This is a genomic window from Methylomonas stagni (genome assembly GCF_050154735.1).
In the GTDB taxonomy this organism is placed as follows: Bacteria; Pseudomonadota; Gammaproteobacteria; order Methylococcales; family Methylomonadaceae; genus Methylomonas; species Methylomonas koyamae_A.
In genome coordinates this window covers 859,632-917,302 of sequence record NZ_CP189557.1, presented here as the reverse complement: position 1 = coordinate 917,302, position 57,671 = coordinate 859,632, and the positions used below count along the sequence as shown (strand labels likewise).

Sequence of the window (57,671 nt, the reverse complement as noted above, 5' to 3'; positions counted from 1 at the left end):
ACGCTTTGCAGGTGCGGCTGATTGATGATGATATCCTTCATTTGCTCCGCAAACCTCTGTCCAAGGTGACCCAGACCGCTCGTTGGCCGCGCTTCTTACGCAATGCGCTGATGCAGCCGCTGATGGTCGTGCCGACATTGATCAACCAATACACGATCGGATACCAAATCATCCAGTAGTAATGCTGCGCGGACTGGCCGTTCTGGCGCTCATAGCGCGCATCGATCGCCAGACTCACCCCAAATTGGATCAGGCAGGTCACGCACAACAGCATGCTGGTCCAATGCGGCGACAGGTCCTCCAGAGCCTCGGCCGGCTGCTGGGCGGAAACCCATTGCCAAGGCACCCAAGCCAACATTCCCACAACCAAAAACGCCCAGCTCAGACTAATGCAGCATTCCAGGTATAAAGGCCACATACCGCGGCTGCGCCAGTTAAACAGCGAGCGAAAATAGCGCAGCATCACCTCGACGCCGCCTTGCGCCCAGCGGCTACGCTGTTTCCACAAGCCCTTCAAGGTCTCCGGCATCAGCACCCAGCATAAGGCATTCGGCTCGAAGCGTATCATCCAGCCGGCCAGTTGCAACTTCCAACTGATGTCGATGTCCTCGGTCACCATGTCCGGACTCCAATAGCCGACATCGTGCAACGCGGACTTGCGAAAGCCCGCTATCACGCCGGAAATCGTAAAGATATGTCCGTAAGAGCGCTGCGCGCGCTTAATCATGCCGACGATTGCCGAAAATTCGCCGACCTGAATCTTGCCCAGCAGTGTCGAGCGATTACGGATGCGGGGATTGCCGGTCACCGCGCCGACGTTCGGATCTTCCAAAAATGCCTGACGATCCAGGCGGTCGCATTGGGCGCCAATAGCGCATCGCCGTCGATGCCGATCAGGATTTCGCTGTTGGCCAACAAGGCCGCCGTCCGCAAACCCACCGCCTTGCCTTGGTTACTGGCCAGATTCACGACGCGAAGCTTGGAATGTTGATCGGCCAACTCGTGCAGAATTTCCAAGGTATTGTCCTTGCTGCCGTCGTTAATCGCGATAATTTCGAAATTCGGGTATTTCTGGTGCAGTAAGTATTCGATGGTCTCGCGGACATTCTCGCCCTCGTTATAACAAGGGATCAGAATCGACACCGGCGGGTATTCGGCCAAATCCGGAACGTCCGACCAAACGCTACCGCGCTTGCGTTCCCAACGCCAGTAATACAGGATGCCGCCCAGCATCCAGACGTAGGCCATCAGCAACGGATAGTAAAATACGAAGCGCGACAACCATTCGTCGATGTGCTCCCAAGGTAAGTCTTGCAAACGTTCCTGCAACAGCAGTTTCCAGTCAATCAGCTGTTCGAACCACGGTTGAGACATGATGTCATCCATAAGGGCTTATTCCTTCCTGGCGACCGGAAAATACTTCTTCAATTCTTCCAACTTGGGCTGGTCGTGATACAGGTTATCCGGGTAATAGCCGATATGCTTGGCGCCGTTTTTTTTCAGAATCTGAAATTGTTCGCCGAATACCGCCATCGGGACGTCCTGCTGTTTTTTCCAATTCACCGTTTGCAGTTCGAACACCATTTTGTCTAAGCCGCCAGGCACTTGCGCGGTTTTCTGCACCAATTCCGTCAACCATTGCTTGGGATTCTCGGCATCTTCCATGAACGGCATCGCCTCGATCGCCACATAGTCGTAATGCTTCATAAAGGCCGGAAACGATTGGGCATACCACTCCTCGCTATACGGCTTCAACAAAGGCAGCGAATAAAAATTGCGCGCGGTCGAAATATAGGGGCGGTAAAAGCGCACTCGATCGGTCAAATAGTCGGTGAACTGGCCGATCAACTCGGTCTTGTGTTGCGCCCAGCGGAGACGCAGTTCGCTGGAAGCGTGGAGTTTGTCGAATTCGGCCGGCAATCCCCAAACGTCGCGGGCAAACTCCAATGACTGGGGCGACACATCCTCGAAATCGGACAGAATGCCGTCGTCATGAAACAAAATACCGTTGAAATCGCAATGCTTGGCCAAGTCCTCGTAAATTTCGCCGACGAATTGGCGAGCTTCCGGGTTGAACGGCGACAAGCGGGTGTAGACGTGCCGAGATAACTGCGGCTCGCCGTCCCGCCACTCCTTAACATACCACTTCAACGGCACGTCGGCCTTGTAGGCCATGATCGGCATCCAGGCGTAGACCTTGACGCCGGCACGCTTACGCAATTGAAACGCCACGTAATTAAACATATCCCGGCGTACCGGCAGGTGCCGATTCGGGAAATACAATTTATCGGCGTTGCCGTCGCCATCGGGATCGGAATAGGCTTGTAGATAAACAGTATTGGCGCCGCTCTGCGCGATCCGTTCGACCAACGCGCTCAAGTTTTTGGCGGTCTGCTCCTCGTCGTCGTCGTAGATATAGTCCATGTCTACATGCGCGACCCGCAACTCTCTCCCCACGCGTTTCTTGGTGACGATTTCCGCGAATTGTTGAACATTGGGATCGTCGGCCAACATCATCCGTTTCATCGCGTGAACGTTGGCCAGCGTGTTCACCCCGTCGTCCAAGCCCATCGTCAATGACATGCCGGCCATTTTGGCGGCTTCCAGCGCGATAGTGTTGTATTCGCCGTAGGGCCATACCATCACGCGGGGCCGCTGACCCAATACCTGCAACAGTCGCTCCGAACTCTTATTAAGCTCCTGAAACAGGCGTTTTCGATAATCCTCGTCTTTTTCGTACTCTTCGTATTCGCTACTGTAAAGTCTGGACGTGACGGCGCTTTCTTCACTACCTTGCGGATTGGCGACCACGCCATGATGCAGGTCGTAGCTATGCGAAGCGATCTCGACCAAACCGCTGGCCATCACTTCGCGAACCTGGGCCGCGCTCATCAGCGGAATATTGTTGTGCGAGGCTTTTTGATCCAACCACGAACCGACCACCGCCAACGTCGCCGGATACTTGTACTTTTTCAGCAAGGGCAAGGCTCTGGTATAAAAACTCAAATAGCCGTCGTCGAAGGTCAGAATCACCGCCTTGCTGGGCAGCGCCTTCTCACCGTGCTGGGCATCCACTAAATCCTGAATGCTGATGACATGGTAGTTGTTCTTTTTCAGCCAGGCGAAGTGGTCTTCCAGATGGGTTTTGTTGACCGCGATCCTGTCGAACGGCGGCACTCGCTCTTCCTCTTCCAGAATGTCGTGGTAATTCAAAATCAGAAAGCCGGCATTGTCGACATCGGCAGCTCGGCCGACCGCGGAATACAGGCAAAGCGCCAAAAAAATCACGCGAGCAAAAAAACTCATATCCATTTGATAACAAGAGGGAAATGTCAGAATAGCAGAGATTGCCGGCGGCGGGATCGCGCCGGATTTGGACTGCGGATTTTACCTGAAACGCAATTTTTAGCCTGTTTTAATTTAATAACAGAGGTTCCGCAGGTTCCGTCAGACAAAAAGAACATCAAGCTGAAAGTCGAGCTATCAGCCAGTGATCGTCAGAAGCTACTCGATTACTTGGCAGTCATTGGCGAAAACGATCCCAGCATCATCAATGAACTCCTCGGGTAGTGCAGTCAGGATGCGACAACCATGGCAGCGGCGCTAAGCCGTGCGGAATATGTTTTGAACGTAGAACACGAGGTCACAACCGGCTTAGTGCAATGTTCAAGCTGTAAACAATTAGCCGGCGATGCTTGTCAGTTTAGCAATTGGCACCTCGTGACCGATAAGTGGCGACGCTGTAGTGACTTTGCTCCACTACAGAAACCGGAAGCCTCGGGACTGAATGACCGGTTTTTCGTTTTTGTCTGCGATACCCCAATAGTGTTTGTAGCGTTGCCAAACTAGGCCAGGAGGCAGAAAGGCATCCAGTGCAAATTTGGTTTCTATATCGTCGCCGGTATTTGGCACCTTGTTATGGGCGGTAAAAGCGTCTCCGTTGGAGCTGAAAGCGCTGGGCACTTGCAGGATTTCGGCATAGCCCAACGCTTGTTGCAGACCGTGGCTGACGGTGTGGTTGTTGTCTTTGGCTTCGACGACAGCAACCGGCACGCCAGGTTCCCAGTACAGCACATAGTCTGCGAATTTTTTCTTTTTCTTGTTGCGGGAGGAAACGTTGCCGCGAACGACGATGGGGCCGGGGGTTAAAGTTACTTCGCGGCGGATTTGTCGGATGGCGTCCCAGCCGGCGTCGCGGATAGCTGGAGTAATGAAAAGGTCGCAGATGTCGGTTTCGCTGAGGGCCTTCTTTTCGTTTCTATCCGTAAATCAGGAGTCCTATCTAACGATTCGGTTGGCCGAATAGTATAACGTTAGAATCGCTGAACTTAGATATTGCCAGAAAATTTGGTAATCAGGCCGGGATTAGTTTGCAACTAATTTAGATGACCGGGATTTTAACCAAGTCCGGCTAGAGCAAAGAGATTAAGTAGCTTTCCAGTAACGATCAGTCGGCAAGCATTGAAAATTGTTGTACCGAAATGACAATTCTGAAACTTATAGCAACCACATGCTTTATAAGTAGTTGATTTAATTGGTCGGGACGGCGGGATTTGAACCCACGACCACTTGCCCCCCAGACAAGTGCGCTACCAGGCTGCGCTACGCCCCGAAAAGAAATGCTGATGAACTAAATTAGCCGGTTATTGTAGCACGGCTTTGCCGATTGATCACTTCAAAAGTTCTAAAATATCTTCCAGTTCGCTTATCATCTGGTGGATAAGCTGCTTGGTCCTTAGCGTGTCTTCCTTGGCGCTACCGCTGGCCAGATGCGCCCTGGCGCCGCCTATCGTGTAGCCTTGCTCGTACAACAGCGCTCTGATTTGCCGTATCAGTAATACGTCGTGTCGTTGGTAATAACGGCGGTTGCCGCGGCGTTTTACCGGACTGAGTTCGCTAAACTCCTGCTCCCAGTATCGCAATACGTGGGGCTTAACCCCGCATAGTTCGCTAACTTCGCCTATCGTGAAATAGCGCTTCGCCGGTATAACCGGCAACTCGTTGTTATTACTGGGTTCCAGCATAGGCTTCCACTCGGGCTTTCAGTTTCTGTCCGGTTCTGAACGTCACGACCCGGCGTGGAGTAATCGGGATTTCTTCTCCGGTTTTGGGGTTACGGCCCGGTCGGCCGTTTTTGTCTCTCAGCTCGAATTTGCCGAATCCGGAAATTTTCACTTGCTCCCCGGTCTCCAGGCAACGTTTAATTTCTTCGAAAAACAATTCGACAATTTCCTTGGCTTCTCGTTTGTTCAAGCCTAGGTCTTCGAAGAGTCTTTCCGCAATGTCTGCTTTGGTTAATGCCACAATCACTCCCTCAATTTTGCATTCAGATTGGTCGCCAAAGTATCGAGCACCCTGCGAAATATAGCATCAATTTCAGTGTCGGTCAGAGTTTGCTCGAAATCCTGTAATACCACGCTCAAGGCCACGCTTTTGTGACCCTCACTGACGCCTTGCCCTTGGTAGACGTCGAAAATCGCCGCTTCCCGAATAGCCGGTTCCCGACAGTCTAGGACACAACGGACGATATCGCCGGCGGCAACGGCCTGATCGACCACCAATGCTAAATCCCGACGTACCGACGGAAATTTAGACAGCGAGCTGAAACTGGGCACTTGCCGAATCGTTAAAGCATCGAGAGCCAATTCAAATAAAAATACCGGACTATCGAAACCCAACTGCTTTTCCAACAAAGGATGCAACATTCCCAGCCAACCGATACTGTCACCCTCTAAACCAACGATTTCAGCCGACTGACCAGGATGCAGGGCCGAATGTTGAGCACTGCGGAAACCGGCGGCTGACGCACCTAACGCGAGTAGAGCTTCGACATCAGCCTTTACATCGAAGAAATCGACCCTACGGGTCTTCTCAGCCCATTGTTCCGCATGAACGCTACCCAGGGCCAGCCCGGCGAGCATTTTTTGCTGCTGGATCTGACCATCGCGATATACGAAACGCAGGCCGGACTCGAACAAGCGAACTCGACTTTGTTGGCGATGAGTGTTGTAAAGCGCGGCGTTCAACAGACCGCACCAGAGCGTGGTACGCATGACCGCCAGTTCCGACGAAATCGGGTTTTGAATCCGTATAAATTCGGCACCGGGTGCGACGGCGTTTTGCATCGCTTCATCGACAAAGCTGTACGTGATAACTTCCTGATAGCCTCTATCCACCAATGCGTCTTGCAACCGCTCGAGCGTCAAGCGATTTTCCGGCGCTTTGCCCAGTTCGGCGCGCATGCGCAAATTGCTGCTGGGCAGGTTGTTATAACCATGGATGCGGCCGATTTCTTCCAATAGATCCGCTTCGATGGCTATATCGAAACGAAATCCCGGCGGGGTGATTTCCCAACCATCCGCGACTTGCGCAACCGTCATTCCCAAGCCCTGGAATAAGGTTGCGACCGCTTCGTTGGACAACTCGATTCCGAGTATCTTCGCAATTCGGTCGCTACGCAACTTGACCGGACTACGGGCCGGCAGCGCATCTTCGTCGACCGCTTCCGTGATCGGACCAGCGCTACCACCCGCAATCTCAAGTATCAATTGCGTCGCGCGCTCGAGGGCCCGATGTTGCAATCTGAAATCGACGCCGCGTTCGAAACGGTGGGACGAATCGGTATGCAAGCCATATTGCCGAGCCTTGCCGGCTACGCTAATCGGCGTGAAGAATGCGCATTCCAAGAAAATATCGCAAGTTTGGTCCGATACCGCGCTGTCCTTGCCGCCCATCACACCGGCCAACGCCAGGGATTGGCGTTGATCAGTAATAACCAGACTGCCGTCGTCCAACACGATGGTTTGGTCGTTTAACAGCGCTAGCGATTCGCCCGCGTTAGCGCGCCGAACGACAACGGGCGCGGCCAGCTTAGCCGCATCGAACGCATGCAAGGGCTGACCCAATTCCAGAAGCACGTAATTGGTGACATCGACGACCGCACTCAAGCCGCGGACGCCGCTACGACGCAAGCGTTCCAGCATCCAGAGCGGGGTTTTGGCACCCCGAGCGATCCCTTTAATCAAGCGCCCCAAATAAACCGGGCAAGCTTCCGGCGCTTCAACCTGAACTTCCAGCACGTCCGAGTGACCGATTTCGGCGGCGGCGGGTTCGGTTGGCGTAAACGCCTGCTTGTTCAATACCGCCATTTCCCTGGCAACGCCAACCGCACTAAGGCAATCGGCTCGATTAGGCGTCAATCCCAACTCGATAATATTGTCGTTCAACAACAGATATTCGCGAATATCGACGCCTACCGGCGCGTCGCTTTGCAACTCCATCAAACCGTCGGAAGTCGCCGCAAGGCCGAGTTCTTTTTCCGAACACAGCATGCCGAACGATAATTCACCGCGTAACTTGGATTCCTTGATTTTGAAGTCGCCGGGCAAGATCGCGCCAATCAGAGCGGCCGGCACCTTCAAACCAGGCCGGACATTGCTGGCACCGCAAACGATTTGCAGAGGCTCGGCTTGGCCGACATTGACTCGACAGACTCTTAACTTATCGGCGTTGGGGTGCTGCTCGGTCGACAGCACTTCCGCGACGACGACGCCGCTGAATTCCGCCGCGACCGGCGTGACCGCATCGACTTCCAAGCCGGCCATCGTCAGTTGAGCAACCAAGGCGGCGGTATCGATCGGCGGGTTAACCAGCTCCCTCAACCAGGCTTCGCTAACTTGCATGATTCAATCCACCGTTACCTAAACTGTTGCAAAAATTTCAAGTCGTTTTCGAAGAACATCCGCAGGTCGTTGATACCGTAACGCATCATTGCCAAGCGCTCAACACCGGTTCCGAAGGCGAAACCCGAGTATTGCTCGGGATCGATACCGACCGACTTGAAGACTTCCGGATGGATCATCCCGCATCCGCCAACTTCCAGCCAACCTGTCTGTTTACAGACGCGACAGCCCTGGCCGTCGCACATGACGCATGAAACGTCGAACTCCGCCGACGGCTCGGTGAACGGGAAATAAGACGGCCGAAACCTGACGTCGACTTCCTTCTCAAAAAAAGCCCGCAGGAATTCGAATATGACGCCCTTCAGGTCGCCGAAGCTGACGTCGGTATCGACCAGAAAGCCCTCAACCTGATGAAACATCGGCGAATGGGTCATATCGGAATCGCAACGGTAGACGCGGCCGGGCGCAATGACTTTCAGCGGCGGCTTCTCCGATTCCATGACCCGAATTTGTACCGGCGACGTATGGGTGCGCAGCACGGTATGCGCATCGAAATAAAAGGTATCGTGCATCGCCCTGGCCGGGTGATGCTCGGGTATGTTGAGCGCGCCGAAATTGTGGTAATCGTCTTCGATTTCCGGACCTTCGGCGATCGTAAAACCGGCGTCCGCGAAGATCTTGGCGATGCGTCGCTGGGTGACGGTTACCGGATGCAGTCCGGCGCTGGATTGCCCTCTACCGGGCAACGTGACGTCGATTCGCCCCGCAGCCAAACGAGCCTCGAGTTCGGCATTCTCCAGCAACTGCCTACGCGTTTCGAGCGCGTCCTGAAAGGCGGTTTTGGCATTATTGATAACTTGACCGACACTCCGTCTCTGCTCGGGGTCCAAACCGCCCAGGGCCTTCATGCGCTCCGTAAACAGGCCTTTTTTGCCCAAATAATGAACCCTGATCTGATCCAGCTGTTCCAGATCTTGTGCATTGGCAAGCGCTTGTAATGCCTGCGTAATAATATCTTCGATACCAGCCGACACGACTCAGCTCACTATAGTCTGACATTGAGGGGGTAACCGCTCCCTTTAGCGGATTCCCGGGAGCCCTCCCCGCCTTGGCGGAGAGGTAGCGACCGCGAGTCGTCCGCGCGGACGACTCGGATTTTGTTACGGTTTGCTTTGGTTGGCGATAGCGACTTTGGCTATCTCGCCAAACGCTTCGATGTCGCGCACGGCCAAATCGGCCAGGACTTTGCGATCGATGGCAACATTGGCTTTGTTCAAACCGTTGATCAAGCGACTGTAGGATATGCCGAACTGACGCGCGGCAGCGTTGATACGCACGATCCACAGAGCGCGGAATTGGCGTTTTTTAGCCTTACGGTCGCGGTAAGCGTACTGGCCGGCCTTAATGACCGCTTGCTTGGCGACGCGATAGACTCGGCTGCGGGCGCCATAATAGCCTTTAGCCAATTTCAGGATTTTTTTGTGTCTTGCTCTAGCGGTGACACCGCGTTTAACTCTAGCCATGTTTTAACTCTCTCTGCAAATGACGAATCGATCAACTATAAGGCAGCATGCGTGCTACCAATGGCGTATCCGATGGATGCAGGATGGCTGTTTTACGCAATTGTCTTTTACGTTTGGTGGTTTTTTTGGTCAGGATATGACGCTTATGCGATTGCTTGCATTTGAAACCGCCGGTGCCGGTTTTCTTGAAGCGCTTACCCGCGCCACTGTGGCTTTTCAGTTTTGGCATTTGTTTTCTCCAGTGAGTCAAAGTAATAATCCCTGAGAAAAAACCCAGTGAGGCAAAATGCTTGGCCCCATTGAATTTTTGGGCAAAACGCCCTTAAGACCGCACCATCCCGCGCGGACTACCGTTTATCGAAACGGCGAAATCTTAATTATTTCTTTCTTTTCGGGGCCATAACCATGACCATCTGCCGACCTTCCAACTTGGGGAATTGCTCGACGGAGGCCAGCTCTTCCAGGTCGGTTTCGATACGCTTCAACAAGTCCATACCCAACTCACGGTGAGTCAGTTCACGACCTTTAAAACGCACGGTAATCTTGGTTTTATCGCCCTCGTTGAGGAATTTGACCAAACTCCGAATCTTGACCTGGTAATCACCTTCTTCGGTGCCCGGTCGGAACTTGATTTCCTTAATCTGGATTTGCTTTTGTTTCTTCTTGGCAGCTTGCAGTTTTTTGTTCTGCTCAAACTGATACTTGCCAAAATCCATGATTTTACAAACGGGAGGATCGGCATTCGGCGAAATCTCGACAAGATCCAGATTTGCGTCGTAAGCAAGCTGTAAAGCTTCGTTTATTGAGACTACACCGACTTGTTCACCTTCTGCGCCTATCACCCGAACCCGTCTAGCGGTTATATCGGTGTTTAAGCGTGTTGCATCTTTTTTAGAGCTGATACCCTAATCCTCCACGTTGTTATTATTTCCTGTCGGCAATCTCATGTTTCAAGCGTTCAACCAACTCCGAAACCGCCAGACTTCCCAGATCGTCACCTTGCTGCGTACGCACCGCGACGGTCCTATTCTCCATCTCTTTGTCACCGATTACCAGTAAATACGGTACACGCTGCATGGAATGCTCGCGGATTTTAAAGCCTATCTTCTCGTTTCTCAAGTCAATTTTAACTCTAAGACCTTGTTTTTCCAGCTCCAGACGCACCTGTTCGGCGTAATCGGCCTGTTTGTCGGTAATATTCATCACGACGACCTGGACGGGCGCCAGCCACAACGGAAAATTTCCGGCGTATTGCTCGATCAGAATACCGATGAAACGCTCAAGCGAGCCCAACACCGCTCTGTGCAGCATCACCGGCACATGGCGAGCGCTGTCTTCGCCGATATAACTGGCATCCAAGCGGGCCGGCATCGAAAAATCCACCTGTATCGTGCCGCACTGCCAAACCCGGCCAATGCAATCTTTTAATGAAAATTCGATCTTCGGACCGTAAAAAGCCCCTTCCCCAGGTTGCAATTGCCAGTCCAGGCCTTTGTTGTTCAAGGCCAACTCAAGAGCGCCTTCCGCCTTATCCCAAACCGCGTCATCGCCGACGCGATTTTCGGGACGGGTGGATAATTTGATGATCACCTCGTCGAAGCCAAAGTCCTGATAAACCTCAAACAACAGGTCGATAAAAGTGGAAACTTCGGATTGAATCTGGTCTTCGGTACAGAAGATGTGCGCGTCGTCCTGAACGAAATTGCGCACCCGCATCAAGCCGTGCAGCGTGCCAGAAGGTTCGTTGCGATGACAGGAACCGAATTCGGCCAAGCGGACCGGCAAATCGCGATAGCTCTTGATGCCTTGGTTGTAAATCTGGATGTGGCACGGACAGTTCATCGGCTTGACCGCGTAATCGCGATTTTCCGAATTGGTCGTGAACATCATCGCACTGAATTTATCCCAGTGACCCGACCTTTCCCACAAGCTGCGATCGACGATCTGCGGAGTCTTGACTTCGCCGTAGCCGTTCAATCGCAATTTTTCGCGAATGTATTGCTCGATCTGTTGATAGATGGTCCAACCTTTGTCGTGCCAGAATACCATGCCCGGCGCTTCTTCCTGGGTATGAAACAAATCCAGGACCTTGCCGATTTTACGGTGATCGCGCTTTTCGGCCTCTTCCAGCCGATGCAGATACGCCGCCAATTCCTTGGCATCGCCCCAGGCGGTACCGTAGATGCGTTGCAGCATTTCGTTTTTGGAGTCGCCGCGCCAATAGGCGCCAGCGATCTTCATTAATTTGAACGCCTTTAGTTTGCCGGTGCTCGGCACATGCGGGCCGCGGCACAAATCGGTGAAATCGCCTTGCTTATAAAGCGACAGATCTTCGTTGGCCGGAATCGAAGCAATGATTTCCGCCTTGTATTTTTCGCCCAGACCCTCGAAAAAGCTAACCGCCTCGTCGCGCGACAACACCGACCGGCTAACCGCTATATCTTGCGAAGCCAGTTCTTGCATGCGCTTCTCGATAGCCGCCAAATCGTCGGGCGTAAACGAGCGTTCGAAAGCAAAATCGTAGTAAAAGCCGTTTTCGACGACCGGACCGATCGTGACTTGCGCTGAAGGAAATAACTGCTTAACGGCTTGAGCCAGCAAATGCGCGGTCGAATGGCGAATCACTTCAACGCCTTCATCGTCCTTGGCGGTAACAATTTGCAGAGTGGCATCGGTTTCAATCAACGTGGACGCATCGACTAATCGGCCATTGACCTTGCCCGCCAGGGTGGCTTTTGCCAAACCCGCGCCAATGGACGTGGCGACATCCATTACGGTAACCGCTTGGTCGAATTGGCGTTGAGAACCGTCTGGAAGTGTAATTACCGGCATTTTTCGATCCCACAATAAAAAAAGCACCGTCATGCGGTGCTTTATATTTGGTAGGCGCGAGTGGACTCGAACCACCGACCCCCACCATGTCAAGGTGGTGCTCTAACCAAACTGAGCTACGCGCCTAAAGTCTGTCATTCGATTTGGCCATTATAACGATGTTTTTTTTGTTGCAAGCTTTTTCCACTGACTTCCCTGTCGCGCTCCGCTCACTTGCGCGGTTTTCGAAGAGAATTGGCGCGCCGAAGCTAAAAATACCGAGTCGCTGCAAGCATCAAACCGCGCCTGAATCCGCTTCCGTCCAATCCAAAGGACAGCTACAGAACACGTGGCGATCACCGTAGACATTGTCTATGCGGCCGACCGGCGGCCAATACTTGTCGTCGTGCTGGTGGCTATCCGGAAACAGTGCTTGTTGCCGCGAATACGGCAAGTTCCATTCCTGCAGCAACAGCCTATGCGTATGTGGCGCGTTATGCAAAAGATTGTTGTCGATAGCCGCGCGCCCTGCTTCGATCTCGCGGATTTCATACCGAATCGCGATCATCGCATCGCAAAAGCGGTCGATTTCGGCCTGATTTTCGCTTTCGGTTGGCTCGATCATTAAAGTATCGGCGACCGGGAACGCCACGGTCGGCGCGTGAAAGCCGTAGTCGATCAAGCGCTTGGCGATATCCTCGACGCTGACGTTGGCGGTTTTCTTAAACTCATGGCAATCGATGATGCACTCGTGAGCCACCCAGCCGTTCGCATCGGTGTACAAAATCGGATAGTGCGGCGCCAACCGGCGCGCGACGTAATTGGCGTTCAATAGCGCGGTCAGCGTGGCCCGTTTCAGACCGGCCGCGCCCATCATCGCGATGTAAGCCCAGGAGATGGTCAATATGCTGGCCGAGCCCCACGGCGCCGCCGACACCGTGCCGACTGTGCCATGTTCGCCCTTCAGCGGATTGACGCCCTCCACTACCGGATGATCCGGCAGAAATGGCGCCAGATGCTCGCGCACGCCGATAGGCCCGACGCCCGGGCCGCCGCCACCGTGCGGAATGCAGAAGGTCTTGTGCAGATTCAAATGCATTAGGTCGGCGCCGATCGCGCCCGGCCGGCACAATCCAACCAACGCGTTGAAGTTGGCGCCGTCCATATACACCTGGCCGCCAGCTTGATGCACCAGTTCGCAGATTTGCCGGAACGCCTGTTCGTAAACGCCGTGGGTTGAGGGATAGGTAATCATCAAGGCCGCGACGTGATCGCCATGTTCGGCCAATTTCGCGCGCAAATCGTCGACGCTGACGTTGCCGTGGTCGTCGCAAGCCACGACGACGACTTGCAATCCGGCCAGCGCCGCGCTCGCCGGGTTGGTGCCGTGCGCGGACGCCGGAATCAAGCACACCGTACGCTGGCTTTGGCCGTTGACGTCGTGGAATTTGCGGATCACCAGCAAGCCGGTATATTCGCCCTGCGAACCGGCGTTCGGTTGAAACGAAAAGGCTTGGAAGCCGGTCAGGTCGCACAGCATGTCTTCCAATTCGGCGAACAATTGCTGATAGCCCTGGGCTTGATACAGCGGTACGAAGGGGTGCATCGCGTTGAATTCGTAAAACGAGATCGCCTGCATCTCGGTCGCCGCGTTCAACTTCATCGTACACGAACCGAGCGGAATCATAGACCTATCCAACGCGATGTCGCGCCGCGCCAGCCGGCGCATGTAGCGCATCATCTCGGTTTCGGAGTGGTACAGGCTGAACACCGGATGCTGCAAAATCGCGTCGCCGCGCAACAGGTTTTCCGGAATGCATTCGCTCAATCGACCATCCAGGCCGTTGATGTCCGGCAAATCGGCGACCGGCGACACGAACACCTGCCACAGCGCCCGCAGATGATCCCGAGTCGTGGTTTCGTCCAGCGAAATTCCGACGTGATCGGCGTCGATCACCCGCAGATTGATGCCGGCTTCCTCGGCTTGGGCGGCAATGCGTTTGGCTCGGTTGGGCAAGCGGACGACAATCGTATCGAAATAACAAAGGCTAACCACCTGATGCCCGCTTTCGACGATGCCGGCGGCCAGAATTTGCGCGTAGCGATGCACCCGACCGGCAATCAAACGCAAGCCAGCCGCACCGTGGTAAACCGCGTAAAAACCGGCGATCACAGCCAGCAATACTTGAGAAGTACAAATGTTGCTGGTCGCCTTATCGCGGCGAATGTGCTGCTCGCGAGTCTGCAAGGCCATGCGCAGGGCCATCTGGCCGTGCACGTCCCTGGACACGCCGATGATCCGGCCCGGCACCGAACGCTTGAACTCGTCGCGGGTGGCGAAATAAGCCGCGTGCGGACCGCCGTAACCCATAGGCACGCCGAAGCGCTGCGCGCTGCCGACCGCGATATCGGCATCGAACGCCGCCGGCGGCTTCAGCAACACCAAGCTCAGCAAGTCGGCGGCCACCGTCGCCAGCGCTTGCTTTTGGTGGGCGATGGCAATGGGGGCAGTCAAATCATGAATCTCGCCGCTACAGCCCGGATATTGCAGAATCAGCGCGAAAAACTCATGTTGTTCCAAAGCGTCGAACGGGTCGGTCACCAGCACGCGATAACCCAACGAACTGGCCCTAGTTTGCACGACGGCGATCGTTTGCGGATGGCAATCGCGGTCCACGACCACCAGATTCGACGAGCTCTTCGCCAGCCGCCGCGACATCGTCATCGCTTCGGCGACCGCAGTGGCTTCGTCCAGCAGCGAAGCGTTCGCCAGTTCCATGCCGGTCAGATCGATGATCATCTGCTGGAAATTCAACAGCGCCTCCAACCGGCCCTGGCTCACTTCGGCCTGGTACGGTGTATAGGCCGTGTACCAACCGGGGTTCTCCAACACATTGCGCTTGATGACCGACGGCAGGATAGTGTCGTAATAGCCCATACCGATCATCGAAGTCAGCACCTGATTGCGCTCGCGCATTCGCCGCAGATATTTGATGACCGCCCGTTCGCTGATGGTGTCGGTCAGCTTGAGCGGTTCGCGGTTCAGAATATCGGTCGGCACGATCTTGTCGATCAGCTCTTCCAGATTTTCCAGGCCCAACTCGGCCAGCATGGCCTGAGTCTGCCGGCTGTCCGGGCCAATATGGCGCTGGATGAAATTGCCGCGCATTTCCAATTGATCGAGACGTAGACGTTCCGACATAGCCTATCTCCGATAACGGTGAGGAACAAAGGGCAGCCGGCAAACGCTGGCCTGAACGGTTTGGTCCCGGACTTCGGCAAGCAATTCGGTACCGACTCGGCTGTAGGCCGCTTCGACCAAGGCCATCGCGATCGGCCGGCCTAGCGTTGGCGAATAGCCGCCGCTGGTGACAACGCCAACCGGCCGCTCGCCGGCAAACAGCTTGGCACCATCGCGCACCGGCATTTTGCCGGTTATGCTCAATCCGACCCTTCGCCGGCGCGGTCCGTGTTGCAACTGCGGCAGAATGATCGAACTGCCTGGAAAATCTTGATGACCTTGTTTAAATACCCACGACAACCCGGCATCGACCGGGCTAATATCGGCACTCAGCTCGTGGCCGTACAGACATAAACCGGCTTCCAAACGCAGGGTATCGCGGGCGCCCAAGCCTATCGGCGCCACGCCATCCTGTTCCAGCAACAAAACCGCTAGCCGCTCGACATCGTCAACATGCACCGACAGCTCGAATCCATCCTCGCCGGTGTAACCGCTACGACTAATGTGGCAGGCAATCCCGGCGATGTCGTCGTCGCAAACCTGCATGAATTTCAAGGCCGCGGCACTTGGCGAAAGCTTTTCGAGAATAGTCGCGGCCGACGGTCCTTGTAATGCCAACAGAGCCAACTCCGACTGTTCGACGAATTCGCAAGAAGCGGGCAAAACGGATTGCAGATAGGCAAAATCGCCGGCTTTGCAGCCGGCATTGACGACAATCGATACCCCGGACGGAATCCGGGTGACGATGATGTCGTCGATCACGCCGCCGTCGGGGTGGGTTAACACCGAGTATTTCTGCGCGCCGATCGTAAGTTCGGTCATGCCGCCCGGCGTCAATTGATCCAGTGCTTCGGCGGCATGCTTGCCCAGCACCAGACACTGACCCATGTGCGAAATATCGAACAATCCGGCCTGCTCTCGACAATGCCGATGCTCGCGCAGAATGCCGTTTCGGTATTGCACCGGCATCCGATAACCGGCAAAGGCGGTCATTTTCGCGCCTAGCCGGCCATGCAAATCGTAAAGTGGTGTGGTCTTTAACTCGGACATATCTCCCCTCCTGGACGACGCCGATCGAAGCCAGCCCAAGCTTACCGTGAACGGCGCCAATCGCCAATCCGTGGGGCCAAGGTGAGAACCTTCATTAACAGGAATCGCTACCGCGAATGCGGTGGACATCCTGAGTATAGTCAGAAAGCCGGAAAAGCCCGAGCCACCGCCCGGAACACCACCGGACCAAAGGGTTTTGTATTACCATAGTCCCCAGACAATTCAACACGGGAGAGCGGATATGCAAGGCGACAAACAAGTCATCGACTACCTCAACGAACTGCTGGCGGGCGAGCTAACGGCGATAGACCAATACTTCGTGCATTCCCGAATGTATCAGAACTGGGGATTACACAAACTGTACGAGCGCATCGCCCACGAAGTACAGGACGAAACCAACCATGCCGACGCGCTAATCAAGCGGATTCTGTTCCTGGAAGGGACGCCGAATCTGTCCAAACGCGACCCGCTGTTGGTCGGCGCGACGGTGCCGGAGATGCTGAAAAACGATCTGGCGGTGGAAATCTCGGTAGTCGGCGCGTTGCGCAAAGTCATCGCCTACTGCGAAAGCGTGCGAGATTACCAAACCCGCGAAATCCTGGAAGTGATGCTGGACGACACTGAAGAAGACCACGCCCATTGGCTGGAACAGCAATTGGGTCTGATCCAAATAGTCGGCCTGGAAAATTATCTGCAATCGCAGATGTAATTTCGCTTGGGGACGAAGTCAAGGTCGGCGGCGTCGAGCATGTCGTGGTGCGCGAGGACGAAATCCTCGGCGTCTTAGAAGCCTGAATTTCCAAGACGATTCATTTTTAACATTCCGATTTAAGTGTTTTTGGAGGAAAAGCATTTATGGCTGACAAACAAGCGTTATTTGCCGACGAAGCCAGCCAACGCATGCTGGCGGGGTGAATGTTCTGGCCAATGCCGTCAAACAAACTCTGGGCCCGAAAGGCTGCAATGTAGTATTGGAGCGCAGTTTTGGCGCGCCGACCGTGACCAAGGACGGCGTATCCATAGCAAAAGAAAACGAGCTGAAAGGCAGGTTCGAGAACATGGGCGCGCAAATGGTCAAGGAAGTGTCTTCCAAGACTTCCGACGTGGCCGGCGACGGCACTACCACCGCCGGCTCTTGCGCAAGCCATCGTCCGCGAAGGTTTGAAATCGGTCTCGGCCGGCGCCAATCCGATGGGCATCAAGCGCGGCATCGACCAAGCCGTTAGCGTCGCGGCCGAGGAATTGAAAAAACTCTCCAAGCCCCGCACCGACAGCAAAGCCATCGCCCAAGTCGGTAGCATTTAGGCCAACTCCGACGACGCTGTAGGTCAAATCATCGCCGATGCGATGGACAAGGTCGGCAAGGAAGGCGTGATTACCGTCGAAGGGGGCTCCGGCATGCAGAATGAACTGGAGGTGGTGGAAGGCATGCAGTTCGACCGTGGCTACATTTCGCCGTAGTTCGCCAACCAAAAAGAAGGCATGACCGCCGAACTGGAAAATCCTTATATCCTGTTGCACGACAAGAAAATATCGAACATCCGCGATCTGATCCCGCCGTTAGAAAAAGTCTCCATAGCCAGCCGTTCGCTACCGATCGTCGCCGAAGACGTAGAAGGCGAAGCGCTGGCGACCCTGGTGGTCAACACCTTGCGCGGCATATTGAAAGGCTGCACGGTCAAGGCGCCCGGCTTCGGCGACCGCCGCAAAGCCATGCTGGAAGACATGGCGATTCTGACCGGCGGCACGGTGATTCCCGAAGAGCTGGGCTTCCGCCTGGTGGAACAACTGGGCAGCGCAAAGAAAGTCCAGGTCTCGAAGGAAAACTCCATCATCGTCGATAGCGCCGGCAGTACCGAGAACATCAACGTGGATTTCATCGCCCCGCGTACGGTTACGATCATCCCTCGCGCATTAGGCGTCCCTGCGCCGGACTTTGCGACCGATCGCCTGGAAACGCCAGGGTAACGTGCCGATATTGGCGTAAACGTGACGTCTTCTAACGAATTTCAAGTGCGTGGCTTCCGGTATTGAACGCGACGGGCAACGTCATCGTCATCCAAGCTATCCACCCGTATAAAACGGGGAGTCCATGCCGATATTGGCGTCTTGGGTGACGTCGCCATCGAACAGTTTTACCGACAAATTGCCCTTCACTTGTTGGGTAAACGGCAGTAACAAGCCGTCGATATAACGTTGGGCATTTTCTATCGAATCGAATTCGTAAAAACCGCCTACCGTGTGATTGTTGATACCGCTCAACCAAGTTTTGGACTTTAAACCCGAATATGTTTTCATCTCGACATTGATCGGTCTCCAATCAATTTGCTCGAACGGAATCGCCACTTGGAACTCCGCATATAAAAATATTTTCATCCGTCTACCTCGTTTGAATTAGTGTTTTGACTCTGAAAGGCGTTGGAAGGCTTACCGACATAAGGGTCTAGGAATACTCCCAATCGCCGCTCACAAACCGACCCTGCATTTCTCGGGCACGAAAACCGTTTGACGATCGTTAACTGATCGGTTGGCGCCGACGACTCTTGGCTCTCGCCGACCGATCGGCCAATCTGTTCAAAACGGCTCCTTAAAGGGTCGAAAATCCAGCTCCTGCGTCCAGGCGCTGGGATGCTGCCGGTGCAGCGCCCAGTAGCTTTCGGCCAACGCCTCCAGCTTTAACAAGCCGTCGTCGCCCTTGGTCGAGACGTATCGGGAAAACTGGCCTCTTGCCCTGTCGCCGTCGATAACGCCATCGATAATGGTATGAACGACGTGGACACCCTTGGGCCCGAACTCCCGCGCCATGCCTTGCGCTAAGGCCCGCAAGCCAGCCTTGGCGGCGGCGAATGCGGTAAACGGCGGTCTGGCGCGGGTTGAGGCCGTCGCGCCGGTAAAAATCAACGTGCCACGTCCCTGGGATTGCATGATCGCGGCCGCCTGTTTCCCGAATAAAAACCCGCCGAGACAGTTTTGCCGCCACAGGCGGCTAAACATATCGCTGTCGGTTTCCAGCAACGGCGCGCAGTTGTTGCTGTCGACGTTATACACCGCGATCGCCAATGGCAAGCCGCGTTCGCGAATCGCGTCGAACAGACGCTCGACATCCGTTTCGCACGTGGCATCGGCCACTACCGCGCTACTCCGACCGCCCGCCTGGGCGATTTTTTCGGCGACCAGCTCCAGTTTGCCGGCGCTACGTCCGGCAATGAACACGTGCAACCCTTGCGCGGCGAAATGTTTGGCCAACGCGGCGCCCAATCCCCGCTCCGGCCCTACCCCGATGACAACCGCCGACCCGAATCCGCTCATCGCTCCTCCTTAGGATTTTCGGCCGAAAATCAGCGAGAAATTATTCGCCGGCATGTCGATTTGCTCCTTCAATTCCATGCCGTGCCGCTCGGCCGCGGCGCGTAAATCGGCGACATCTTTCAAGCCCCACTCGGAAACGCCCGCCGAACTGAGGGTTTCGTGAAACACCTTGTTCGAATCGGTCGTAAAAGTGCCTTCCACGCGGAACGGGCCGTAAATCAGCAAAATACCCTGATTATCGAGCAAGTGCGAGGCGCACTCCATCATGCCGTCGGCGATGGAGATCGGCGCAACCTGAAAAATGTTGATACAAAAGATGGCGTCGAAGCTGCCTTTCGCGCCGGGATTGAACCAGGTGTCGGGATCGGTCAAATCCAAATGGACCGGGTCGGCAATATTGTCGTTACCGTGATCCACCGTCAATTGCTTGATGTTATCGAAGACCTCCCGATCCTTATCAGTCGGATGGAAGTGCAAGTGGTCGAAATGCGGCGCGAAAAAATTGATATGCATGCCGCTGCCGCTGGCCATTTCCAAAACCCGACCTTTATCTTTGGGGAGTTTCTCTTTTAATACGCCTAAAATCGGTTCGCGATTGCGATTACCGGCCCAGGCCACGTATTCGCTCAATGGATGCGGATTCAATGGCGGTTTGTTGTCACTCATGTTGTTGTCCTCGAAAGATCGTTATCGTTGTCGTTAAATCCAGCCCGCGGATTTAATGAAATCGGCAATTTACCCGGCTGGCGCATCGAGTACAGCAATACGCGGGCCAAGCCTCAAAACATGCCTGATCGGCGTAAAATCAAAGACCTATCGCAAGCCATTCGGCCAAATCGCGAATCCGTGCTTCAATAAGTGAAATTTAATTTCAATTGTTAGCGATCGATGAACGAACACGATTTTTCCCAGATTTCCCCGGCGTTTTTTCTGCAAACCTTCATCCTGGAATTGATGCACGCCTGCGAACAGGAAGGCGGCGACTACTGCGAATCCTTGATCGAACGCATCGCCAAGAGTGCCGGTCTGTACTTCGAGCAAACTTACCGGGCAGAATACCGACGGTCCGGCGAACTGGACCAGGACGCCTACATCGACTTGATTCTGGCTCTAAAAAATCATATCGGCGGCAATTTTTCGCTAGCTTCCGTGGAGGCCGGCACCATTACCGTCGTTAACACCCGTTGTCCGTTCGGGGACGGCGTAAGCAATTTTCCGGAACTATGTCGAATGACCTCAAGCGTGTTTGGCGGAATCGCCGCCCGGAATTTCGGCTACGCCAAAGTCGAAATCCGCCAGAGCATCGCTCGGCAAAACGGGGGTTGCGAAGTGTGCATTCACACTCGGCGCGATGGCGCCGTCGGCAAACCCGGTCTGGAATATCGCCGCGAGAATCAGCCGGAAGATAAGCTGGAAATGGCCGCGCTGCATTCGCGGATTGAAGAGCGGATGCGTAACGTCTGGTGGAGCCTACCCAAGCGTCATCCCACCAAACCAGCGCCGGCCATCGTCGCCAAATCGGCGGCGATGCAAAGCGTCTTGCAACAAGTTGAAGTCGTGGCGCCGACTAAGGCCACGGTACTGATTAACGGCGAAACCGGCGTGGGTAAGGAGTTGATAGCGCGAGCGATACACGCGATGAGCGACCGAGGTCACAAACCGTTCGTGGCGATCAATTGCGGAGCTATACCGGAAAGTCTGATCGAAAGCGCGTTGTTCGGCCACGAAAAAGGCGCGTTTACCGGCGCCATCGAGGTTCATCAAGGTTTTTTCGAACGCGCCGAGGGCGGAACACTGTTTCTCGACGAAGTCGATGCCTTGTCCCCCGCCGCGCAAACCCGCTTATTGCGCGTGATTCAGGAGGGCGAGATGGAGCGGGTCGGCGGCAAGCACACCTTGCACGTCGACGTGCGGATCGTTTCGGCCAGCAACCGATCCTTGACGCAATACGTCGAACAAGGCTTGTTTCGACAGGATTTATTCTATCGCTTGAATGTGGTGCGCCTATGGATACCGCCGTTGGCTCAACGACCGGAAGACTTGCCACATCTGGTGCAATTGATCTTGAAACGCCTGAACCAAGCCTACGCGAAAAACGTTCAGACGGTCAGCCGCGACGTGATGGGACAAATCCGCGCCTACCATTGGCCCGGAAACGTGCGCGAGCTGGAAAACACGTTGGAACGCAGCGTGTTGTTCTGCAAGGGCAGCGAATTGACCCGTCTTGAGCTGGACAGACAACCTGTCGCCGTCGGCCACGACTGGCGAACGCACAAGCAAAGCTTGGTCGATGACGCCGAATCGGCCTTCCTACGGCAGGCATTGCAAAACCATCGCGGCAACGTCAAACCGGTCGCCGACGCGATGGGGCTAACGCCGAGAGCGGTTTACGCCAAGCTGAAAAAATATGGCATCGTGCCGAGCCGTTTTAAGTAAGCGGACGGGACTACGCAATATCCTGGCTGCGCAAATACTCTTCGTATTCGCCTTGGTAGTCGATGACGCCGTTGGGGGTCAACTCGATAACGCGGGTCGCCAGCGACGAGACGAATTCGCGGTCGTGGCTGACGAAAATCAACGTGCCGGGGTAGTTTTCCAACGCGATGTTCAGCGATTCGATCGATTCCATGTCCAAGTGGTTGGTCGGCTCGTCCAACACCAGCACGTTGTTTTTTTGCAGTATAAGCTTGCCGAACAGCATCCGGCCTTGTTCGCCGCCGGACAGCACCTTCACCGATTTATTGATCTCGTCCTGCGAAAACAATAAACGCCCCAGGGTTCCGCGTATCACTTGATCGTCGTCGGTGTCCTTCCGCCACTGGCCCATCCAATTGATCAAGGTCAGATCTTCGGCAAAATCCTCGGCGTGGTCTTGCGCGAAATAGCCGACATCGGCGTTTTCGGCCCACTTGACCTCACCTTGATCCGGCGCCAATTCGCCGACCAGGGTTTTCAACAAGGTGGACTTACCGATGCCGTTGGGGCCGATCACCGCCACCCGCTCGCCAGCGGCGATCATCAAATTGAGGTTTTCGAACAAAGGCCGCTCGCCATAGCCTTTGCCAAGGTTTTCCACTTCCACGGCCAAGCGATGCAGTTTTTTGGCTTGGTCGAAACGAATAAAGGGGTTGACCCGGCTGGACGGCTTGACTTCATCGAGCTTGATCTTTTCCAACTGCCGCGCCCGCGACGTGGCTTGCTTGGCCTTGGACGCATTGGCGGAAAAGCGGCTGACGAAGGTCTGCAATTCGGCGATCTGGGCTTTTTTCTTGGCATTGCTGGCCAGCAACTGCTCCCTGACCTGGGTCACGGCGGTCATGTAATCGTCGTAGTTGCCCGGATACACCCGCAGCTCGCCGTAATCCAGATCGGCCATGTGGGTGCAGACGCTGTTCAAGAAATGCCGATCGTGGGAAATGATCACCATCGTCGATTCGCGCTCGTTCAGCACGTTTTCCAGCCAGCGTATCGTGTTGATATCCAGGTTGTTGGTCGGCTCGTCGAGCAACATGATGTCGGGATCGGCGAACAAGGCCTGGGCCAGCAACACCCGCAGTTTCCAGCCGGGGGCGACCGCGCTCATCGGACCGTTATGCTGCTCCAGCGGAATATCCAGCCCCAGCAGCAGTTCGCCGGCTCGGGATTCGGCGGTGTAACCGTTGTATTCGGCGAATACGGCTTCCAACTCGGCGGCGCGCATATAGTCGTCTTCGGTCGCGTCCAGATTGGCATAAATGGCGTCGCGTTCCGACATCGCCGCCCACATTTCGGCGTGGCCCATCATCACCACGTCCAATACGCGGCGGTCTTCGTAGGCGAATTGATCCTGACGCAACACGCCGATGCGATCGTTGGGCGCGATGCTGACATTGCCGGCCGACGGCTCCAAATCACCGCTGAGGATTTTCATAAAGGTCGATTTGCCGCAACCGTTCGCACCGATCAGACCAAAGCGATGGCCGTTGCCGAATTTAACCGAAATGTTTTCGAACAGGGGCTTGGCCCCGAATTGCATCGTGATGTTAGCTGTAGAGATCAAGAAAATATCCGTTAGATAGAATAGCCAGGCCTAGCCCGGCCATAAAAAAGTAGGAGGCGGCATTTTAACAGAGTTGTCGGGCCCCGCCGCCGACAACGCCGACAACGCCGCAACCCGGCTTCCGCCAGGCGCCGTCGCGACACCGCTCGGCCCCGGCCCGGCGGAGAGTCTTACAGTTGGTCCAAAGCCGCCGCCAGCGTCGCCACGGTGCGGTCGAGGTTTTGCAGCTTGTCCAAACCGAACAAACCGAGCCGGAAGGTGTTGAAATCCGCGCCTTCGCCGCACTGCAACGGCACGCCGGCGGCGATCTGCAAACCCAGATCGACGAATTTCTTGCCGGTCTTGAGGTCGTCGTCGCTGGTGTAGCACACCACCACGCCCGGCGCACCAAAACCGGTCGCGGCGACCGATTTAAAGCCGCGTTCGGCCAGCAAGGCGCGCACGCGACTTCCCAATTCCAGCTGCTCGTCCTTAACCTTGGCGAAACCGTAGGCTTCGGTTTCCAGCATCACCGCGCGCAAGCCGCGCAAACCGTCGGTCGGCATCGTCGCGTGATACGCGTGGCCGCCCTGCTCGTAAGCTTCCATGATTTGCAACCATTTTTTCAGGTCGGCGGCGAAGCTGGTGCTGGTGGTGGCGTCGATGCGCTCGCGCGCCGCCGCACCCAGCATCACCAGGCCGCAACACGGCGACGCGCTCCAGTCTTTCTGCGGCGCGCTGATCAAGATGTCCACGCCAAGCTGCTTCATGTCTACCCAGACCGTGCCGGATGCGATGCAATCCAGCACCAACAGCCCGCCAACCGCGTGCACCGCGTCGGCCAGCGCCCGCAGATAATCGTCAGGCAACATCATGCCGGCCGAGGTTTCCACGTGCGGCGCAAACACAAAATCCGGTTTCTCGCGGGCGATGGCCGCCACCGCTTCCTCGACGGGTACCGGCGTATAGGCCGGTTGCGGTCCCGCTTCGTTGGGCCGGGCCGCCAGCACGACAGCTTCGGACGGAATCGCCCCCATCTCGAAAATCTGGGTCCAGCGATAGCTGAACCAGCCGTTGCGTATCACCAGACATTTTTTGCCGGTGGCGAATTGGCGCGCCACCGCTTCCATGCCGAAAGTCCCGGAACCCGGCACGACGATCGCCGCTTCGGCGTTGTAAACGGTTTTCAGAATGCGCGAGATGTCGCGCAGGGTTTCCTGAAACACTACCGACATATGATTGGTCGCGCGGTCGGTGTAGACCACCGAATATTCCAACAAGCCATCCGGATCGACATGGGCTAATAATCCAGGCACTGTTTCATCTCCTCGTTTGATTAATCTTCAACTGAATTCGACTTTGTCGGATTCCACACAATCTCGGCGGGCGCGCCGATCGCCTGCCTGCCCGAATTCGGACCCGGCAACGACGCGACGACAGCCGCCGATCCCGCCGGCCGGCCGACGCGGACCAAGCAAGCCGGCCATCTTATCGCGACTTGGCTTAAAAAGTATTCAAGATGCGGGCCATATCGGTTTTCGGTGTTCGCGAGTTGGCTGGAAGGCTGGACGGGATGCCAAATCAACAAGGGTTGCGGCGCGGCCTGGGAACATGCCCCCAAGTCTTCCGAACCAGCTCGAAGCGGCCCAAATCGTCTTGGCTGGCGGGATTTTCAATCCGCTGCGTCTATGCCTGTGTAACCCCCAAACATGGAGAACAGGAATATGACACCGACAATCAAACGCCTGGCGGCCGGCATTGCGCTGATGTCCGCGCAAGCCTACGCCGAGGAAGGCATCCACCGATTTAACATTCCGGCGCAAAGCCTGGTCTCGGCCTTGCAACAGCTATCGGCCCAGTCCGGCGCGGCGATGCTGTATGCCGAACAATCGGCCGCCGGCAAGACCAGCCCGGCGCTGCAAGGCGATTTCACGCTGACGGAAGCCGTGCGCCGCCTACTGACCGGTAGCGGCCTGACATTCCATATCGGCGCCGACGGTACCGTCACCCTCAAGCCGGCCGGCAACGACGGCGCTTCGACACTGGGCGCGGTGACCGTCACCGCGAATGCCTTTTACGACAGCACCAACCCCTACAATCCGGACTACACCCGCCCTACCGCCGCGACCGCCACCAAAACCGATACCGCGCTGATCGAAACCCCGTTTTCGGTCAAGGTGATTCCGCAACAGGTCATCGAGGATCAGCAAGGCGTGCGTTTAGAGCGGGTTCTGCAAAACGTCAGCGGCGTGACCCGCGAGCCGGCCGGCAACTTGACCGTGGAAAGCTTTAACGTGCGCGGCTTTCAAAGTTTTTACACCTACCGCGACGGCCTGCGGATGGGGTTGTTTTCACCCAGGAAATGGCCAACGTGGAGCGAGTGGAAGTGTTAAAAGGCCCCGGCTCTATTCTGTACGGCCGCGCCGACCCCGGCGGCGTCATCAACATCGTTACCAAGCAACCGTTGGCCGATCCGTATTATTCGTTGCAACAGCAATTCGGCTCTTACGATTTTTACCGCACCGCGATCGACGCGACCGGTCCGTTAACGGCCGACAAATCGCTGCGCTACCGGGTGAACCTGTCCTACGAAGACGCCCACTCGTTCAAGGAATTCAACAAGAACGAAAACATCTTCATCGCGCCGGTCCTGGTCTGGGAAATCAGCCCGCGCACCCGAGTTGGCCTGGAACTGGAATACGCCAACATCCGCTCGCCGGTTGACATCGGCATTCCGCCGCTGAACGGCAAGCCGATTCTACTGCCGCGCGAACGCAATCTCGGCGAATCCTGGGCCAAGCGTAATAACGAACAGATTTTGGTGGGGCTGAATTGGTCGCACGACTTCAACGACGCCTGGAACATCAAGCAACGCTTCAACACGCAGCTGGTCACCGAGGACGAAGTGTATGTGGGCCGCAACGGCTGGATTGGCGACGGCGTGGACAGCCGCTATTACGGTCAGCAAACCGACACGATGAACACTTATTTCACCAACGTCGACCTGACCGGCAAGTTCGACACCTGGGGCGCCAAGCACACGCTGTTGCTCGGCGGCGATTATTACCAGCAGGACGAAATGGCCGATTACGCCGACTACATCGGCGACTTGCCGATCAACGTTTACAACCCCAGCCATTTGGCCAACCGGCCGTCGCTGGCCGGCGGCGACGTCGGCCAATACGGTAGCCTGACCGAGTGGTACGGCGTTTATCTGCAAGACCAGATCAAACTGCCCTTCAACCTGCACGCGCTGGGTGGTTTGCGTTACGACAACGCCACCACCACCGACAATTTCGCGCCGTTCAGCAGCTATGTCGACGACCGGGTCAGCCCGCGCGGCGGTCTGTTATGGCGGCCGATTCCGCAATTGTCGGTCTACGGCAGCTACACCGAAAACTTCGGCGCGACCAACGCCTTCGATCAGGATAACAAGCCGCTCCGGCCGCAAACCGCGCGGCAATGGGAAGTCGGCGTCAAGACCGAGCTGTGGGACGAACGCTTCACCGGCACGCTGGCCTACTTCGACTTGACCAAGCAAAACATGCCGACCGTCGATCCGCTGCATCCCAACCGCTCGGTGGCCATCGGCGAAGTAGCAAGCCGCGGCCTGGAAGTCGATTTGGCCGGCAAGATCCTGCCCGGCTGGCAGATCATCGGCGCCTACGCCTACACCCCCTTCGTCGAAGTCACCAAGGATTATGCCGACGACGGCACCGGCAACGTGACGCCCGGCAAAACCGGCAAGCGCAACCCCAACGTCGCCCGCCACAACGGCAGCTTGTGGACCACCTACGAGTTCCAGTCCGGCGAGCTGAACGGTCTGACGCTGGGCGGCGGCGCGACCGCAATCGGCAACCGCAAGGGCGACTTCGACAACAGCTACACCCTACCCGGCTACGCTGTCTTCAACCTGATGGCCGGCTATAAACTCAAGCTCGGCGGCAGCCGAGCCAGCCTGCAGTTGAACGTGGACAACCTGCTGGATAAAACCTATTACTCCGGCAGCAACGGCGGTCAGGTCATCCACTACGGCATGCCGCGCACCTTCATGGGCTCGTTACGCATCGAGTACTAAATGAGCCGCCGGCGCCTGCGCGGCCTGTGGCTGAGGCTGCATCGTTATCTGGGCCTGGTCCTGGGCCTGCCGCTAGCGCTGATCGGCCTGAGCGGCAGCCTGATCGTGTTCGGTTGGCCGCTGGATGCCTGGTTGAATCGTGAGCTGACGCGGGTAGCGGTTCCGCCCGATGCGGTGGCACGGCCCTTGGCCGAAATCGTCGCGGCGGCGCAAGCCCGCCTTCCGGCCGATGCCGCGCCGCTGGACTGGCTGGTTTTTCCCGAACAAGCCGATCGAGCCTTCCGCTTCAGTTACCGCTTGCCAACATCGCCCGACAGCTACGAGATGTTCGTCGATCCCTACACCGCCACCGTGGTCGGTCAGCGTTTGTGGGGCGACTTCGCCGCCTGTTGCAGTTGGCACGGACCGATCATGACCGTGATTTACCGATTTCACGACTCGTTTTGGCTGGGCGAAACCGGCCAAACCCTGGTGGGCGGCATCGGCTTGATCGGTTTGGTTTCGGTCCTGAGCGGTATCGCGTTGTGGTGGCCGAACCCCGGCAAATGGCGCGCGGCGTTGACGGCCAAGGCCGGCGCCAGCCGCCAACGGCGGGTGTTCGATCTGCATAAATTGGCGGGGAGCTATGGGTTCGTCGGGTTCGCCGCGTTGTTGTTCACCGGCGCCTACATGAACTTTACGGCGCAAAGCCGGGCCATCGTCGATCGCTTTTCGCCGCTGACGACGGCGCCGGACGACTTGCACTCGACGCCCGGCGCCGGCCCCGCGCTGTCGGTGGATGCCGCCGTCGCGGCGGCGCGGCGCTATTTTCCCGGCGGCAAACCGGCATCGCTTGCCTTGCCGACCATGCCGGACGGCGTCTACGTCGTCGAGTTGTTCGGCGGCGACGAAGTGACGCCGACGCTGGCCGGCCATCGCCTGACCATCGATCAATATTCCGGCGCCTTGCTGTACCGCCGCGACCCGGCCAACTTCAGCGCCGGCGACCGCTTTCACGCCTGGCAATTCGGCCTGCACAGCGGCCAGGCCTTGGGCTTGGCCGGCCAACTGTTGGTGATGGCCTGCGGCTCGGTGCCGGCGATACTGTACGTCACCGGTTTCATCCGCTGGCGGCAAAAACGCCGGGCGCGCCGCGCGCTGAGCCAACGTTAGATTCAGCCGGTAAATTTAGGATAGCTTCGGTCTCGGGACCGTTAATCGGCCGTTCGCCTGGGCCCGGTCAAATAGGTGCAGGTGCTTGAACTACGCGGTCGGCCCGACCATTTATAAGGCAAGCGCAATGAAACCAAACCCTTCGTTCCCTTCGACTCCGCTCAGGGAACGCCCTAACCTCAACTCAGTGAGCGCCTTAGACGTCGCTGAGGAAACCGTCTTTGCCTTAGCTCTAGCCTACACGCGAAGCCAAACTGTCGCGTGGGTCCGTTATCGCCGGCTGCCGATGAGCGGAAGCAACCGGATTGATTCTGCACTAAGCGGGTATCTCCAGCTCGGCGACGAACAAAAAACACTCGGCGTCGAGTATCGCCGGGTCGACGCCGGGCAAAAAATCTCGACGCCGGGTATCAACGACATCGGCGGCGCAAAATTCAACGGAGCGCTAACGCGGCATCGCTGGATCGGCTAAGCCGTCCACGCTGCGATCTGTTGCGAGCGGTCGCGGTCGATCCGAGCGCGGAGACCGCCGCAGCCCAGGCGTTTTTGACCCAGGTCCGCTCCGGTTTCGCGGTGGCCGCCCGATCCGTACCGGCGATGCGTGATGAATTTTGCGGTGGACGCCGCGCCGTCGCCGTTGTCGATCGATCGGAAAGACCGGCGGCGCGACATCCACAAAGGCTTCCGCTTCGGCGAGGTCAACGATCCACGCAAGGCTCAACCAATCGCCGGCCGAACCGGCAATCGAAGGCCTTGGCGGCGCGGGGTTGCGGCACATTGCCGGAAGCCGGCCCACCCTGCATCCGGATGCCTGTAAAATCGCGGTTTTGTTGTCTGCTTCGCCAAGCCCCGTGACCGCCGCCGCCAGTCGTCTCCATCATTTCCGCTCGCCCTTCGACGATGGGCGATCCATCGCGATTTCCCTGTACATGACGCTGGTCGGCTACGGTGTGTTGGTGGCCTTGCCGGCGATCAGTGCCGCGCGCGTGGCCTTGCTGGGGTTTTCCGAAGAACAGGTCGGCCGGCTGTCCAGCGCCGATTTGGGCGGCTTGGCCGCCGGCGCGGCGCTGGGCGCGGCCTTGATTGCCAAGGGCAACCGGCGGCGCCTGGTATGGCTGGGCGCGCTGACCGTGATCGTCGCCAATGCCTTGTGCATGCGGTATCAGCAATACCCGATCACGCTGCTTCTTCGACTGCTGGCCGGCTTGGGCAGCGGTCTGTACACGTCGGTGGCGGTGGCCAATCTGGGCGCCACCGCGCGGCCGGCCCAGGCCTATAACCGCATGCTGTTCGCGTTCGCGTTTTCCCAGGCGCTGGAATTACAGGTATTGCCGCACTTGTCGATGAACGGCATTTACGCCGGTTTCATCGCGGCCTACGCCCTCGGTCTGGCGGGGTTGAACTGGATGCCCGCCCACGCCGCGGACCGCCAGTTGGACGTGGCCGTCGATGTCGAGAATGGCGAAGGCCACCGCGTCGAACATCGCCGCGTGCCGGCCTACCTGGTTTGGCTGTGCCTGCTGGCGATCTTGCTGACTTATACCAACATCGGCGGCTATTGGACCTATATCGAACTCGCGGCCCACTCGGCCGGCGTCGCGCCGGATTGGATCAGCCGCTTGCTGGTGTGGGGTTCGCTGGCCGGGATTTTGGGTTGCTTGCTGGCGACCCGGATCAGCAACCGCTTCGGCTTGGCCAAGCCGCTATTGGCCGCGTTGATGATAATGGCGGCGGCGGTCGGCTTGCTCGGCTTGGGGATGAATACCGCGAGCGTGACACTGAGCCTGTTGGCGTTCAATTGGCTGTGGATATTCATCGACGTGTATCAAATGGGCTTTATCGCCAACGCCGATCACTCCGGCCGCTATTCGTCGCTGATTCCCGCCGCGCAAGGCTTAGGCCAAATCTTCGGCCCCAATATAGCCGCATCGCTGTTGGCCGGCGGCGCCGATTATGCGGCAGTTTTTGGGGTGTGCGCGCTGTTCGCGTTACTGGCCTGGCTGACCTATCTGGCGACCTACTTTCGGCTGCGCCGCCTGATACCGGAACTGGCCGACGCCGCTTAATCGCCGACCGAACCGGTGCCGGACCGCTGATATACCGCGAATGCCCAAAAGTCATGGTCCGGTTTCGCGGGACCGCTCCAGCCCTGGGCCCTTAATTCCCGCGCGATCAAGTAGTTGATAACACCGTGCCCCACCAAGACCACCGGCTCAAATTCTGCGGCCAGGCCGATCAAGCGCTGGGCCGCGATCCGCGCGCGGCGTCTGGCGTTGCGATAGGATTCGCCGTTTCGGGCATATCCCGCCAACCATGCCAAACGCAACAAGGTCAACCAAACCGAAATCGGCAGCGTTAAAGCACCGCTACTGAAATGCGGCAACGCCGCTTCGCGAAACACCGCCTCCGCCGCTTGCCGATCGTCGAATCCCAAGGCCCGCGCCGACTGCCGGGCGCGCGGCAAATCGCTGCAAACTACCCGCTTCGCGCCGGCCGCGATCGCCAATGTTGCCGGCGGCGGCGTATCGACGATGTCGGCGTTTTGGTAGGCGCGAGCAATGCCGGCCAACTCGCGAGCCCTGGCCCTGCCGGTCAACGCCACGGCTGGCCGACCATGGCGAATCAGGATAATGCGTGGCATACCGTTAGGTTTGGATAAAATCTCAGGTTAACACGATCCCGCGCAAACGGCGTGGGGCGAATTAAACCTATCGCGACGCAAGCGCTAGCCGACAGCATGACCCGGCATGCACATTTGGGACAATCGGAATTACCTTACCAACGCCGCCGGAGAAGGTGGCGCCTTACGACTCAACGCCACCGAATTGGAAGCGAAATCGAATAAGCTGGCAGCGAACACTTGCCCTGTTGCAAGGTAGCAGGGCGTCGAAGTCTTCGACGGTTTTGGCCTGCGGCAACAGACGGAACAATTCCACCAAATAGCTGTAGGGATCGATGCGGTTGGCTTTGCAGGTTTCGATGAGCGAATAGAGATTGGTGCTGGCCTGAGCACCGGCCACCGTGTCGCAGAACAACCAGTTGCGGCGTCCTGTTACGAAGGGGTGTATGGGGTTTTCGCAGAGGTTGTTGCAGCGTTTTTATCTTAGCTGTTCAGCCATTGCATATATAAACGCACGCCTTCTTCGACGGTTTTAAACCGCAGGTCGCAACCGCTGGCGCGCAATTTATCGAGATTGGCTTCGGTAAAGCTCTGATAGCAACCTTTTAGGTGCTCGGGGAAGGGAATGTATTCGATACGACCGCGACCGTGATAGGCGATGACGGCGTTGGCGACATCGTTGAAGGTCTGGCTGCGGCCGGTACCGCAATTGAATATACCGGAAACCGCCAGATGATCGAGGAACCACAGATTGACGTCGACCACGTCGCCGACGTAGACGAAGTCGCGGCGTTGCTCGCCGTTACCGTAACCGTCGCAACCTTCGAATAGCTTGATCGCGTCGGCTTGTTTGATTTGGTTGTTCAGATGAAACGCAACGCTGGCCATGCTGCCTTTATGGGCTTCGCGCGGGCCGTAGACGTTGAAATAACGCAACCCGACGACCTGGGCGGTCAACTGTGTTTGCCGGCGCAGGTATTGGTCGAATTGAAACTTGGAATAACCGTAGACGTTCAGCGGACCTTCGTAGGCCAATTCTTCCTTGAACGTCGGATCGGCGCCATAGGTCGCGGCGCTGGACGCATAAATGAACGGGATTTTATGGCTCTGGCAATAATGAAACAGCGTCTTCGTGTATTCGTAGTTATTGTCCATCATGTAGCGGCCGTCCCATTCGGTCGTCGCCGAACAAGCTCCCTGATGGAAAATCGCCTCTATCGCTTCGGCCCGGAACGCGCCTTGTTGGAGACGTTCCAGAAAAGTAGTTCTATCCAGGTAGTCGGCGATCCGGCACTCGACCAGATTTTTATATTTGACCCCGTTGGTCAAATGATCGACCACCAGAATATCGTCGTAACCGCGAGCGTTCAGCCCCAGCACCAGATTGCTGCCGATGAAGCCGGCACCCCCGGTTACGACGATCATATCGGATTACTCGGCGACGACTTTGATCGGCAAGGTCACGACCACGTCGGCATGCAGGTTGAATGCGATGCCGTACTCGCCGATGTTGCGAATCACGCCGTTCGGCAAACGAACTTCGTGTTTCTCGACTTTAACGCCGGCTGCGGTCACCGCGTCTGCAATGTTGTGGGTGCCGACGGAACCGAACAGACGGCCTTCGTCGCCGGTTTTGTGAGCGATGACAATGCTCAATTTGCTCAAGGCTTCGCCACGAGCGGTAGCAGCGGCCAACTTGTCGGCGGCTTGTTTTTCCAGTTCGGCGCGGCGTTCTTCGAATTCCTTGATTTTCGCCGGCGTGGCCAATACGGCCTTGCCTTGCGGAATCAAGTAATTTCTGCCATAGCCGGCCTTGATGCTGACTTTGTCGCCCAGGTTGCCCAAGTTGGCGGTTTTTTCCAGAAGAATGACTTCCATCTTAATTACCTCGTATCGACCATCGGTCGAAAATTAGGAGCTCGAGGCCCCGTTGGATTTGAATTTATTACGTAAGTCCAGCCAAGGATCGACGACGCCGCAAAGCGCGATTAACGCCATGACATGCGGAACGGCAACCAGCGTGATATATAACAGCGGCACCATGAAACGCGCCCAGTTACCGGCGGCGAACACCGCATGCAGCAAGGCCGTGCCTATCGTCGTGTACAACGCGAACAACACCAGCAATACGTTCCAGCTTAGCTCGGAGGCAAGCCCGGACGTGACCGAGGCGAAACCCAGCAGGGCCAAGGTTGCGAAAGCCAGCGGCCGGTGTCCGGCAAGAGCGATGAACTCGCTACGAAAGCCGCCGGGGTTATACAACAAGGCTTGCCACCAGCGCGCCAAAAACAAGCCCAGCAACAGACCGTAAATACTGCCGGCCGCGATGACGCCTGTCATATAATGCGCAAACTTATCCGCCGCCTCTTTTACATTAACCGCCGGAATATCCGGTTTGGCGGCCAACATGGGTTGTATCAGCAATTCGAGCACGCCGCGCCATAAACCGGCGGGCTCGCTCAAAAACAAATACACGGCAATTACCGCCAAAATACCCAGACCCACCGCCGTTTCGACCGCCACGCTGAGTAACCGGCCTTCCCGCAGCACAATGGCAATCAGCCAGACCGGCAGCCACAACACTAAGCCGTACAACAGTGCGAATTGGTAACCGCCCAGCAACACCAAGCTCAATAAGCCGGCTGCCAGACAGGCGCAAATCAGTACGTACAAACCTTCGCTGGCGCCTCGCCGCAACGTGACCAAAGCCACCGAGGCCGAACTTACAATACTTGCCGGAGGAAAAGGCAGCGATAGCAACGCGGCTGTGGATGCCACCGTCATTGCCGACATCCGTCCTTTCATGATGAAAGTCGCTAAAAACCGCACGCCGCCCTCCCCGGCGTCAATTATTTATGCGCGTCGCAGAACGGCAGCAACGCCAGGAAGCGAGCCTGTTTGATCGCCGAGGTCAGTTGCCGTTGATATTTCGCGCTGGTACCGGTGATGCGGCTTGGGATAATCTTGCCGGTCTCGGTAATGTATTCGCTGAGCAGATCGAGATCTTTGTAATCGATGACGATTGCGTCTTCGCCGCTGAAACGGCAACCCTTTTTACGTCTGATATTGTTACGTGCCATGTGTTTACTCTCGATAAATTATTCGGAATCGGTCGCTGCCGCTTCGGTTTCTTCCACAGCGGGTGCCTCTGGCTCTTCCTGCTCTTCCTCGACTTCGTCCTTGCCGCGGCCGCCGGATTTTTGGCCGTCGCCGCCGCTGGTGGCAATCGCGGAAGGCGCGGTCACGGCTTCTTTTTGCGCCAGGGTCTGGCTGCGCAGGATGGCATCGTTAAAACGGAAACCGGCTTCCAGTTCTTCGAGCGTGGCTTGGCCGCATTCGATATTCATCAGCACGTAATGGGCTTTGTGGATTTTTTTGATCGGGTAGGCCAAATGTCTACGGCCCCAATCTTCCAGACGGTGGACTTTTCCGCCCGCCTCTTCGACGGTGGATTTGTAACGCTCTACCATAGCCGGCACCTGAGCACTTTGATCAGGATGGACTAAGAAGACAATTTCGTAATGACGCATGATTTCTCCTTACGGTTTAAACAGCCTCCCGCCGTGGATGGCGATGAAGCAAGGGATAGGACAAAATGCCCTAAAAAGCCGCCGATTATAGAAAACTTAAGCACTGTATTGCAAAGGTTTTATACACGGAGACCTAAAGCGGTCTCCGCTGATCGGTTTTAAAGGGTGGAAAGGGGTGATTCTGGGCGAAGAACCCAGGCTAGCACGACTTGACTGGGTTGTAATCGAAAAACATGCCGTGTTTAAAACCTTCCGCCATCTGTTCCGCTTTGGCGATGGCCCGGCCGGCCGCTTCAGCCGGCAACGCTTCGACAGCGGTTTCCCTGAACAGCGCCAGCCAGCGATCGAAGTGTTCCAGCTTCAAGCGTAAACGGGCATGCACCGGGTAAGGCGTACCGTGGTAACGATCGGTCTGCAACAAGGCATGCGACCAAAAGTTTTCGACGATGCGATGGTGCGCGTCCCAGTCGTCGATGGCGGCGTCGAATATCGCCTGCAGTTCCGGGTCGGCGGCGGCCTTTCCGTAAAAGCGCCGCACCAAATCGGCGATGTGCGCTTCAGTTAAGGATTCATCACGGGCATTCATTGGGGCATCTCGTTGTATTCGTAAGTAACACCGTACTGTCGTCATCGCACTTCAAGTTTCAGAGTCTTTTCCCGCATCCCGAGGTTGACGGAGCGGATGCGCCTCAATCTGAAATGCAAAAGGTATCGTCGCCAACTCCCACGCCGCTTTGAATCCGCTGCCGCCGGCATCGGCCGGCGCCGAGCGATCGTAACTAGCGCCCAACAGGCCAGACTCAGGCCAGCAACTTCAGCGTATCGAAAGTGCGCGCCATTTCCTCGCGCCCCACGTCGCCAGTCGCGGCCGGAAAAAATACGTCTTCACCCACCAGCCACGCCGCTTGGCTATCCGCATCACCCAGCGCCATCATCACCGCGCGGTTCAACTCGTATAACTCCCAGGCGTAACCGGCATCGCGCAACGCCGATTGCATCGCGTTCTGAATCAAACCGCGGAAAGTGCGGTGCGGCTCGGAAATCGGCACCCGATCGGCGCGACCGGCAAATGCATCGACGCAAGCTTGCCGGTCGTAGGAAGCGTGTCCGCGACAGGCCAATGGCCGCACTTGATAAATCGCACAAGCACCGCGCCGAATGAACGGGCAAGCCCGCCGCAACTTAACTCGCTCCGCTTCATTCAAGCCGGCGGTTTGACGATCGGCCTTGGCGAGTAGATCGGCCAGACCTAATTCGCTGTTCTGGCTCGCGGTCCAGCGAATATAGCGTGCGATCAACAACACCTCCGGCGCGGTCGCGGTGACCCGCAACGTGCAACAGGTGGCGCAGCCCTTGTCGCAAGCGATGGGCGGATGGCCTTCGGTTTCTTCGGCGACATTACCGTCAAAGCTACTGAAGGCCTGGGACAATAGGCCGTCGATCAAATCCGGCGGCCGCGCCGCGCCGCCAATGTATCGGCAAACGCCTCGCTCTGCGCGGCGAAAAAACCCAAGCAATCGTCTTCGTTCATCCCGCCTCCCGGCACGCGTTACGGAGGGCCATCGCCCCTTCGGTTAAATTACCACGCGTATTCTATGGGAAAGAACTGCTTTGCGCCTAGAGGAGAAACCGGTAGTGGTTAATTCTAGCTTGTCAGATTCTCGGTAGTGCTCGTCATTTCGGCAGGGATTGTCGAAATCCAGACTCCACTGACGGATCGAAGCTTGCCATCCATGGCACTGGATGCCCGCATCCCGGCGGGCATGACGGCGTTGCTTAAATCTGAATAAAAGAGCGACTTCGACACTATATAGCTTGCTCCTTGCGCCAAACACAAACGTATCAGACCGGCGGGGTGGTGGTTTAAAACTCCACCTTGACCATGCCCATCACCGTCGTCGGCGCGCCTGGCATGATGCCGTAACCAATAGGCACCAGCGATAACGCGCCGTTGGTACTTTCGTAATAGCCCTTGTCCAATATGTTGTAAGCATTGATTTGGGTGGTGAGTTTGGTTTTTCCGACTTCGAAGCCGTAGCTGGCCATCAAATCCACGGTCGCGTAACCCGGCAATTGAATACCGTTGTTAAGATCGCCTTCGCGCTGATCCCGCATCACCACGCCCGCGCCGAATTTCAAGCCGCGCAGAACCGTGTCCTGCAATTCGTAGGTATTCCATAGCGAGGCGGCGTTGCGCGGCACGTTGGGTAAGCGGTGGCCTACGTTGCCGGTACCGCCCGAGTTGTCGCTGTCGTTGATGACTCGGGCATCGACGCAAGCGTAATTGCCGATCACCCGCCAACCCGGCAATATCTCGTCGGCCACATCCATTTCCACGCCGCGACTGCGGACTTCGCCGATTGCCACCATCGCGCCGTTCAACAAGCCCAGCGGACTGGTATCCGGTATCGGCAGGTTTTGCTTGGTAATCTCGAACCAGGCCAACGATCCGGTCAGTTTGCCGTCGAACCATTCGGTTTTGATGCCGGCTTCATATTGTTGCGCGGTCAAGGCCGGCAAGGGTTGCTGATTGGCATTGTGGCCTTGGCTCAAACCGAAGTTCTCGACGTAATTGCCGTAGACGCTCAACTCGTTGAACGGTTGCCAGACAATGCCGAAGCAGGGTTTGACGGCGGTTTCGGCGTTGGACACCGGCGTATACGACTGTAACGGCCGATTAGGATCGGCAAAGTGTACGTCCTTGGCGGCTACCGATCGGCACGAACTGCGGATTCAAATCGCTGAGCGGCAAATACGAGATGTCGAAACGGTGATTGATTTTCCAATGGTCGTTAAAAGCGTGCGACCAGTCGAACCCAAAACTGATGCGTTCCGAATCCAGATTGTTATTGGGTCCGGACAAGTTCAAGGAATTTCGCAACGCGAACGGTCGATTATTGTTATTCGGAGCCAGAAATCCGTAGTCGGTGGCATTGTTGCTGCGCTGGTATTCCAGATGTAGATCCAAGCTGGTTCGATCGGAAATATTCCAACGTAGATTCGGCGCCAGAAACACCCGCTCGTGTTCGACAAAATCGCGATACGAACCGCTGTTCTCGTAGGCCAGATTGACCCGGTATAACAGCGACTTGTCGTCGGTGATCGGCCCGGTCGAATCGATTGTAGTGCGATAGAAGCCGTAGGAACCAAACTGCCGCGCGACGGCGGTATGCGGTTCGTCCAAGGTTTTTTTGGTGACTAGATTAACGATGCCGCCGGGCTCCATCCGCCCGTACAGAATCGACGCCGGCCCTTTTAACACCTCCACTTTTTGGATATTCGCCAACTCGCGAAAACCGTCGGCAATACGGATGCTGGGCACCCGCATGCCGTCCCGATAGTAATCCTGGGGCACGAAGCCGCGAATCACCCAACCGTTTTGCTGGCCGTAAGCCGCGCCGACGCCGCCGGCCGGAATCACGCCGCTGACGTTCTCCAAGGCTTTATCCAATCTGACCGACTGCCGATCTTCCAACACCTGCTTAGGGACGACTTGTATCGAAAACGGCGTTTCCATGACCGGCGTGTCGGTTTTGGTGGCCGTCGACGAGTTACGCAAGCGACGGAAGACTGGCCACACGCTAAATCGTTTCGATGCACGGACCAACCAAAACCGCATTCATTGGCCCGACGTTACCGAACCAAGCACGCGCGAAGTTCGTTTGGCTCGCCGTTTTTGGAGCCAGCGTATCACGCCGGTGACGAATAATACCGGGCAAGCCAAACCGCTCGACAACACCAGAATCCGCCCCGGCCAACCGAAGGCATGGCCGCTATGCAAGGGCCATTGCCAATCGTAGAAAACGTCGGCGTTGGAGCCGGTGCCGGAATCATAGACTTTCAGAATTTCGCCGCTGTATTGATCGACGGCAATCTCCCGATAGCCGACGAAGCGGCTTAATTCTTCGATGTCGCGCTTCATGACCCGGAACACGTCGGTTCTGTCTTTGGGGGCATTCAACATCCACAGCCGGCCGCCAGGGTAGCTTTTCTGCATGATCGCTTCCACCCGCGACAAGCTTATCGCCGCTTGTCCCTCAACCGGAGTGGCACTATCTATGGTTTCCGGAATACCGCTGTAGGCATTGGGCCGGGTCATCGTCGAGAACGGCTTGACTACTACGTCTATTCGCTCCGGCAGCGTCATGTAGATGCCGGAAAACAGCACCGGCAATAACACGATGCTGAAATAGAAGCTGGCGGTTTTATGCAGATCGAAGTTAAACCTGACCGAACCCGCATTGGCTTTAAATGTCAGTGCTTGTCTGAATTTGCCGGTAAGCGGCCACCAGACGATCAAGCCGGTCAATACCGAAATAATCGAAAATGCGCCGAGAATCGCGACGATAGTGCCGCCGCTTTTGCCCATCAGCAAACACCAATGCAGTTGCATGATGAAACTGACCAAGGGCCGACCCCAGTATCGATCTTTCGGATGCCAGAGTTGTAAGCCTTGAACTCGCGCGGTGTAAGGATCGACGAAAATGTAATAGCCGTCGCCCTTGCCTGACGGGGTTTGTTCCCGGACAAAATATAAAAATTTATAGGCAATATCGGCTTTGCGTGGGTAGTACACTTTAAAAAAGTGGCTGCCCGCCGGTTTAGCGTTTTCGGCCGCCGCGACTATGTCATCCAATGGGCGTAAATTGCGCCGCCCCTCGGCCGGTAAGGATACGACCGACAACTCCGGGTTCAAAATCTCCTGCAGTTCCTGGTAGAACACCAGGATGCCGCCGGTCAGACCGACAACGGCCAGCAACAATCCCGCGCTCAAGCCGAGATAAAGATGAAACGCCAGCCAGCGTTTCCGACGGGCTTTGAGCGCGTTTAAACGGCGGGCGGAAACTGCCGACGAAGCGAGCTCAGCCATTCGCGAGTAATTCTCGGATGCTGGTTTCATGGCGATTTTCATAAACGTCAATGACTGAAAAATACGACACGGCGTGTGAACATGCGCTTCGCGCACCCTCCTATACCGGTTCCCGATTAGAACTCGACCTTAACCGAACCCATGAAAGATCGAGGCGTGCCCCAGGTTGCACGGGTTTGAAAAGGCATCGCAAATCAGTCGTGGACATACTCCTTATCCAGCAAATTGGTCACGTTGAGCTGTAACGTGACATTGGTTTTCGCCACCGTCCGCGTGTAGGCCGCCAATAGATCGATGACGCCGTAACCGGCAAAACTAAAGTCGTGATTGTCGAAAGTGGCTTTCTTGTCGCTGACCAACTCCAAACCTGCCCCAACCTTGAATCCGCGCAGAGACTCCTGCTGGAAATCGTATGTCGTCCACAGCGTGGAAGTGTGTTTGGGAATGCCGCGAAAACCGCCGCCAACTCTGATGTTATTCGGGTTGTTTTCTTTAAGAACTTCGGTTTCGGTGTATGCATAAGTGGCGATAGCGTTCCATCCCGGCAAAATTTCGCCTTTAACATCCACCTCAACGCCTCGGCTTTGCGCTTCGCCAGTCGCAACCGCGAAGCTCGGATTGAGCAAATCAGTGGTCGCGATGTTCCGCTTGGTCAATTGATAATAGGCGACCGTACTCGTCAACCGATCTTCGAAAAATGCGGTTTTAAAGCCGACCTCCCACTGTTCCGCGGTTTCCGGCGGCAAAAACGATTTATCGCTGGTTAAATTGCCATTGGTGACGCCAAAGTTTTCGACGTAGTTTCCATAGAGGCTCAGCCAGTTAATAGGTTGCCAAAGAACCCCCACCTGCGGCGTCACCGCATCGGCTTTCTGGCCGACGGTTCCGGCGAGCACGTCATACTGCTCCACATTCTGATAGCGGAATCCGCCCATGACGTGGACGTTATAAGGCAGTTTGATTTGATCTTGCAGATAAATCCCGTAAAAGTCGGTTTGGGTATGAAACGACTGGCTGGCGCGCGTCGTTGGGTCGATGGGCGGATTGCCGGTATGGACGGGGTTGTAAATGTCGATGGTGCTCGCGGCCGTGCTGCTGTAACCGACGGAATTGATGTCTTGCAAATAATAATCGCCGCCAATCAACAAGGTGTGTTTTAGAAATCCGGTATCGAAATGGCCGGTCAAATTGGTGGTCGTGAAATAGCTGTCGTTTGTGAAAAAGTCGCTGGTGAGTAAGCGTCTGTTCAGCGTGCGCTGGTCGGCTTGCAGCGTGCCGGGTAACATCACCACGCGGTCTCGATCCAACAACTGGATATTCAACTGCTCCGTCAATACCCAATCGTCGTTAAATTTATGAGTAAGATTCAAGCCGATCAGCTTGTCTTCGACATGGTTGCGGTTGTCCTCCATCAAATTCCGTTCGCGCGGAATGTCCGCCAAACGCGGATTGATCCAGGAGCCATCCGCCCTGGTGCCGTCGATAATTAACGGTCGGGCGTGCAGATCGTACACATTGTTTTCCTTACGGTACTCCAGCTCTAACAGCGCGGTGGTGGCGGGACTGATATTCCATTGCAGTACCGGTGCAACGAACAGTTTGTCGTAATCGACGTTTTCCCGAAACGAACCGCTTTTTTCGAAGGCGAGGTTCATTCGGTACAGCAAATCTTTATTGTCGGTCACCGGTCCGGTGGCGTCGAGGCTGGAGCGGAACAAATCAAACGAACCGAATTGCTGCTGGAACGCGTAATACGCGGTATCCAGCGGTTTTTTCGTGACGATATTGAGCATGCCGCCGGGCTCGACGCGGCCGTACAACATCGCGGCGGGGCCTTTCAGTACTTCCAGACTTTGCACGTTCGCCATGTTTCGCGTGCCTTCCGGGCCGGATGCGTCGATACGAAAGCCGTTGCGAAACAAGTTGTAGTTATAGAAGCCGCGTATGGTCACTTGATCCGTCAAACCGCCCGCCGCCTGACCGGTGGTCACGCCGCTAACGTATTTGACGGCCTGATCGATTTTTATCGCTTGATTATCTTCCAACACCGCTTTCGGAATCACCTGGACGTTGAGCGGCGTCTCCATGATCGGCGTGTCGGTTTTGGTCGCGAATGAGGTGTTGGGTACCGAGTAATCCTTGTTGAATGGGTCGGTGGCGTCGTATTGTCTTTTGCCGGACACCATCACGGCGGACATGGTCGTTAAATCCGTGGAGCGTGAGCTTGGCGCTGTTTGTAAGGTCACGCTATTTCGGCCGGTTAAGCGATAGCTCAGTCCAGTCCCTCTCAACAATATCTCCAACGCCTGTTGCGGCGAGTAGTCGCCATTGACTACATTGGAGCGCGCGTTTTTCGCCAAACCTGCCGGAAAACCCACTTGCCAGTCGCTGGCCTCGATGAATGCGTTCAGCGCGTCTTCCAGCGCTTGCGCGGGGATCTGGAAATGGCGGACGGCGTCGGTTTGGCTGGCCGGTTCGGTATGCCCGAATTGGAACGGCGATAGCGTCAACATGCCGCCGAGGGTCAGCGCGATGGCCGCGCTCAAGCCGCGCGAACCTTGAGAATGGCGGATTTCAGTGGACTTTTCGATCATGATCTCTCCGGTATCGTTGGTAACGTAGACGGCGCCAATTCGGCGCATGGTTACCGAGACGTACCGGAAAGCGGATCACACACTTGCCAGATAAAATATTTTTGCCGCTTTTGCCGAAGGCACAGTTCGGCTCGGTCGGGAGAAGCCCAAATGCCGAGGACCGAGCCGAATGACCATGCGAAGACGCGTGCTCCGGGCAAATACGATTTTTGGCGGGACGGCCTATGCCTTAGCGTTTTAACACCGTCAGGTACCCGTCCAAACCGTAGACTTTGGCGCCTGCGATGTCGGCCAGCGTGCGGACCAGCGCGGCGGTGTCCTGTAATTTGTAGTTGCCGGTGATCCGGATTTGCCCGAGGTCGGCGTCGGCGACGACGATGGCACCAGGATGGTAGCGGTCCAGTTCGGCGATGACATCGGCGAGCGATTTATCCTTGAAAATCAAGCGCCCCTTCAGCCAGGCAAAGCGTTGCTCCGCATCGCTGGCCGCCGGTTCCGATACGCCGGCCGCCGAAATGTCGCTGTGCTGACCGGCCCGTACGGTCCGGCTTTCGCCGCGTTCGGTGCTGCAAACGACCACACCGCTTTCGACGTCGACCGACGTGGTCGCGCCGTCGCGCACGTTGAAACGGGTTCCGACCACGCTGACCGAGCCTTGCGCGGCGCGCACCAGGAAAGGCCGGGCTTTGTCCGGTTGTACTTCGAAATACGCTTCCCCTTTCAACAAAGTCACGCCGCGCCGGCCGTCGGCGTAGTCAAGCTTTACCGCGCTGTCGGTATTTAAAATCAGCGCGGAACCGTCGGCGAGTATTTCCCGGCGCTGTTTGCCGGCCGCGGTCGCAACATCCGCGCGCAGTACGTCTATCCAGCCGGCGGCGAACGCCAGCCAGCCGCAGGTCAGCATCACACCGGCCGCGGCCGCCCAACCGGCCGTAAAGCGCTTGACCGGCATCGGCAACGGAATCGCCGCGTACTGCCCTAGCGCGACGGTCAAGGCCGACGAGTGCCACAGCGCTTCGGCGCGTTCGTAAGCCTGCCGGTGTTCCGGCGATAGCTGCAACCAATCGGCGAACTCCCAACGCGCGCTGGCGTCGGCCGGTTCGCCGCTCAGGCGGCTCAGCCAGGCCAAGGCCTCGCGGTCAAGGGCGGACAGCTCGGGTGGAAATGAAGAATCGGTTGCGGTGGACATCGACGATTGGGCGGAAGTGACGACGGATAGTATCAGCTTAGCGGGTCGGCATGCATGCACGGCTCAGTCGGTACCGTTCATTTGCGCGGCCAACAAATGCGCTAACGCAACCTGGACGTTTTTCTCGACCGCGCTGCGGGAAATACCGAAATGCCGGGCAATGCGTTCGTAGGGCCAGTGGTGGAACTTGTGCATCACCAGAATTTGCCGGCGCTGTTCCGACAGGCCCTCCAGCGCTTTCATCAATAACGCGACCTGTTGCTGGTCTTCGACTTGCCGGTCCGGCGTTGGCGCGCCGGCCGGCAATCGCGCCAGCAGGTCGTCCTCGCCATCGTCATCGCGCTCGACGCCGGCTTGGCGCACCTGCTGCTTGCGCAGATGGTCCAAGGCCAGATTACGGCCGATCTGGTACAAAAACGGCCTGGGAAAATGAATATCCTGGGATTGCGCGGTCTGGAGCAGCTTCAAATACGCTTCCTGCGCCAAGTCCTCAGCGGTCTGCGGGCAACCGACGATCGTGAAGATAGAGTGAATCAAGGATTGCCGATGATCGCGAAACAAATCGCCGACATCGACCGCTATGCTGCTCATAATCTGAACTTGGAATTGACCGCAAACGGGACTGGACTAGAGGGTAAGCAATTCGCGGGCCGCCGTTAAACGCCACGAATCTTCGGCCAGCGGCAAGGTCGGCCAGTTCAAAACTGTGTCATATGCCACAGCACCGAGGCATATGACACATGAAGAACCTATCATTCCGGATTCAACCGAGAACGCCGCGTCGGCGGTGTTAAAATACGCTTTTCGACCACCGTCGCACTTTCCATCCGCATGATTGCCCACATCGCATTAGTTCAAGAGGCCACCGTTGGCCAATAACAGTCGTTTGTTCGTCAAAGCACCGCTGTGGCTAGCGCGGAAATCCGCCGATCAACACCGTCTCCCTATCGATTTGCAGTCCTGGCTCGACGAAACCGACTCGTTGACCAAACGTCTGCGCGGGATTTACGGGCAGGATTTTGGGGTTTCGGTGTTGTTCAACCGCTGGCGGCCGGCCTTCATTGACGAATGCCGTTTGCTCGGTCTGCCGACCGCACGTTATCAATTGGTCAGAGAGGTGATGCTGCATGCCGCCGGCCGACCGTTGGTATTGGCGCGGACGATTTTGCCGGAACGCACCATAGAAATTGCGCATCGCAATCTGTCCCACTTGGGTAACCGGCCTCTGGGAGAAGTGATTTTTGCCTATCCGGATCTGGAGCGGCGGCAACGCCAATTCAGCCGCGCGCCCGCGTCGAACTGGTCGCCGGCCTTAGCCGAGGCCGTAGAATTGCGCGAGCCGGTTTGGGGGCGCCGCACCGTCTACGCGATCCATCAGCAACCTCTGGTAGTGGCGGAATTCTTCTTGCCGGGCTTATTTTGGAAGGGCTAAGCAAGATGGGGAGGAAACGGACGATGTTGCTGATTTTTCCGGAACGATGCGGTTTAAATGGATTCCTCCGCCGGAAAACGTTCCCTTCGGCTCCGCTCAGGGAACGCCCTGCACGCCTCGGGAGCGGAGCCGAAAAGCCTCAAACAGGTTCGCTGAGCGGAACCAACCCATCGTCCAGCACCTTCCCTAAGCGGAGCAAGAGTAGCACTCACCCGTTCCCTGAACGGAGCAAAGTACCGCCCTCCCGCTCCCTGAGCAAAGCAAAAGTACCGCCCACCCGTTCCCTGAGCAAAGCAAAAGTACCGCCCACCCGTTCCCTGAACAAAGCAAAAGTACCGCCCACCCGCTCCCTGAACAAAGCAAAAGTACCGCCCACCCGCTCCCTGAACAAAGCAAATGTACCGTGTACCTGTTCCCTAAGCGGAGCAAAAGGACCATCCACCCGCTCCCTGAGCGGAGTCGAAGGAACGGGCCAACGATTCAGCGTTAACCGGCTGAATCACTAATTTCGGCAATCGGAGTTGTTGAATGTGCGATGAAAGCCTCAGTGCTAAAGCCATCGCACCGAGCGGGACGCCATTGGCGGCAGAAGCCGCTCCTGGCAAATTTAGCAATCGCCGATAACAGACTTAAACCCGGTAATACTCGCGATACCAGGTCACGAAACGCTCTATGCCCTCTTGTATCGTGGTACTGGGCTTATAGCCAACATCATCGACCAAGGCTTCGACATCCGCATAGGTATCCGGTACGTCGCCGGGTTGCAGCGGCAACAGGTTTTTCTCGGCGGTTTTACCGAGGAAACGCTCCAGGGTTTCGATGTAGGCCATCAATTCCACCGGGCTTTGGTTGCCGATATTGTAGACCCTCCACGGCGCGCGACTGGTGCCGGGATCGGGTTTGGCGCCGCTCCAGTCCGGATTGGGCTCGGCGGTATGATCCAACGTCCGAATCACGCCTTCGACGATGTCGTCGATATAGGTAAAATCGCGGCGGTGCTTGCCGTAGTTGAACACGTCGATTTTTTCCCCAGCTAAAATCGCCTTGGTAAACAAAAACAAGGCCATGTCCGGACGGCCCCACGGGCCGTAGACGGTAAAAAAGCGCAGTCCGGTAGTCGGCAGGTTGTAGAGATTGCTGTAGGTGTGCGCCATCAACTCGTTAGCCTTCTTGGAAGCAGCGTACAAGCTAAGCGGATGATCCACGTTGTCGTGTACCGAAAACGGCATGGCTTCGTTGGCGCCGTACACCGAACTGCTGGAGGCATAGACCAAATGCTCGACGCCATGATGACGGCAGCCTTCCAGGATGTTGATGAAACCGACGATATTGCTGTCGATATACGCGTAGGGATTTTCGATCGAGTAGCGAACGCCGGCTTGCGCGGCCAGATTGACCACTTTTTGCGGCCGATGCTGTTTGAACAATGCCCCCATACCGCCACGGTCGGCAATATCCAAGCGCACATCGGTAAATCCCGGAAATGCCTGCAAACGCGCCAATCGGTTGATTTTCAGATTGACGTCGTAATAGTCGTTGAGATTGTCTACGCCGATGACTTCGTCGCCGCGCTCCAACAATCGCAACGCCAAATGGTTACCGATAAACCCGGCGGTGCCGGTCACCATGATTTTCATCGCTTACAGTCTCGCGTCGGTCTGATCGGCCGGGAACAGATATTTCAAATCGTAAACCACCGCGTCCGGCTTGCCCAAGGCCCGGATGTCGGCGATAGCCATGTTTCTGAATTCGTCGTGGGCCACCGCCAGGATGATGGCTTCGTATTTGCCGGCTTCCGGCTGGGCTATTGGCCGAATGCCGTATTCGTGGACGGCTTCGTCGGGGTTCACCCATGGATCATAGATATCGACGTTGACGCCGTAGGTGTCCAGTTCGGCGACGATGTCAACGACGCGGGTGTTGCGGATGTCCGGGCAGTTTTCCTTGAAAGTCAAGCCGAGTATCAACACATTGGCTTGCTGCACGTGGAAACGTTTTTTCAGCATCAGCTTAACCAGTTGCGACACCACGTAAACGCCCATGCCGTCGTTGATGCGCCGACCGGACAGAATCACTTCCGGGTTGTAACCGATCGCCTGCGCCTTATGGGTCAGATAATAAGGATCGACTCCGATGCAATGCCCGCCGACCAAGCCGGGCCGGAACGGCAGAAAATTCCATTTGGTGCCGGCCGCGATCAGAACTTCCTCGGTGTCGATGCCTAAACGGTTGAAAATCAGCGCCAACTCGTTGATCAACGCGATGTTGACGTCGCGCTGGGTGTTCTCGATGACTTTCGCCGCCTCGGCCACCTTGATACAGCTGGCTTTGTGGGTGCCGGCGGTAATGATGCTTTTATAGAGTTGATCGACTTTTTCGGCGACTTCCGGCGTCGAACCGGAAGTCACTTTCAGGATATTGGTAACCCGGTGCTGCTTGTCGCCGGGGTTGATCCGTTCGGGACTGTAGCCGACAAAAAAATCCTTATTGAATGTCAAACCGGAACCGCGCTCAAGAATCGGCACGCAAACTTCCTCGGTCGCGCCGGGATAGACGGTGGATTCGTAGATGACGATGTCGCCGGACTTGATCACTTTGCCCAATGTTTCGCTGGCTTTTTGCAGCGGCGTGAAATCGGGCTGCTTATGTTCGTTGATCGGCGTCGGCACCGTGACGATGTAAAAATTGCAGTCGGCGATGTCCGACAAATCGGCGGTATAACTCAAATGAATGGCTTGCGCCAGTTCCTCTTCACTAACTTCCAGCGTGTGATCGTGGCCGGACCTCAGTTCCTCGACCCGGTTGCGATTGATATCGAAACCGACGGTCGGGTATTTATGGCCAAACTCCACAGCCAGCGGCAATCCCACATAACCCAAACCAATCATGCCGATTTTGACGTTTTTTAGCATATACACTGACTCCTGTTCCGCCGCCTAATCGCGGCCGATAGCACCAAAATTATTTTTTGACGATAGCGCCCCACGCGGTTATCCAGGCTTGCGCCAGATAACTCTCGGCCGATTTGGGCAGACTGCCGTTCAGCACCATGGCCAGCATTTGGTTGATGATGCCGAAGAAATAAGTGTAGGCCAATAAAGGATCGATGGCGCGGATTTCGCCGTCGCGCACGCCGTTTTGAAAGATACGCTTGATCTTGTTGAACGCGGCGGTATCCAGCAGCGGCTTGGGCTCGGCCAAAAACTCCTCGCTCTTGACGAACAACAGGAATTGGACGATCTCCGGCGCATCGTCGGTCAGTTTAAACAACAGATCGACGACCTCGCGCAATTGTTCGGCGGCCTTGCGGTTGCGCCGACGGATGTCGTCCACCGAAATGCTCAAGCTGTCGAAGATTTGCTCGTGCAAGGCTTGAGCGATAGCTTGCTTGGTCTTGAAATGCTGATTGATACCGGTATTGGTTTTCAAGCCGAGCGCATCCTTCAAGTCGGTCAGCGACGTATTGAAATACCCGTTCTTGGCAAACAATTTCAACGCCGCTTGTAATACTTCTTCCTGCGTAACGTTGTGCTTTTGGGGAGTTTGTTCTAATTCTTCTTGTTCTTGTTCCATGCTTTATTTATATACAGCTTTACCTGCCGTTTACCCTCTGGTGTACGCGGTCGCGGGACCGCGTTTATCATTATTCTTTAATGGTTGAGAAAGCCGCGACCAGATAATTAACCATCGACCACAATGTCAACACGGCTGACAAGTATAGCAACCAATAACCCATGCTATTGATCGGCAGACCGAACAAGTCGTCGCGATACAACAGCAAACTGATGGCGGCCATTTGCGCGGTGGTTTTCCATTTTCCGAGTTGCGACACCTTGACCTTGGCGCGCTGGCCGATTTCGGCCATCCATTCCCTGAGCGAAGCGATCGCGATCTCGCGGCCGATGATGACCGCCGCAGGTATCGCCAAATACGGATTGGCCTCCGCCTGTACCAACAACACCAACACGAATGCGACCATCAGTTTATCGGCGACCGGGTCCAAAAAGGCACCGAACGCGGTCTGCATATCCATTTTCCTAGCCAGATAGCCATCCAGCCAATCGGTCAGACCGGCGACCAGAAAGATTGACGTACACGCCAGTTTGGAATAGTCCCACGGCAGATAAAACACGATCGCCAACAGCGGAATCAAAGCGATCCGCAACAAGGTCAAATAAGTCGGTATCGTGAATCTAATGGTCATCTTGTTGATGAAATGTATCGTAAATCCGCTGTGCTAAGTGCCGACTAATGCCTTCTATGCTGGTTAACGCATCGACGCTGGCCTTGACCACGCCCTGCAAGCCGCCGAATTGTTTCAATAAACTCTGGCGGCGCTTGGGCCCCAGACCGGCAATATCCTCCAGCGTCGAGCGGTTTCTGGCTTTGCCCCGGCGTTGCCGGTGGCCGGTGATGGCAAACCGGTGCGCCTCGTCGCGAATCTGTTGTATCAACAACAAAGCCGCCGCGCCCGGCGTGACATCCAGCGGCTGATCACGACCCGCCAGAATGATTTTTTCCATGCCGGCTTTCCGATCCGGACCTTTGGCTACCCCAACTATCATAACATTGTTTATCTGCAATTCGGCCAAAGCCTTTTCCGCCTCGCCGACCTGCCCCTTGCCGCCGTCGATGAATAAAATGTCCGGCGCCGGATGTTCGCCCTGCTTTTGGCGCTTAAAGCGCCGGAACACCGCTTGATGAATCGCCGCGTAATCGTCGCCGCCGGTCACGCCTTCGATATTGAAGCGGCGGTAATCGGATTTGACCGGTCCGTTGCGATCGAACACCACGCAGGACGCCACGGTCTGCTCGCCCAAGGTATGACTGATGTCGAAGCACTCCAGCCTGGACGGGGTTTCCGGGCAATGCAATTCCTGTTGCAAACTCAAAAACCGGCCGAACAGACCTTGTTGATCGGCCAGTTTCACGTTCAACGCCGATTCGGCGTTAGTCGTCGCCATTTGCAGCCATTTGGCACGCTCGCCGCGCACGCTCGCCGAAATCGCCACCGCGCGCTTAGCCTGTTCGCCAAGTACCTCGGCCAGCAGTTCGGCTTCCGGCGGCTGATGGCTAACAATCAATTCCGCCGGCACGGTCTTCTCCAGATAAAACTGAGCGATGAAGGCTTGCAAAATCTCCGCGGGCCCGTCGTCGTCGCTAATTTTCGGGAAGAATTGGCGATTGCCCAAATTCTGGCCGGCACGGATGAAGAACACCTGCACGCAGGCCGCGCCGGCCTTGGCGGCGCAGGCCACGATGTCCACGTCCCCCTTCTCGCCTTCGACGCATTGTTTTTCCAACACCGCGCGCAAGCGCCCAATCTGATCGCGATAAAACGCCGCGGCTTCGAATTCCAACTCGGCCGATGCCGCCTCCATCTTGGCGACCAGATTGTCGATTAATAAACCGCCCTTGCCTTCCAAGAACAAAATCGTGTTTTCAACGTCGGCGGCATAGGCCTCCTTGCCGACCAAGCCCACGCACGGCGCGGTACAACGTTCGATCTGATACTGCAAACACGGCCGTGACCTGGCGTTGTAATACGCGTCCTCGCACTGCCGTACCGGAAAAATCTTTTGCAACAACTTCAATGTTTCCTTAACCGCGCTGGCGCTAGGGTAAGGACCGAAATAGCGGCCGCGCCGCTTCTTGGCACCGCGATGAAAGCTCAGTTGTGGGAAGTCGTGAAAACTGGAGATAAACACATAGGGATAGGATTTATCGTCGCGCAGACTGATGTTGTAGCGCGGCTTGTGGCGCTTGATCAGCTGGCTTTCCAGCAACAAGGCCTCACCCTCGGTATGCGTCACGGTGACTTCGATCGCGGCGATCCTGGCAACCATCGCCTGTTGCTTGGGCGACACCGCGTTGCCGCGAAAATAGCTCGACACCCGGTTTTTCAGGTTCTTGGCCTTGCCGATGTAAATGATCTCGGCATTGGCGTCGAGCATGCGATAAATGCCCGGCCGTTGCGTCAAGGTCTTTAAGAAGGCCTTAACGTCGAAACCGGACAGGTCGGCGCTCTCGGTCACGGCGCTTCGGCTAACAAGCGTTTGACGGTTTGAAAGATCTCGGCGAACATCGCCACGCTCAAGCGATTGGTTTGCACGTTGTAACGGCTGCAATGGTAAGAGCTGACCAAGGTATTCCCGTCCGGCAGCTCAAAACACACGTGATGCGCGAATTTGACGGTATTGGCCTTCAAGCCGTAAGCGCGCAAAACCGCCTGATGAGCGATATTGCCCAGCGCCAATATCACCGAATGCGCCGGCAGCGTTTTCACTTCCTCGGCCAGGTACGGATTGCATTGTTTGATTTCGTCGCCGGTCGGCTTGTTTTGCGGCGGTAAACACTTGACTGCATTGGTGATCCGACAGTTCGTCAACACCAAGCCGTCCGTCAAGTTTGCCGACTCCGCTTGGTTGCTGAAACCGAAATCGTGCAAGGCCCGGTACAGCAGCAAGCCGGCATAATCGCCGGTAAACGGCCTGCCGCTGGCATTGGCGCCGTGCATGCCCGGCGCCAGCCCCACCACCAGCAAACGCGCTTGCGGATCGCCGAACGGCGCCACCGGCCGCGCGTGGTAATCGGGATGTTGACATTTGACGTCGTCGAGAAAAGCGGCCAAACGCGGGCAGAGGCGGCAATCCTGATTAAAGTATGCGGAATCGGACATAAAGATTTCGGTAATGGAAAACCCGCCGATTTTACCGGAGAGCGGCCGGTTTTGCGCTGACGGCTTTACGCCCGCCTCCCACCCGCTCTCGACCAGCACCGGATCGGGAAGAATTTGTCAATTCGGCGCGTTTCGCTATGCTGTAGCAGGCAACCTCCACCGAGAAATTCCATGAGCGCAAACACGGACAACCAGAATAAAATCAACCGCAGGACCGCGTTGCGCATCTACGAATCGGTCAACTTGTTTTACCGAAAAATACCCGGCGGCCGACCGCAAAACCCGCCCGACTTCGACGATCTGCTCGATACCGACCCAAACCCGGCGACAAGCTTGCCGGTTTCGGAAAGCGTCGAAAACGATACCTTGCAAGCCAACCTCAGCACCGGCGGGATCGCCTTCACCGCGGACGACGCGCTACTGGCCGGCGACCGTTTAATGCTGAGAATCTTGCTGCTGTCCAGCCTAACGACGATCAACGTCTGCGGCGAAGTGGCCTATTGCAAGCCCAGCAACCCTTACGAAGACGACCGCTATCCGTTCACGATCGGCGCCCGCTTCATCAACCTGAGCGACGCCGACAGCGAATTGCTGCGGCAGCACATAGAACGCCACAATCGGCGGCGCATCGCGGTCAATCTGATCGGCGCGGCCGGTTTGTCGACCGTGTTGACGGCCCCAGATCTAGTGTGGGGCTTACTGGTCGGTTTGTTCCACCATCTGCTCGAAGTGGTATTGCACGTCGCCCATCTGCTGTTCGAATACCTGGAAATGGGTCTGGATCACGTCATAGAACACGCTTTTCACACCGACACCCACGAAACCCAGGTCATCGTCTTTTACATTCTGGTCAGCTTCGCGTTAATGGCGCTGTATTTGCTCGGCCGCAAGATCCCGGCTTGGTACCGAAGCGCATCTAAGGCCATGCTACTGTATGTTTCTCGCAAAAAGTCCAGCCTCCTGTATTTTTGGGGACAACAAAGCCCGGTGGATAAGTGCAAAATCGTCGGCGTCGGCGGCGCCGCGCTGATCGCCTATTGGTACTTGGCGATTTGAATCCGTGAGCACATTGCGCCGCCGACGGCCGCGATCGCATCGTCACTCACTGCTTGCACACCAACAGGCCGACACCAGACTTTGCTGAAGAAACACCAACAAGCACCGTGCATCCGAGTACGGCACCCCGCAAACCGCGCCGCGCGTACCGGCCAGCCATATCGATCAAGTGCTTAGTTCTAGCTTGTCGGATTCTCGGTAGTGCTCGTCATTTCGGCAGGGATTGCCGAAATCCAGACCCCATGGATGGATCGAAGCTCGCCACCCATGGCACTGGATACCCGCTTCCCGGCGGGTATGACGGTCTTTCTTCTAATCCGACAAAGTAGAATTCGCCGTCGCGCCAAACGCCGGCGCGCTAAGTGCCGACCCGGAACCTCTGTCACGATAAACCGGCACGCGGCTTGCTTTATCAACACCAACGGGAACGATGCGCCTAAAGCCGGGTCAATGAAGTCGGCGCCGCATCGGCCACTTGCCAGCGCTAGCGCCTGTAAACCCATGCCGGCCCATCCCGAGATCAGATCGTCGATGAAGGCGCGGCCCCGCCCGCTTCGCGGCAGACTAAAACACGATAAACTGACCTTGCTTGAACCACCGCCCGATCAACCGCTCAGCGCCCGATTCCGCCCATTCTTCCGACTTTTACCGAATCTCCACCGTCATGTTTCGTAACCCCAGACTCGCGCATTCCGTTTTGCTGTTTACGCTGCCTTTAACCGCCTGCACGGTCGGCCCCGACTACGTCCGCCCACAAGCCAACATTTCCAACGAGTTCAAGGAAGCCCAAGGCTGGAAACCCGCTCAACCGCGCGACACCGCCTTGCCCGGCAAATGGTGGGAGATCTTCAACGATCCGATACTGAACGGACTGGAAGAACAAGTGCTCGGCGCCAACCAATCCATCGTGCAGGCCGAAGCCCAATACCGGCAGGCCCAGCATTTAGTGCAATCGGCGCAATCCTCGCTGCTGCCGATCGCCACGTTGACCGGCACTTTCAACCGCTTCAAGGCCGCTACCGGCCAAAGCGTCGCGGTGTCCGGCGTGCGCAACTTGTTCGGCCAAGCGGTCGGCGTGGCCTGGGAACCGGATTTGTGGGGCACGGTGCGGCGCCAGATCGAAGCCAATACCGGCAACGCCCAGGCCAGCGCGGCCACCTTGCACGCGCTGATTTTGTCCAGCCAAGCCAGCTTGGCCGACAATTACTTTCAATTGCGGACGCTGGATGCCCAGAAAGCCCTGCTCGACGAAACCGTCGCCGCCTACAGCAAAACCCTGGAAATCACCCAAAACCGTTACGCGGTCGGCGTCGTCGCCAAAGCCGACGTCGTCCAGGCCGAAACCCAACTGGAAACCGCCCGCGCCCAATCCATCGATCTGGGCGTGCAGCGCGCCAAGCTGGAACACGCGATCGCAGTATTAATCGGCAAAACTCCGGCGGAACTGGCGCTAGCGCCGGCACCGCTAAATTTGCAACCGCCGGGCATTCCGGTCAGCCTGCCCTCGGAATTGCTGGAGCGCCGCCCGGACATCGCCGCCGCCGAACGCAAAATCGCCGCCGCCAACGCCCAGATCGGCGTCGCCAAGGCGGCCTATTATCCAACCTTGAATCTGGCCACCACCAACGGCTTTCAATCCCCGACCGCCGACAATCTGTTCACGATGGCCCGCCGCTATTGGGCGCTGGGTCCGGCCGGGTTGGCCCTGACCTTGTTCGACGGCGGCGCCAAGAATGCGCAATACAAACAAGCGATCGATGCCTACGACGCCAGCGTCGCCGGCTATCGGCAAACAGTGCTGACCGGCTTTCAAGAAGTCGAGGACAATCTGGCCGCGTTAAGGATTTTGGACGAAGAAACCCAAGTCCAGGACAAGGCGGTCGCCGCCGCCAAACACGCGCTGGCCCTGACCAACAATCAATACCAAGCCGGCACGGTCAGCTATTTGAACGTCATGACCGCCCAAACCGCCGCGTTGTCCAACCAACAAACCGCGGTACAACTACTGGGCCAGCGCTTGTCCGCTTCGGTGCAGTTGGTCAAAGCCGTCGGCGGCGGCTGGAACGAAACCCTGCTGCCCAGCGAGGATCAAGCCGCCGGCGAACGCAAATGGACCGATTATTTAATTTTGCCGCTGGTCGAATAAACCGCCGGAATGCCGCGCTCGCGCGGGACATCGGAACCTGACCGCCGTCACCGCCACGACGAACGAACAGACCGATCGAGCAAAAGCACAACCGCTCGCGCGGCCTTCCAACTAACGCTGATGAAACCGCCGCGTCGCCCCGGCAAATGAAAGTCCATGGCGTGGGAACGGCTTTAGTCGCGATTGACAGTGCTCCGACACCGAATTGGGCGACCGTGTCCGGCGACTTTCATAGCAAGGTTACGGGCGAGAACCCGATCGAATCGGATCGCCGCCTTGCGTTGACCAACGCGACGCGTGAGCGCCGATGCCGGCCGGCGCGGAAACATCACTCGGCATGCCGTGCCGAACCCGCAACAGCCCATGTTCGACAGCGAGCGTTCCGTTCCGCACAGCGAAGAGTCTGTGTTGAACACGCAACCTCGCCCGATCAACGCGCGCGCGTCCTGGATGAACACTCGGCCTTTCTCGATAAATACCCAAGCCTCATCGCGCGACAGGCAACGTTCTACGATAAACACCGGCGCATTTGCGATGAACAGTCACGCGTTTACGATGAAATAGCACCGTTGCGTGTCGATTGGAGCCGGGCCGCTGTTTGCCGGAGAAGCTTGCGTGTTGGACGAGCAAGTCCCGGTGTTCGGCGGAGACCGTCCGATGTCATTCGGAGGACTGCCGATGTTCAACAGAGACGGCCCAGTGTTAATCGGAGAGACTTCGCTGTTCAACAGAAACGGCCCGGTGTTAATCGGACAATGCCGCTGATTCATCCGATGCGCTTGAGTGTTCGGGATGGAAGGCTGTACTTAATTCACCGACAGTTGCGTTTTGGAATATCAACGCCGGGGTTCGATTGTTGAAGCCTGCGGTTTCGAACGACACGGCCGAGGCTTGGAGGCGGAAGGTTCCGGTCGAAAGCCTGGGCGCCGCTGGCGAAGCGGAGCAATCAGCCTTCGCCGGCGGGCTGGCGGCATTCGGCCAGAGTTTCCAGCGCATGTTTAAGGTCCTTGGAACCGAGCGGGGTATAAATTTCCACCGCCTTTTCGGCATACGGCAAGGCTTCCTCACCCTTGCCCTGCCGAACTAGGGCATGGGCAGTACGCCGAGAATTTGCTGCTATCAACTCTCGGCGGCCTAGGGCTTCGGATAAGCTCAAGGCTTCGCGGGCCAAGGATTCGGCGGTCGGCCAGTCGTTCCGGTCAAGCGCTAATGCAGCCAGATTGCCGGTATAGGTCGCGATGCCTTCCGGATTAGGTATGTTTTTCGCGATGAGCAAGGCCTCGCGGTAGTCGCGCTCGGCGGCGTCCAAATCGCCGTATGATATTTCCGCGTTTGCTAGACTGTTTAAGCAAATCGCAACATCCACGCTTTCGGGCGCCAAGCTTCTATCCAGGTCAAGAGCCGTTCGATACGCGGCTATCGCCGACTCGTATTGGCCCTGAATTTTAAACGCCAATCCTCGCAAACGCGCCGCAACCGATTTTTCGCGGGTGACCGTTAACCCCGAATGTTCCGCCGCCGACCAATGTCGTTCGGCCCGCTCGGCGCACACCAACACGAGCTCCGCTTCACCGCGTAACATATACACCCAACCAGCGTAGTTAGCGCGCCAACCGGCTCTCCAATCATCGGCTGCCGCTAATGCCTTGGCTTCGGCATCGGTCTCCAATGCGAGCCATTCGTCCCAGCGGCCGGTGAAATCCAAAAATCTCGTAATGCATTGCAAACCGTTTGCAAGCGCTCATTGGAACCTGCCAGCAAAATCGGCAAGGCCGATGCCAAGCTAGGCCACTCCATATCAAGTACCGCAAAACGATCATAGCTTTGATAACCGTTTTCGACGATCAGAGCATAGGCGCGCTGCTCCAGCCGGCCGCCGGCGGCCGCGACTGTTTCCGGCCGGCGGCGGCGCAAAAATCGGCGACCAAGGGCACCAACACAAAACGGCGCTCTTCGGTGTCCGGTACTACCAGCGCGCGGGCCGCGAGTCCGCCAAGGGCATGTTCGGCGGCCAGCTCGTTAATCTCGGCCAATTCGGCAATGAGTTTGAGCGTCGTCGGCAGCGTGAAATGCGCCAGCGCCGCCAGCACTTGGGTTTCGGCTTCGGAAAAGCTGTCCAGCAAGTCGCCGAACACGAATTCCAACGGGTTGTTATTGGCCGGCGCGGCGCGTAAAAACGCCAGCGCCGCCGCCACAGTTTTGCAGCGGCCCATGCCCAGTTGGCCGGCCAGCCAACGCATCAACAAGGGATTGCCGCCGGTCTCGTCGTACAGGCTGCGCCGTTCCGCGCCGCCGGTTTCATTCAACAAGCGGTTGTCGCGGGCCATTTCCGCCAACAGTTGTTCGGCGGCCGGCCAATCCAGTTTATCCAAACGCACCGTTACCGCGCTGGCATCGGCGCGGCGCCGGCTGGTGACCAAGGCGCTGCAACTGCGCGGCAGGCGGTTCAAGAAGGTAAACAATTGGTCCCGGTCGGTTTCCGGCAAGGTTTCCAGATTGTCCAACACCAGCAACACGTTTACGCCCCGCAACACGCGCAACACCGCCTCGGTGCGTTCCAGATCGGCCAGTTTGGTCAATTGGGGCTGCGCAACTTCTCGGGCGATCGCGTTCAGCATTTCCAGATAGCCTGGAAGCACGAAATGGCCCAGTGCGCGTTGGCCGTCGGCGGTCAGTTCCCGCTCCTTGGCC

Annotated in this window: 50 protein-coding genes, 2 tRNA genes and 4 pseudogenes (2 of these 56 cut by a window edge); 12 read left to right on the top strand and 44 right to left on the bottom strand. The window is 56.7% G+C overall.

The features are described 5' to 3' along the window. From pgaD to gcvT, 16 genes and pseudogenes are all read right to left on the bottom strand, one after another. Positions 1-41 carry the beginning of a poly-beta-1,6-N-acetyl-D-glucosamine biosynthesis protein PgaD gene (pgaD, locus tag ACP4CD_RS04345; RefSeq protein WP_426993713.1) on the bottom strand. The gene continues 400 nt to the left of window position 1, outside the view, so the window shows 41 of its 441 coding nt (coding positions 1-41); it begins with the start codon at positions 39-41; the stop codon falls past the left edge of the window. Further along, a pseudogene (pgaC, locus tag ACP4CD_RS04340) lies at positions 38-1,233 on the bottom strand (poly-beta-1,6-N-acetyl-D-glucosamine synthase). Before pgaC ends, pgaD begins: the two are co-directional and overlap by 4 nt. A gap of 159 nt (positions 1,234-1,392) precedes the next feature. Further along, a complete protein-coding gene (gene pgaB / locus ACP4CD_RS04335) occupies positions 1,393-3,306 on the bottom strand; it encodes a poly-beta-1,6-N-acetyl-D-glucosamine N-deacetylase PgaB (RefSeq protein WP_426993712.1) in 1,914 nt (637 codons plus the stop codon). Positions 3,307-3,783: 477 nt separating this feature from the next. Continuing rightward, positions 3,784-4,227 (bottom strand): annotated as a pseudogene (locus ACP4CD_RS04330) (hypothetical protein); the annotation flags it as partial. 308 nt (positions 4,228-4,535) lie between these two features. After that, positions 4,536-4,612, bottom strand: a tRNA-Pro gene (locus ACP4CD_RS04325). 58 nt (positions 4,613-4,670) lie between these two features. Next, entirely contained in the window at positions 4,671-5,024 is a 354-nt protein-coding gene (locus ACP4CD_RS04320) for a MerR family transcriptional regulator (protein ID WP_064029728.1), read from the bottom strand. Continuing rightward, positions 5,008-5,304: an integration host factor subunit alpha gene (ihfA, locus tag ACP4CD_RS04315; protein ID WP_426993711.1), complete on the bottom strand. Its 297-nt coding sequence runs from the start codon at positions 5,302-5,304 to the stop codon at positions 5,008-5,010. The genes ACP4CD_RS04320 and ihfA overlap by 17 nt, the downstream gene beginning before the upstream one ends. A 2-nt stretch (positions 5,305-5,306) precedes the next feature. Then, positions 5,307-7,682 (bottom strand): phenylalanine--tRNA ligase subunit beta, encoded by a 2,376-nt coding sequence (pheT, locus tag ACP4CD_RS04310; protein ID WP_426993710.1) that lies wholly within the window; start codon positions 7,680-7,682, stop codon positions 5,307-5,309. Positions 7,683-7,696: 14 nt separating this feature from the next. Continuing rightward, positions 7,697-8,716, bottom strand: coding sequence for a phenylalanine--tRNA ligase subunit alpha (pheS, locus tag ACP4CD_RS04305; RefSeq protein ID WP_064029733.1), 1,020 nt, complete (start codon positions 8,714-8,716; stop codon positions 7,697-7,699). A gap of 126 nt (positions 8,717-8,842) precedes the next feature. Continuing rightward, positions 8,843-9,205, bottom strand: a complete 363-nt coding sequence (gene rplT / locus ACP4CD_RS04300; RefSeq protein ID WP_064029735.1) for a 50S ribosomal protein L20 — start codon at positions 9,203-9,205, stop codon at positions 8,843-8,845. A 31-nt stretch (positions 9,206-9,236) separates the two neighbouring features. After that, positions 9,237-9,434, bottom strand: coding sequence for a 50S ribosomal protein L35 (gene rpmI / locus ACP4CD_RS04295; RefSeq protein WP_054761633.1), 198 nt, complete (start codon positions 9,432-9,434; stop codon positions 9,237-9,239). A 148-nt stretch (positions 9,435-9,582) separates the two neighbouring features. Further along, positions 9,583-10,107 (bottom strand): translation initiation factor IF-3, encoded by a 525-nt coding sequence (gene infC, locus ACP4CD_RS04290; protein ID WP_082885574.1) that lies wholly within the window; start codon positions 10,105-10,107, stop codon positions 9,583-9,585. A gap of 22 nt (positions 10,108-10,129) precedes the next feature. Further along, entirely contained in the window at positions 10,130-12,037 is a 1,908-nt protein-coding gene (gene thrS, locus ACP4CD_RS04285; protein WP_426993709.1) for a threonine--tRNA ligase, read from the bottom strand. A gap of 48 nt (positions 12,038-12,085) precedes the next feature. Further along, positions 12,086-12,163, bottom strand: a tRNA-Val gene (locus ACP4CD_RS04280). 148 nt (positions 12,164-12,311) lie between these two features. After that, positions 12,312-15,218 (bottom strand): aminomethyl-transferring glycine dehydrogenase, encoded by a 2,907-nt coding sequence (gene gcvP / locus ACP4CD_RS04275; RefSeq protein ID WP_426993708.1) that lies wholly within the window; start codon positions 15,216-15,218, stop codon positions 12,312-12,314. A gap of 3 nt (positions 15,219-15,221) precedes the next feature. Continuing rightward, positions 15,222-16,307, bottom strand: a complete 1,086-nt coding sequence (gcvT, locus tag ACP4CD_RS04270; protein WP_426993707.1) for a glycine cleavage system aminomethyltransferase GcvT — start codon at positions 16,305-16,307, stop codon at positions 15,222-15,224. Between the two features lie 241 nt (positions 16,308-16,548). Between gcvT and bfr the strand changes: the two genes are divergently transcribed. Both bfr and groEL read left to right on the top strand, forming a co-directional pair. Further along, entirely contained in the window at positions 16,549-17,016 is a 468-nt protein-coding gene (bfr, locus tag ACP4CD_RS04265; RefSeq protein ID WP_071156611.1) for a bacterioferritin, read from the top strand. Between the two features lie 146 nt (positions 17,017-17,162). Continuing rightward, positions 17,163-18,173 (top strand): annotated as a pseudogene (gene groEL / locus ACP4CD_RS04260) (chaperonin GroEL); the annotation flags it as partial. A 198-nt stretch (positions 18,174-18,371) separates the two neighbouring features. Here groEL and ACP4CD_RS04255 read toward each other — a convergent pair. The 3 genes from ACP4CD_RS04255 to ACP4CD_RS04245 form a co-directional block, all read right to left on the bottom strand. Beyond that, positions 18,372-18,683: a hypothetical protein gene (locus tag ACP4CD_RS04255; protein ID WP_071156609.1), complete on the bottom strand. Its 312-nt coding sequence runs from the start codon at positions 18,681-18,683 to the stop codon at positions 18,372-18,374. Positions 18,684-18,881: 198 nt separating this feature from the next. Then, positions 18,882-19,616: an SDR family NAD(P)-dependent oxidoreductase gene (locus ACP4CD_RS04250; RefSeq protein WP_426993706.1), complete on the bottom strand. Its 735-nt coding sequence runs from the start codon at positions 19,614-19,616 to the stop codon at positions 18,882-18,884. A 9-nt stretch (positions 19,617-19,625) separates the two neighbouring features. After that, a complete protein-coding gene (locus ACP4CD_RS04245; protein WP_071156605.1) occupies positions 19,626-20,282 on the bottom strand; it encodes a DUF938 domain-containing protein in 657 nt (218 codons plus the stop codon). 222 nt (positions 20,283-20,504) lie between these two features. Between ACP4CD_RS04245 and ACP4CD_RS04240 the strand changes: the two genes are divergently transcribed. Continuing rightward, positions 20,505-22,052 (top strand): sigma 54-interacting transcriptional regulator, encoded by a 1,548-nt coding sequence (locus tag ACP4CD_RS04240; RefSeq protein WP_426993705.1) that lies wholly within the window; start codon positions 20,505-20,507, stop codon positions 22,050-22,052. Between the two features lie 10 nt (positions 22,053-22,062). Here the strand turns inward: ACP4CD_RS04240 and ACP4CD_RS04235 are convergent, their stop codons facing one another. Together ACP4CD_RS04235 and ACP4CD_RS04230 are read right to left on the bottom strand one after the other, a co-directional pair. Further along, a complete protein-coding gene (locus tag ACP4CD_RS04235; protein ID WP_426993704.1) occupies positions 22,063-23,655 on the bottom strand; it encodes an ABC-F family ATPase in 1,593 nt (530 codons plus the stop codon). 170 nt (positions 23,656-23,825) lie between these two features. After that, positions 23,826-24,950 (bottom strand): aminotransferase class V-fold PLP-dependent enzyme, encoded by a 1,125-nt coding sequence (locus tag ACP4CD_RS04230; protein WP_426993703.1) that lies wholly within the window; start codon positions 24,948-24,950, stop codon positions 23,826-23,828. A 408-nt stretch (positions 24,951-25,358) separates the two neighbouring features. Here ACP4CD_RS04230 and ACP4CD_RS04225 point away from each other — a divergent pair, with 408 nt between their 5' ends. From ACP4CD_RS04225 to ACP4CD_RS04200, 6 genes are all read left to right on the top strand, one after another. Beyond that, positions 25,359-26,027 (top strand): secretin and TonB N-terminal domain-containing protein, encoded by a 669-nt coding sequence (locus ACP4CD_RS04225; protein ID WP_426993702.1) that lies wholly within the window; start codon positions 25,359-25,361, stop codon positions 26,025-26,027. Continuing rightward, positions 25,997-27,712 (top strand): TonB-dependent siderophore receptor, encoded by a 1,716-nt coding sequence (locus ACP4CD_RS04220; RefSeq protein ID WP_426993701.1) that lies wholly within the window; start codon positions 25,997-25,999, stop codon positions 27,710-27,712. Before ACP4CD_RS04225 ends, ACP4CD_RS04220 begins: the two co-directional genes overlap by 31 nt. Further along, complete coding sequence (locus tag ACP4CD_RS04215) at positions 27,713-28,864, top strand: PepSY-associated TM helix domain-containing protein (protein WP_426993700.1); 1,152 nt, start codon at positions 27,713-27,715, stop codon at positions 28,862-28,864. An 85-nt stretch (positions 28,865-28,949) separates the two neighbouring features. Further along, positions 28,950-29,336, top strand: coding sequence for a hypothetical protein (locus ACP4CD_RS04210; protein ID WP_426993699.1), 387 nt, complete (start codon positions 28,950-28,952; stop codon positions 29,334-29,336). A gap of 132 nt (positions 29,337-29,468) precedes the next feature. Next, the gene (locus ACP4CD_RS04205) at positions 29,469-29,681 is read left to right on the top strand and encodes a hypothetical protein (RefSeq protein ID WP_064029764.1); all 213 of its coding nucleotides are present in this window, start codon (positions 29,469-29,471) and stop codon (positions 29,679-29,681) included. Between the two features lie 34 nt (positions 29,682-29,715). Beyond that, positions 29,716-30,930 (top strand): MFS transporter, encoded by a 1,215-nt coding sequence (locus tag ACP4CD_RS04200; protein ID WP_426993698.1) that lies wholly within the window; start codon positions 29,716-29,718, stop codon positions 30,928-30,930. Here ACP4CD_RS04200 and ACP4CD_RS04195 read toward each other — a convergent pair. The 15 genes and pseudogenes from ACP4CD_RS04195 to ACP4CD_RS04125 all read right to left on the bottom strand — a co-directional run bounded on the left by ACP4CD_RS04195 (position 30,927) and on the right by ACP4CD_RS04125 (position 44,258). Continuing rightward, positions 30,927-31,505 (bottom strand): histidine phosphatase family protein, encoded by a 579-nt coding sequence (locus tag ACP4CD_RS04195; RefSeq protein WP_426993697.1) that lies wholly within the window; start codon positions 31,503-31,505, stop codon positions 30,927-30,929. The two genes, ACP4CD_RS04200 and ACP4CD_RS04195, sit on opposite strands and share 4 nt — an antisense overlap. A gap of 163 nt (positions 31,506-31,668) precedes the next feature. Next, a pseudogene (locus ACP4CD_RS04190) lies at positions 31,669-31,953 on the bottom strand (transposase domain-containing protein); the annotation flags it as partial. A 14-nt stretch (positions 31,954-31,967) separates the two neighbouring features. After that, complete coding sequence (gene rfaD, locus ACP4CD_RS04185; protein WP_426993696.1) at positions 31,968-32,909, bottom strand: ADP-glyceromanno-heptose 6-epimerase; 942 nt, start codon at positions 32,907-32,909, stop codon at positions 31,968-31,970. A 6-nt stretch (positions 32,910-32,915) separates the two neighbouring features. After that, positions 32,916-33,362 (bottom strand): 50S ribosomal protein L9, encoded by a 447-nt coding sequence (gene rplI / locus ACP4CD_RS04180; protein ID WP_064029775.1) that lies wholly within the window; start codon positions 33,360-33,362, stop codon positions 32,916-32,918. A gap of 33 nt (positions 33,363-33,395) precedes the next feature. Further along, positions 33,396-34,313: a hypothetical protein gene (locus ACP4CD_RS04175; protein ID WP_064029778.1), complete on the bottom strand. Its 918-nt coding sequence runs from the start codon at positions 34,311-34,313 to the stop codon at positions 33,396-33,398. A 20-nt stretch (positions 34,314-34,333) separates the two neighbouring features. Continuing rightward, positions 34,334-34,564: a 30S ribosomal protein S18 gene (gene rpsR, locus ACP4CD_RS04170; protein WP_013818223.1), complete on the bottom strand. Its 231-nt coding sequence runs from the start codon at positions 34,562-34,564 to the stop codon at positions 34,334-34,336. A gap of 18 nt (positions 34,565-34,582) precedes the next feature. Then, positions 34,583-35,014, bottom strand: coding sequence for a 30S ribosomal protein S6 (gene rpsF / locus ACP4CD_RS04165; protein ID WP_064029780.1), 432 nt, complete (start codon positions 35,012-35,014; stop codon positions 34,583-34,585). A gap of 199 nt (positions 35,015-35,213) precedes the next feature. Continuing rightward, entirely contained in the window at positions 35,214-35,600 is a 387-nt protein-coding gene (locus tag ACP4CD_RS04160) for a group III truncated hemoglobin (protein ID WP_426993695.1), read from the bottom strand. A gap of 214 nt (positions 35,601-35,814) precedes the next feature. Beyond that, positions 35,815-36,459 carry a YkgJ family cysteine cluster protein gene (locus tag ACP4CD_RS04155; RefSeq protein ID WP_426993694.1) on the bottom strand — a complete coding sequence of 215 codons (645 nt, stop codon included), beginning with the start codon at positions 36,457-36,459 and terminating at the stop codon, positions 35,815-35,817. 418 nt (positions 36,460-36,877) lie between these two features. Next, positions 36,878-37,666 carry a TonB-dependent siderophore receptor gene (locus tag ACP4CD_RS04150; protein ID WP_426993693.1) on the bottom strand — a complete coding sequence of 263 codons (789 nt, stop codon included), beginning with the start codon at positions 37,664-37,666 and terminating at the stop codon, positions 36,878-36,880. 25 nt (positions 37,667-37,691) lie between these two features. Further along, complete coding sequence (locus ACP4CD_RS04145) at positions 37,692-38,594, bottom strand: TonB-dependent siderophore receptor (protein WP_426993692.1); 903 nt, start codon at positions 38,592-38,594, stop codon at positions 37,692-37,694. A 39-nt stretch (positions 38,595-38,633) separates the two neighbouring features. Then, a complete protein-coding gene (locus ACP4CD_RS04140) occupies positions 38,634-39,914 on the bottom strand; it encodes a PepSY-associated TM helix domain-containing protein (RefSeq protein WP_426993691.1) in 1,281 nt (426 codons plus the stop codon). A 164-nt stretch (positions 39,915-40,078) separates the two neighbouring features. Further along, a complete protein-coding gene (locus tag ACP4CD_RS04135) occupies positions 40,079-42,478 on the bottom strand; it encodes a TonB-dependent siderophore receptor (protein ID WP_426993690.1) in 2,400 nt (799 codons plus the stop codon). 229 nt (positions 42,479-42,707) lie between these two features. After that, the gene (locus tag ACP4CD_RS04130) at positions 42,708-43,667 is read right to left on the bottom strand and encodes a FecR family protein (protein WP_426993689.1); all 960 of its coding nucleotides are present in this window, start codon (positions 43,665-43,667) and stop codon (positions 42,708-42,710) included. A 63-nt stretch (positions 43,668-43,730) separates the two neighbouring features. After that, positions 43,731-44,258, bottom strand: coding sequence for an RNA polymerase sigma factor (locus ACP4CD_RS04125; protein WP_426993688.1), 528 nt, complete (start codon positions 44,256-44,258; stop codon positions 43,731-43,733). A gap of 277 nt (positions 44,259-44,535) precedes the next feature. On the opposite strand from ACP4CD_RS04125, the gene ACP4CD_RS04120 reads away from it, so the two are divergent. Continuing rightward, positions 44,536-45,099, top strand: a complete 564-nt coding sequence (locus tag ACP4CD_RS04120) for a chorismate--pyruvate lyase family protein (RefSeq protein WP_082885576.1) — start codon at positions 44,536-44,538, stop codon at positions 45,097-45,099. Positions 45,100-45,728: 629 nt separating this feature from the next. On the opposite strand, the gene ACP4CD_RS04115 is transcribed toward ACP4CD_RS04120, so the two are convergent. From ACP4CD_RS04115 to ACP4CD_RS04090, 6 genes are all read right to left on the bottom strand, one after another. Next, positions 45,729-46,736, bottom strand: a complete 1,008-nt coding sequence (locus ACP4CD_RS04115; protein WP_426993687.1) for an NAD-dependent epimerase — start codon at positions 46,734-46,736, stop codon at positions 45,729-45,731. Positions 46,737-46,739: 3 nt separating this feature from the next. After that, entirely contained in the window at positions 46,740-48,011 is a 1,272-nt protein-coding gene (gene tviB / locus ACP4CD_RS04110; protein WP_064029793.1) for a Vi polysaccharide biosynthesis UDP-N-acetylglucosamine C-6 dehydrogenase TviB, read from the bottom strand. 49 nt (positions 48,012-48,060) lie between these two features. After that, positions 48,061-48,672, bottom strand: a complete 612-nt coding sequence (locus ACP4CD_RS04105; RefSeq protein ID WP_071156570.1) for a TetR/AcrR family transcriptional regulator — start codon at positions 48,670-48,672, stop codon at positions 48,061-48,063. Between the two features lie 70 nt (positions 48,673-48,742). Then, entirely contained in the window at positions 48,743-49,303 is a 561-nt protein-coding gene (gene pgsA / locus ACP4CD_RS04100; RefSeq protein ID WP_082885577.1) for a CDP-diacylglycerol--glycerol-3-phosphate 3-phosphatidyltransferase, read from the bottom strand. Further along, complete coding sequence (gene uvrC, locus ACP4CD_RS04095) at positions 49,293-51,134, bottom strand: excinuclease ABC subunit UvrC (protein ID WP_426993686.1); 1,842 nt, start codon at positions 51,132-51,134, stop codon at positions 49,293-49,295. Before uvrC ends, pgsA begins: the two co-directional genes overlap by 11 nt. Continuing rightward, a complete protein-coding gene (locus ACP4CD_RS04090) occupies positions 51,131-51,778 on the bottom strand; it encodes a uracil-DNA glycosylase (RefSeq protein WP_281020199.1) in 648 nt (215 codons plus the stop codon). The genes uvrC and ACP4CD_RS04090 overlap by 4 nt, the downstream gene beginning before the upstream one ends. Positions 51,779-51,949: 171 nt before the next feature. On the opposite strand from ACP4CD_RS04090, the gene ACP4CD_RS04085 reads away from it, so the two are divergent. After that, positions 51,950-52,834, top strand: a complete 885-nt coding sequence (locus ACP4CD_RS04085; RefSeq protein ID WP_426993685.1) for a PilZ domain-containing protein — start codon at positions 51,950-51,952, stop codon at positions 52,832-52,834. Between the two features lie 664 nt (positions 52,835-53,498). After that, the gene (locus ACP4CD_RS04080) at positions 53,499-54,980 is read left to right on the top strand and encodes an efflux transporter outer membrane subunit (RefSeq protein ID WP_426993684.1); all 1,482 of its coding nucleotides are present in this window, start codon (positions 53,499-53,501) and stop codon (positions 54,978-54,980) included. 946 nt (positions 54,981-55,926) lie between these two features. Here the strand turns inward: ACP4CD_RS04080 and ACP4CD_RS04075 are convergent. Continuing rightward, complete coding sequence (locus ACP4CD_RS04075; RefSeq protein WP_426993683.1) at positions 55,927-56,685, bottom strand: tetratricopeptide repeat protein; 759 nt, start codon at positions 56,683-56,685, stop codon at positions 55,927-55,929. A gap of 139 nt (positions 56,686-56,824) precedes the next feature. Next, positions 56,825-57,671, bottom strand: partial view of an AAA family ATPase gene (locus ACP4CD_RS04070; protein ID WP_426993682.1) — the 3' portion only. 683 nt of this gene lie beyond the right edge of the window; 847 of the gene's 1,530 nt are visible here — the last part of the coding sequence; its start codon lies off the right edge, out of view; its stop codon occupies positions 56,825-56,827.

Excerpts from the sequence above, each read along its gene's own strand:
- pgaB (WP_426993712.1), bottom strand. The coding sequence starts at position 3,306 with ATGAGTTTTTTTGCTCGCGTGATTTTTTTGGCGCTTTGCCTGTATTCC.
- ACP4CD_RS04320 (WP_064029728.1), bottom strand. The coding sequence starts at position 5,024 with ATGCTGGAACCCAGTAATAACAACGAGTTGCCGGTTATACCGGCGAAG.
- pheT (WP_426993710.1), bottom strand. The coding sequence starts at position 7,682 with ATGCAAGTTAGCGAAGCCTGGTTGAGGGAGCTGGTTAACCCGCCGATC.
- rplT (WP_064029735.1), bottom strand. The coding sequence starts at position 9,205 with ATGGCTAGAGTTAAACGCGGTGTCACCGCTAGAGCAAGACACAAAAAA.
- rpmI (WP_054761633.1), bottom strand. The coding sequence starts at position 9,434 with ATGCCAAAACTGAAAAGCCACAGTGGCGCGGGTAAGCGCTTCAAGAAA.
- thrS (WP_426993709.1), bottom strand. The coding sequence starts at position 12,037 with ATGCCGGTAATTACACTTCCAGACGGTTCTCAACGCCAATTCGACCAA.
- gcvP (WP_426993708.1), bottom strand. The coding sequence starts at position 15,218 with ATGTCGGAACGTCTACGTCTCGATCAATTGGAAATGCGCGGCAATTTC.
- gcvT (WP_426993707.1), bottom strand. The coding sequence starts at position 16,307 with ATGTCCGAGTTAAAGACCACACCACTTTACGATTTGCATGGCCGGCTA.
- bfr (WP_071156611.1), top strand. The coding sequence starts at position 16,549 with ATGCAAGGCGACAAACAAGTCATCGACTACCTCAACGAACTGCTGGCG.
- ACP4CD_RS04255 (WP_071156609.1), bottom strand. The coding sequence starts at position 18,683 with ATGAAAATATTTTTATATGCGGAGTTCCAAGTGGCGATTCCGTTCGAG.
- ACP4CD_RS04250 (WP_426993706.1), bottom strand. The coding sequence starts at position 19,616 with ATGAGCGGATTCGGGTCGGCGGTTGTCATCGGGGTAGGGCCGGAGCGG.
- ACP4CD_RS04245 (WP_071156605.1), bottom strand. The coding sequence starts at position 20,282 with ATGAGTGACAACAAACCGCCATTGAATCCGCATCCATTGAGCGAATAC.
- ACP4CD_RS04240 (WP_426993705.1), top strand. The coding sequence starts at position 20,505 with ATGAACGAACACGATTTTTCCCAGATTTCCCCGGCGTTTTTTCTGCAA.
- ACP4CD_RS04225 (WP_426993702.1), top strand. The coding sequence starts at position 25,359 with ATGACACCGACAATCAAACGCCTGGCGGCCGGCATTGCGCTGATGTCC.
- ACP4CD_RS04220 (WP_426993701.1), top strand. The coding sequence starts at position 25,997 with ATGGCCAACGTGGAGCGAGTGGAAGTGTTAAAAGGCCCCGGCTCTATT.
- ACP4CD_RS04215 (WP_426993700.1), top strand. The coding sequence starts at position 27,713 with ATGAGCCGCCGGCGCCTGCGCGGCCTGTGGCTGAGGCTGCATCGTTAT.
- ACP4CD_RS04205 (WP_064029764.1), top strand. The coding sequence starts at position 29,469 with ATGAATTTTGCGGTGGACGCCGCGCCGTCGCCGTTGTCGATCGATCGG.
- ACP4CD_RS04195 (WP_426993697.1), bottom strand. The coding sequence starts at position 31,505 with ATGCCACGCATTATCCTGATTCGCCATGGTCGGCCAGCCGTGGCGTTG.
- rfaD (WP_426993696.1), bottom strand. The coding sequence starts at position 32,909 with ATGATCGTCGTAACCGGGGGTGCCGGCTTCATCGGCAGCAATCTGGTG.
- rplI (WP_064029775.1), bottom strand. The coding sequence starts at position 33,362 with ATGGAAGTCATTCTTCTGGAAAAAACCGCCAACTTGGGCAACCTGGGC.
- rpsR (WP_013818223.1), bottom strand. The coding sequence starts at position 34,564 with ATGGCACGTAACAATATCAGACGTAAAAAGGGTTGCCGTTTCAGCGGC.
- rpsF (WP_064029780.1), bottom strand. The coding sequence starts at position 35,014 with ATGCGTCATTACGAAATTGTCTTCTTAGTCCATCCTGATCAAAGTGCT.
- ACP4CD_RS04160 (WP_426993695.1), bottom strand. The coding sequence starts at position 35,600 with ATGAATGCCCGTGATGAATCCTTAACTGAAGCGCACATCGCCGATTTG.
- ACP4CD_RS04140 (WP_426993691.1), bottom strand. The coding sequence starts at position 39,914 with ATGAAACCAGCATCCGAGAATTACTCGCGAATGGCTGAGCTCGCTTCG.
- ACP4CD_RS04135 (WP_426993690.1), bottom strand. The coding sequence starts at position 42,478 with ATGATCGAAAAGTCCACTGAAATCCGCCATTCTCAAGGTTCGCGCGGC.
- ACP4CD_RS04130 (WP_426993689.1), bottom strand. The coding sequence starts at position 43,667 with ATGTCCACCGCAACCGATTCTTCATTTCCACCCGAGCTGTCCGCCCTT.
- ACP4CD_RS04125 (WP_426993688.1), bottom strand. The coding sequence starts at position 44,258 with ATGAGCAGCATAGCGGTCGATGTCGGCGATTTGTTTCGCGATCATCGG.
- ACP4CD_RS04115 (WP_426993687.1), bottom strand. The coding sequence starts at position 46,736 with ATGAAAATCATGGTGACCGGCACCGCCGGGTTTATCGGTAACCATTTG.
- tviB (WP_064029793.1), bottom strand. The coding sequence starts at position 48,011 with ATGCTAAAAAACGTCAAAATCGGCATGATTGGTTTGGGTTATGTGGGA.
- ACP4CD_RS04105 (WP_071156570.1), bottom strand. The coding sequence starts at position 48,672 with ATGGAACAAGAACAAGAAGAATTAGAACAAACTCCCCAAAAGCACAAC.
- pgsA (WP_082885577.1), bottom strand. The coding sequence starts at position 49,303 with ATGACCATTAGATTCACGATACCGACTTATTTGACCTTGTTGCGGATC.
- ACP4CD_RS04090 (WP_281020199.1), bottom strand. The coding sequence starts at position 51,778 with ATGTCCGATTCCGCATACTTTAATCAGGATTGCCGCCTCTGCCCGCGT.
- ACP4CD_RS04085 (WP_426993685.1), top strand. The coding sequence starts at position 51,950 with ATGAGCGCAAACACGGACAACCAGAATAAAATCAACCGCAGGACCGCG.
- ACP4CD_RS04080 (WP_426993684.1), top strand. The coding sequence starts at position 53,499 with ATGTTTCGTAACCCCAGACTCGCGCATTCCGTTTTGCTGTTTACGCTG.